The organism is Rhodopseudomonas faecalis, from assembly GCF_003217325.1.
GTDB classification, from domain to species: Bacteria; Pseudomonadota; Alphaproteobacteria; order Rhizobiales; family Xanthobacteraceae; genus Rhodopseudomonas; species Rhodopseudomonas faecalis.
On the sequence record NZ_QJTI01000023.1, the window covers coordinates 1 to 57,458 of the forward strand.

Sequence of the window (57,458 nt, forward strand, 5' to 3'; positions counted from 1 at the left end):
ATGTAATTCCGTTCGATCGTCCGATCAAAGCTATTGTCACGCATCGAAGCCTCCCTGAAGGGCGGATTCGATCACCGAATTGTTGAACATGCACAGCAATGACAGCGCGCGAAAAACAATGATCTCAAATCAAAATCACAAAACGAGAAATCAAAATCACAAAACAAAAAAACGGGACCGCGTTGCCGCGATCCCGTTGGCAGTTAGTATCAAACCAAGCGTTGCGGGCTCAAAGCGCGAGCCGCCCTCTCCCCGCGCATCGCGGGGAGAGTAACAACGCTTAGTTCTTCGACTTGTCGACCAAGGCGCCCTTCTTGATCCAGGGCATCATCTCGCGCAGCTTGCCGCCGACTTCCTCGATCGGGTGCTGCGCCAGCTTGGCGCGGGTGGCCTTGAACGAGGTCTGGTTGACCTTGTTTTCCAGCATCCAGTTGCGGGTGAAGATGCCGTTCTGGATGTCTTCCAGAACCTTCTTCATTTCCTTCTTGGTCTCCGCGGTCACGATGCGCGGGCCGGTGACGTATTCGCCATATTCCGCGGTATTGGAGATCGAGTAGTTCATGTTGGCGATGCCGCCTTCATAGATCAGGTCGACGATCAGCTTCACTTCGTGCAAGCACTCGAAGTAGGCCATCTCCGGCGCGTAGCCGGCTTCGACCAGGGTCTCGAAGCCGCCCTTGATCAGTTCGACCAGGCCGCCGCACAGCACCACCTGCTCGCCGAACAGATCGGTCTCGCACTCTTCCTTAAAAGTGGTTTCGATGATGCCGGCGCGGCCGCCGCCGATCGCCGAGGCGTAGCTGAGGCCGAGGTCATGGGCGTTGCCCGAGGAATCCTGGTGCACCGCGATCAGGCACGGCACGCCGCCGCCCTTCTGGTACTCGCCGCGCACGGTGTGGCCGGGGCCCTTCGGCGCGACCATCAGCACGTCGAGATCGGCGCGCGGCTCGATCAAGTTGAAGTGCACGTTGAGGCCATGCGCGAACAAGAGCGCGGCGCCCTGCTTCATGTTGTCGTGCAGGTGGTCACGATAGATGTCGCCCTGCAGCTCGTCCGGGGTCAGCATCATCATCACGTCGGCCCACTTGGCGGCCTCGGCGACTTCCATCACCTTAAAACCGGCGGCTTCCGCCTTCTTGGCGGTGGCCGAACCCGCACGCAGCGCGATCGCCACGTCCTTGACGCCGGAATCCTTCAGGTTGAGGGCATGGGCGTGGCCCTGGCTGCCGTAGCCAATGATGACGACCTTCTTGCCCTTGATGAGATTCAAATCGGCGTCGCGATCGTAGTAAACACGCATGGTCGTTCCTTTGCTCGGCGGCTGAACGGGTCAACCCAGCCAGTTGATAAAACTAAGGCGCCCGGGGCACCGGGTTTATTGAAATGTCGCCGGTTTTTAGGGCGGCGGCTGTCGCGAGACAAGCCCGCGCCAGCAAAATGCGACGTTTTGCTGGCGTCATGGCTGGCGCAGCACCCACCGCGCGCGGCGAGCCGAAAACACCTTCTCGCCAGGCGGAAAGCTCGTGGCTCGCGGCGATTTCACCAGCGATTGCAGCAAGGTGACCGTTCATCAGCGGGACGGCACAGCCGCGGACGGACGGAACCTCGGCCGATGGCCGCCCGGACCGCCCCCAATCCGGCGACGGCAACGCCGCCGGGGGGACAGCTCAGGCGCAGCTGCGGCGCAGAGACCGCGTCACATGCCTTCGGGGCCGCGGCCGATCGCGGCGACGCCGGTGCGCACCACTTCGACCAGACCGAGCGGCCGCATCAGCTCGATGAACTGATTGATCTTGGCGGAATTGCCGGTGATCTCGAACACAAAGCTCTCGATGGTGGCGTCGATCACGCGGGCGCGGAACGCTTCCGCCAACCGCAGCGCCTCGACACGGTGCTCGCCGACGCCGCGCAGCTTGACCATCGCCAGTTCGCGCTCGATCGAACGGCCGGTCAGCGTCATGTCGACCACGCGATACACCGGCACCATGCGATCGAGCTGATGCTTGATCTGCTGGATCACCATCGGCGTGCCGGTGGTGACGATGGTGACGCGCGACAAATGCTTTTGGCTTTCGGTCTCGGAGACCGTCAGGCTCTCGATGTTGTAGCCGCGACCGGAGAACAGTCCGATCACCCGCGCCAACACGCCGGGCTCATTCTGCACCAGCACGGACAGGGTGTGGGTTTCGATCGGGTCTTTGCGGTCTTCAAGGAAATAGGCGGATGCGGGCTGATTCATGACGGCGTTCTCGTCTTCGAATGAATGATCGGGCACGGTGCGCTCCCTCTCCCCGCTTGCGGAGAGAGGGCTGGGCTGAGGGAGGTGCGGCCTCTCGGCGCGACGAAACGCCCCCTCACCCGGCTTACTCGCTTCGCTCGCCAGCCGACCTCTCCCCGCATGCGGGGAGAGGTGACCAGCGCGTGTGGCTCATCACACCAGCGCCTTGCCGCCGGCGAAGGCGGCTGCGGTCGCTTCGTCGGTGGCTTCCGCCGGCAGCAGCATTTCGTTATGCGCCTTGCCGGACGGGATCATCGGGAAGCAGTTTTCCAGCGCGGCGACGCGGCAGTCGAACAGCACCGGCTTCTTCACCTTGATCATTTCCATGATCGCGCCGTCGAGATCGCCGGGCTTGATCACCTGCATGCCAACCGCGCCATAGGCCTCGGCGAGCTTGACGAAGTCCGGCATCGCCTCGGTGTAGGAATGCGACAAGCGGTTGCCGTGCAGCAATTGCTGCCACTGGCGCACCATGCCCATGTAGTTGTTGTTCAGGATGAACACCTTGATCGGCAGTTCATACTGCACCGCGGTCGCCAGTTCCTGCCCGGTCATCTGCACCGAGGCGTCGCCGGCGATATCAATCACCAGGCTGTTCGGATGGGCGACCTGCACGCCGACCGCCGCCGGCAGGCCGTAGCCCATGGTGCCGAGACCGCCCGAGGTCATCCAGCGCTTCGGCTCCTCAAAACCGTAGAACTGCGCCGCCCACATCTGATGCTGACCGACTTCGGTGGTGATGTAGGTGTCACGGCCACGGGTCGCCTCATACAGCCGCTGAATGGCGTATTGCGGCATGATCAGGTCGTGGTTCTGCTTGTAGGCCAGCGAATTGCGGCTGCGCCAGGTGCCGATCTGCTGCCACCAAGCTTTGGTGTCGGGCTTCTTGCCCTCGGCCTTGAACGCGGCGATCAGATCGCGCAGCACGTCAGCAACGTCGCCGATGATCGGCACATCGACCTTGATGTTCTTGTTGATCGACGACGGGTCGATATCGATGTGGATCTTCTTGGAGCCCGGCGAGAACGCATCGGTACGGCCGGTGATCCGGTCGTCGAAGCGCGCGCCGATGCACAGCATGACGTCGCAGCCATGCATGGTCATGTTGGACTCGTAGGTGCCGTGCATGCCGAGCATGCCGAGCCAGTTCTTGCCCGACGCCGGATAGGCACCGAGACCCATCAAAGTCGAGGTGATCGGGAAGTCGGTCAGCTCGACCAGCTCGCGCAGCAGCTTGCAGGCTTCATCGCCGGAATTGACCACGCCGCCGCCGGAATAGATCACCGGCTTCTTGGCGTGCGCCAGCAGCGACACCGCCTTGCGGATCTGCGCGGCGTCGCCCTTCAGCTTCGGCGCGTAGGAGACGTGCACGTCGGACTTGCGCGGCGGATGATAGGTGCCGGTGGCGAACTGCACGTCCTTCGGCACGTCGACCACCACCGGGCCGGGCCGGCCGCTGGTCGCGACATAAAACGCCTCATGCAGCACCTTGGGCAGGTCCTCGATGCGGCGCACCAGCCAGTTGTGCTTGGTGCACGGCCGGGTGATGCCAACCGTGTCGCATTCCTGGAAGGCGTCATTGCCGATCAGATGGGTCGGCACCTGGCCGGTGATGCACACCAGCGGGATCGAGTCCATCAGCGCGTCGGCGAGCGGGGTCACCATGTTGGTGGCGCCGGGACCGGAGGTCACCAGCACCACGCCCGGCTTGCCGGTCGAGCGGGCATAGCCCTCGGCGGCGTGGCCGGCGCCCTGTTCGTGCCGCACCAGAATGTGCTGGATGTCGGACTGCTGATAGAGCTCGTCATAGATTGGAAGTACCGAGCCGCCGGGATAGCCGAAAATGTGCTGGACGCCGTGGTCCTTCATGGCGCGCACGATCATGGCTGCGCCGGTCATCTGGTTGGCGTCGTGACTTTTGGTATCGCTCATGGCTGGCTCCGGGTGCGCCCTGCAGGCGCGGGTCTGTGACACTCAGCAATAAAAAAAGGGCCCCCTGAGGCCCCGCACGCACCGCCTATCCTGGATGGCATCAGCTATCCAAGGCGGTGCGCCTGACTACGACGATAAGCTTGGTAACAAAATTGCGCATCGGGCAGCTCAGGCTTCTCAAAGGTTGCGCGGGACCATACCGGCGCAAGCCGGAATGTCAAGGCGGGGAAGACACCTTCGTATCCAACCTTAGCTGGAATTGTTCACGCTTTCGAGCGCCAAAAAAGCGCAGGCGGCAATGGCCTCGCCCATCATTTCGGCAACGCTTGTTGGCTGTGGGACCGGCAGTTTGGGGCTATGACGGCGGACGTGCGGTTCCGCGCGTTTCAGGCGCCCCGCAGCGACGCGGCCAGCAGCTCCTCCGCCTCCTGCGGCGTAACCCAGGCAAATTCCGGCAATTGGTGCCGGAACCAGGTGAACTGCCGCTTGGCATAATGCCGGGTGTCGGCGCAGCCGATCGCGGCGGCTTCCGAAAGCGACAATTCGCCGTCGAGATGGCGAATCAACGCCGGCACGCCATGGGCTTTCATGGCCGGTAGCAGCGGATCGAGCCGGCGGGCGCGCAGCGCCGCCACCTCATCGAGCGCGCCGGCCTCCAGCATCGCCGCAAAGCGCGCGTCGATTCGCGCATACAGCGCGCTGCGCTCCGGCGCCAGAAACAGCGCGGCCCCGACCTCGTGCACCGGCAACAGCGGCGGCAACGCTTCGCCATGCCAGGCGGCAAGCGGTTTTCCAGTGCCTTCCAGCACTTCCAGCGCCCGTGCCACCCGCACCCGATCGGCGACATTGAGCCGCGCCGCGCCTTCCGGATCGCGGCGCGCCAGCTCGGCATGGAGCGCGGCGACGCCGTCCTGCTCGAGCCGCTGCCGCACCGCCTCGCGGATTTCCGGCGCAATCGGCGGCACGGCGGCAAGACCGCGCGTCAACGCCTTAAAATATAGCCCCGTGCCACCGATGAAGATCGGCCGGCGGCGCTGCGCGCGCGCCTCGGCGAGCGCGGCGGCGGCCGCATCCAGCCAGGCGCCGGCGGAAAAATTCTGCGCGGCATCGACGGTGCCATAGAGCCGATGCGGCGCCCGCGCCTCCTCTTCCTTGCTCGGACGTGCAGTCAACACGCGCAAATCGCGGTAAACCTGCATCGAATCGGTGTTGATGATGACACCGCCCTCTGTCTCGGCCAGCCGCAAGGCCAAGGCCGACTTGCCGCTGGCGGTTGGCCCTGCGATAAGCACGGCCTTCGCCTGCTCTAGACTGGCCCCGCTCATGTCGCTCGTCGCCACGCTCATCTGCAATCCGACCCAACCCGCTCTCGATAGCACCGTGCTGGATGCCGCCCGCACCGTGCTGCCCGAGCCGCACCACATCACCTGGCTCAATCCCGGCATTGCCGCGGATATCGCCTTCACCTCGACCGAGGACATCGCCCCGCTCGCCGAGCGGCTGCGCGGCGCGCTCGGCGGCCTGCCGATCGACGTGGTGGTGCAGCCGCAGACCGCGCGGCGCAAGAAGCTTTTTCTCGCCGACATGGATTCCACCATGATCGGCCAGGAATGCATCGACGAACTCGCCGATCTGGTCGGCCTGAAATCCCATGTCGCGGCGATCACCGAACGGGCGATGCAGGGCGAGATCGCCTTTGAACCGGCGCTGCGCGAACGGGTGGCGCTGCTCAAGGGGCTGTCGGCCAGCGTGATCGACGAGGTGCTGAAAAAGCGCATCACGCTGACGCCGGGCGGCCGCAAGCTGGTGCAGACCATGCGCGCCCACGGCGCCTATACCTGCCTGGTGTCAGGCGGCTTCACCCAGTTCACCCGCGCGATCGCCGCGCAGCTCGGTTTCGAAGAAAACCGCGCCAACGAACTCGGCGTCGAGAACGGCAAGCTCACCGGCACGGTCGAGGAGCCGATTCTGGGCCGCGACGCCAAGCTCGCGGCATTGCTCGAGCTGCGCGAAGCCTACGATCTCGACGGCATCGACACGCTGGCGATCGGCGACGGCGCCAATGATCTCGGCATGATTCAGGCCGCGGGTCTCGGCATCGCCTATCACGCCAAGCCGGCGGTGGCCGCCGCGGCCCATGCGCGCATCGACCATGGCGATCTGACCGCGCTGCTCTATGCCCAGGGTTATAAGCGCTCGGAATTCGTGACCGAGTAACCGGGCGCTTCCAACAGTTCACGCCGATAATGCTCGCGCAGTTCGGCGAGCTCGACCCCGGCTGCGGTCATCACCGCGGTGACATGCAGCGCAAACGCCTCCGGCGCCGAAAACACCCCGGCCCGTGAGATCTGCGCGCGCAGCCGCGTCGCCAGTTCGCCCTCGCCGCGCAGTTCGGCGCCGGTCAGCATGGCGATGGTGGTGCGCAGCGGCGCGAGCGGCGCCACCACCGCCCCGAACGGCCGATTGCTGCGCCTCAGCGCGCTGCGCATCGTTTCCGGCAGCCGTTTTGGCAGATACCAGTTCTCCGCCTCCGACATCACCAGATCGCCCCATTGCAGCCGCACGCGGCGGCAGAACAGCACGTCGTCGGGCAACAGGTTCAGCGCGCCGTCATAATGGCGCGGGTCGGCGGGGCCATCCTGCAGCACGGTGGCCGACAAAGTCTCGGCCCGGCCGGGGTAGCGCACCCGGCACCAGCTCACCAGCGCCGCGGTCGCCGTGGCGTGTTGCTGCAGACAATTTTGAAATTCAACGACGCTCACCACCACTCACCCGTCTCGGCCCACCGCCAACCGGGCGCGGGCTGCTTTGCGGTGAAGCTATGGTCCCGTGCCGGCGATTTGGCCATAGATCGATATAGCAAGAACCACGGCCGACGGGCAGCTGCGGGCGCGCATGCGGGTCTGATGGTATCGGGAGCAGGTTTTAGGAGCTGGTTCAGGGGACGTCGGCACCAGCGATCTCCCTCCCCCTTGCGGGGAGGGTCGGCCGAGCGCAGCGGAGGCCGGGGTGGGGGCCAACGCGGTTGGCGTTGCTGTGGTTGAGAAGCCGCAGCAACGGGGGCGCGGCCTGCCCCACCCGGCCCGTCGTTCGCTGCGCTCACGACGCGCCACCCTCCCCGCAAGGGGGAGGGAAAGAGCCGCGCGGCAATGCCATGGCAAGAGTGACGGGTCGCGCCCAAAGCGGGTGCAGAACGAACTGCACCCTGCTCTGCTATTTGCGCACGTCCGGCGACAGCACCAGCCGGGCTGACGCCCGCCCTACTGCACGCTGACCGGGACGAAGCGCAGTTCGCCGGCGCCGTTCGAAACCAGCAGCAGCGCCGATTTCTTGCCGTCCTTCTTGATCTGCTCGATGCGCTTCTTGATGTCGGCGGCGCTGCCGACCGGCTCCTGCGCCACCTCGACCACCACGTCGCCAGCCGCAAGCCGCTTCTCGGCGGCGTCGGAATCGGCGTCGACGCCGGTGATCAGCACGCCCTTCACGGCCTCCTTGATCTTGTATTTGGCGCGCAGTTCCTTGCTGAGCGGCGCCAGATCCAGGCCAAGCACCTTTTGCGTCACCGGCTTGTCGGTTTCGGGCTGGGTCTTGGCCGAGGCCGGCTGCGGCTTGTCGGTGTCGTCGAGCTTGCCGAGCGTGACCTGCTTGGTCTCTTCCTTGCCCTTGCGGATGATCACCACATCGACCTGCTTGCCGACCGCGGTGTCGGCGACCACGCGCGACAGATCCTTCGGTTCCTTGATGTCCTTGCCGTCGAAGCGGATCACCACATCGCCCGGCTCGATGCCGGCCGGCTTGGCCGGACCCTTGTCCTCGACGCCCGCGACCAGCGCGCCGCGCGCCGGCTTGATGTTCAGGCTCTCGGCAATCTCGTCGGTGACCTGCTGGATGCGCACGCCCAGCCAGCCGCGGCGCAGCTCACCGAACTGGCGCAACTGATCGACCACGCCGACCACGGTTTTGGACGGCACGGCAAAGCCGATGCCGATCGAACCGCCGGACGGCGAGATGATCAGCGTGTTGACGCCCACCACTTCGCCATTGAGGTTGAACAGCGGACCGCCGGAATTGCCGCGATTGATGGCGGCGTCGGTCTGGATGTAGCTGTCATAGGGGCCGGAATTGATGTCGCGGTTGCGCGCCGACACGATGCCGGCGGTGACGGTGCCGCCGAGCGAGAACGGGTTGCCGATCGCGACCACCCATTCGCCGAGCCGCAGCTTGTCGCTGTCGCCGAATTTCACCGACACCAATTGCTTGCTGGCCGGCGGTTTGAACTTCAGCACCGCCAGATCGGTCTTCTTGTCGACGCCGACCAGCTCCGCTTTGATCTTGGTGCCGTCGTTCATGATGATGTTGATCTCATCGGCGTCGGCAATGACGTGATTATTGGTCACCGCGACGCCCGACGGATCGACGATGAAGCCGGAGCCGAGCGAATTGGTTTTGCGCGGGCCGGTGCCCTTGTCGCCACGCCGGTTCTTGAAGAAGTCCTCAAAAAACTCCTCGAACGGCGAGCCGGGCGGCAATTGCGGCGTGGCGCCTTTGTTGTCACCGCCGCTCTTGTCGACGGTTTGGGTGGTGGAGATGTTGACCACCGCGTCGATCACCTTTTCGGCGACGTCGGCGATCCCTTCCGGACCGCGCGCAGCAGCAGGTGCGGCGATGAGCGCGCAGGCCACGGCAAGGCAGGCCGTCAGCTTGAGGCGCGGGCGGCGGGAGGCTCGGATCGCGGCGGGCATGTGCAGGGGTCTCCTGGAATCGGGGCGAACAACACGTTAGCCTGCGGCCGCTCCGGCAGCCAAGCGCGGCCGCAACCTTATCCCATCCGGCGCGGCCCTGCCGGGCAAAAGCGTGCAATTTCGCTCACGATGACGTGGAGGGTCGGGATTGGCATAGTTTTGCGATTGGCATGATGGCCGTCACGCCGACCGTATTCATGGCCGGACTCATGGCCGGCGCCTGATCAATGGCGCACCATCCAGATCAGCATCAGCCCGCCAAGCGCCGAAATCACCCCGGCGATGCGCAGCAGACGGTCGGGCGCCGCCAGCGTGCTTTCCATGGCCCGGCGCATCCAGGACGGGCTGGCCAGGAACAACAAGCCTTCCAGAAAAAACGCCACCCCGACGCCGATCAGCAAGTCGGTGAACGCGAATGACGTCATCCGCCCCTGGTCCTTAGCTGGACGGCCTCGGGCCGATGTCGAGAGACCGCAATCACATTGACAGCAAGAGGCCGGCGCGAACGCCGGCCCTGGTGTCGAGATATAGCAGGTCCGGACGGCGCTGCGTCAAGAACGCCGCCGTCCGGTTGTTGGGTCACTGCCGCGCCGGAGCGGCGGCGGCAGCGGGGGCCTGCCCACGACCAGAAGCCCCGCCGGTGAAGTATTTGAAGAACTCCGAGTCCGGCTTCAGCAGGAAGCGGGTGTCGCTGCTGCGCAGGCCCTGCTCATACGCACTCATCGAACGATAGAACGCGAAGAAGTCCGGGTCCTTGCCATAGGCTTCGGCGAACAGACGGTTGCGTTCGCCATCGCCTTCACCGCGGATCTGCTCGGCCTTGGAATTGGCCTCGGCGATGATCACGGTCGCTTCACGATCGGCCTTGGAGCGGATTTCCTGCGCCTTCTGACCGCCCTGCGCACGGAACTCGGCCGCTTCGCGCTGACGTTCGGTCTGCATGCGCTGATAGACCGCCTGGCTGTTCTGGTCCGGCAGGTCGGCGCGCCGGATGCGAACATCCACCACCGAGATGCCATAGCCGTCCGCCTCGCGATCGAGAAGCTCACGAATGCGGTTCATCAGGCTTTCGCGCTCGTCGCGCACCACCTCGATGAAGGTGACCTCGCCGAGCACGCGGCGCAACGCCGCGTTCAGCAGCGCGGTGAGCTGCACATTGGCGGCCTGCACGGTGCCGACGCTTTGATAGAAGCGCAGCGCATTCTTGATGCGATAGCGGGCGAACGCGTCGACCACCAAGCGCTTCTGGTCGGAGGCAATCACTTCCTGCGACGGATTTTCAAGATCGAGAATGCGCTTGTCGAGCGAGATCACCGCATCCACGAACGGCACCTTGAAGTGCAGACCAGGCTCGGTCACCACCCGCACCGGCTCACCGAGCCGGACCACCAGCACCTGTTCAGTCTGCCTGACGGTGAAGATCGACGCATAGCCGATCAGGACCGCGACCAGCAGAACGATCAGCGCTACCACTCCGGAAATGCCGGCCTTCATCGGTTGCCTCCGCTCTGCTGCTGACCCGCATTGGCGGCCGGACGGCGCGCCGTCAATTCATTGAGCGGCAGATACGGCACCACGCCCTGCGAACCGGCCGCGCCGCTATCGACGATCAGCTTGTCGGAGCCGCCCAAAATGCGCTCCATGGTTTCGAGATAGATGCGTTCCCGCGTCACGTCCGGAGCCTTCTTGTATTCGTCATACACTTTCAGGAAGCGCGCGCTCTGACCCTTGGCCTCGGCGACGGCCTGCTCCTTGTAGCCTTCCGCGCCTTGGATGATCTGCGCCGCACGGCCGCGCGCATCGGGGATGACGCGGTTCGAATAGGTCTGCGCTTCGTTCTGCAGACGCTCGAGGTCGGCACGGGCCGCCTGCACGTCGCGGAACGCATCGATCACCTGCGCCGGCGGGTCGACCTTCTGCAGCTGCACCTGCTGCACCAAAACGCCAGCGCCGTATTTGTCGAGCGTGCGCTGCATCAGGTCCTGCACGCCGTTTTCGATGGTGGAGCGGGCGCCGGTCAGGATCGGCTGAATGTTGGAGCGGCCGATCACTTCGCGCATCGCGCTTTCGGCGACGGCCTTCACGGTGCCTTCCGGGTTCTGGATGTTGAACAGGAAGTCGCCGACGCCGTCCGGCTTGATACGCCACAGCACGGTGAAATCGACATCGACGATGTTTTCGTCGCCAGTGAGCATCAAGCTCTCTTCCGGCACGTCACGCACCGTGCGGCCACGGCGGCCGGTGTCGTCAAAAGTGGTCATGCCGACATTGATGGTCGACACGCGCAGCGCCTTCGGCAGCAGCACGGTCTCGATCGGGTACGGCAGGTGATAGTTCAGACCCGGCTGCACGGTGCGAACATGCTTACCAAAGCGTAGCACCACGCCAAGTTCTTCGGACTGCACGCGGAAGAAGCCGGACAGGCCCCACACCGCCAGCGCACCGACCAGAATCAGGGCAATGCCCATGGCGCTGAAATGCCCCCCGGGGAGCAGCTGCTGCAAACGGTCCTGCCCGCGGCGCAACAGATCCTCGAGGTCCGGCGGCCTTGGTCCCGTCGGTTGCGGCCCCGTGCCCCAGGGCCCCTTCGGTCCCGGCCCCCAAGGGCCTCCGCCTTGATTCTTCCACGGCATCGACAAATCTCCTTCGCGCCGGCCCAAAAAGACAATGTCCAGCGCAACATGCACGACTTTATAGGGGACGGGCACAGCCCATACAACGCAGCTTCACGTCGCCACGAGCTAAGATCGAACCTGAAAAAGTCAATGCAAGCTATGTCGCTAGCGGTTAACGCGGCGTTCGGCGGCGATAGGTCACATAGGAAAAATCGGCGGTGTCGCCCTCGCCCGCCGCGTGCCGGACGCGCTCGGTTTCCTGCCAAAGCGCAGCATCGAGCGGCGCGAAAAACGTGTCGCCTTCGGGGCGTGCATGCACCTCGGTCAACTCGATGCGATCGGCCTCCGCGAGGAACTGGGCGTAAATCTCCGCGCCGCCAATCACCGCAATCTCGGTGGCAAAACGCCGCAGCGCATCGCCGCGGGCAATGGCGCGCGCCTCATCGAGCGAGGTGGTCAGCGCCCCCGACAACTTCAGCGCGCGGTCGTGGGTGATGACGATATTGGTTCGCCCCGGCAACGGCCGCGGCAGTGACGCGAACGTTTTCCGCCCCATCAGCACCGGCTTGCCGATCGTCAGCGCTTTGAAGCGGCGCAGATCGGAGCGCAGCCGCCATGGCATGGCGCCCTGTAGACCGATGACGCCATTGTCCGCCACCGCGACCACCAGCACGATCTCGACCGGCGCGCTCACACCGAAACCTCGGCCTTGATGTGAGGATGCGGATCATAATTCTCGAGTTTGAAGTGACCGATCTTGAACGCGAAAATGTCCTTCACGTCGGGATCGAGGATCATGGTCGGCAGCTGGCGCGGCGTGCGCGTCAATTGCAGCCGGGCCTGTTCAAAATGGTTGGAATAGAGGTGAGCGTCGCCGAACGTATGGATGAACTCGCCCGGCTCCAGCCCGGTGACCTGCGCCATCATCATCGTCAACAGCGCATAGGACGCGATGTTGAATGGCACGCCGAGGAACACATCGGCTGAGCGCTGATAGAGCTGGCACGACAGCCGGCCGCGCGCGACATAGAATTGAAACAGGCAGTGACACGGCGGCAGCGCCATGCGCTCGACATCGGCCGGGTTCCACGCCGTCACCATCAGCCGCCGCGAATCCGGCGTGCGCTTGATCATGTCGACCACATTGGCGATCTGGTCGATGCTGCCGCCCTCGGCGGTCGGCCAGGACCGCCACTGCGCGCCATAGACCGGGCCGAGATCGCCATTGGCATCGGCCCACTCATCCCAGATCGAGACGCCGTTGTCCTTCAGGTACTTGATGTTGGTGTCGCCGGCCAAAAACCACAGCAATTCATGCACGATCGCTTTGATCGGCAACCGCTTGGTGGTCACCATCGGAAAGCCGGCTGTCAGATCAAACCGCATCTGATGGCCGAACACCGACCGCGTGCCGGTGCCGGTACGGTCGTCCTTCTCCGCACCCTCGTTCAGGATGCGAGCCAGCAGGTCGAGATATTGCTGCATGTCGTGTGAGCGCTCGTTCAAAGGGGCCAGGGCCTGGGCCGCTGCGGCACCATGGCTGGCCAGATTACCTTGAACAAGCCTTGAATCCCATGAGCGGGATCATTTCCAGGGACTGTCGATGTGAGCGGTTGAGTTGGCGGCCTGCCACAACACCGGGCTCAGCCGGTCGATTTCGGCGTCGACCAGATCGGCCAGCGCGCCCGGCGTGCGCTGCTCGGGCGGCGGAATCACGGCGCCCAGCGCCTGCAAGGTGCTGCGAACATTGTCGTCATCGAGCGCGCGCGATGCGGCGGCGTTGAGCACCGCGATCAACGAGGGCGGCGTGCCCTTGGGCGCGAACATCGCGACCCAGGCCCGCGCCTGGAAGCTGGGCATCCCGGCTTCGGCGGTGGTCGGAACGTCGGGCAGCGAAGGGCTGCGCTCGGGCATGGCGATCGCATAGGCCTTGATGGCGCCGCTCTTGATGTGCGGCACGGCGTTGACGATCTGGTCGCACATATAGTCGACCTCGCCGGCGACCAGCGCCGCCATCGCCGGACCGGTGCCGCTGAACGGAACCCCGGTCGGCCGCGCCCCGAGCTGGCGATGCAGCACCAGGCACGACACATAAGACACCGAGCCGATGCCGGCATGGGCGACGTTGAGCCGCTCGGTGTTGGCCCGGATATAGACGGCGAATTCCTCAAGGTTTTTTGGCGGGAAATCCTTGCGCGCCAGGATCACAATCGGCGTGCCGGCCAGGAGCGACACCGGCTCGAAATCGCGCTTGGGATGATAATTGAGCGTCGGATACAGCGACACCACGGCGGCGTGGGTGCCCATATGACCAGCAATCAAGGTGTAACCGTCGGCGGCGGCGCGCGACGCTAAAGAAGTGGCCAAGGTACCGCCCGCGCCTGCCCTGTTATCAACCGCTACGTTCTGGCCGAGCGATTTCGACATCTGCGCCGTGACGATCCGCGCGACCGTGTCAGTTGGCCCGCCGGCCGCAAACGGCACAATCACCGTTACCTGTCGTGACGGATAGTCACTCGCGCGGGCCGGCACGGTCATTGCTGCGACGCTCGTCAGGCATGAAAGCGAAAGCGTGCCGACAGATAGCAATCGAGCAATAAAATTCATAATGGTACCCGATTATTCCGAAAAATTGTCACTAATCAAAATTACCGCCCATTGTCCGGCGATCGGCTCCAGCGTCAAGTTATTAGCTGTAAGCGCGGCGGCTGATCAACCTTTAGGCTCAACAAAGACTTCGTCGCGCTTCCTGCGCAGTGAAGGCAAAATTGCCAGGATCAGCAACAACAGCGCTAACGACAGCAGCGCCGCCGATAGCGGCCGGGTGAGAAACACGGTGGCGTCGCCGCGCGAGATCATCAAGGTACGACGCAGGTTCTCTTCCATCAGCGGGCCGAGCACCAAGCCGAGCAGCAGCGGCGCCGGCTCGAAATCATGCTTGATCAGCCAATAGCCGAACAGCCCGAAGCCTCCGGCCAGAATGACGTCGAACGCCGAGTTGTTGATCGAGTAGATGCCGATCGCGCAAAACACCACGATCGCCGGAAACAGCAGCCGATACGGCACCCGCAAGAGCCGTACCCAGACCCCGACCAGCGGCAGATTGATGATCAGCAGCGTCAAATTGCCGATCCACATCGAGGCGATCAGCCCCCAGACCAGATCGGGCTGTTTCTGCATCACCAGCGGCCCTGGCACGATGCCATGAATGTTCATCGCGCCGACCATCAAAGCCATCACGGCATTGGGCGGGATGCCGAGCGTGAGCAGCGGAATGAATGAAGTCTGCGCCGCGGCATTATTGGCGGCTTCCGGCGCCGCCACGCCTTCGATCGCGCCGCGACCAAAACGCGACGGCACGCGAGCGATCTTCTTTTCCAGCGTATAGGCGGCGAACGAGGCAATCACCGCACCGCCGCCGGGCAGCAAGCCGAGAATGGAACCGATAATTGTGCCGCGCCCGATCGCCGGCGCGGCGTCGGCGAGATCCTTGCGCGCCGGCATCAGGCCGGCGACGCGGCGCTGCACCAGATGGCGATCGATGCCCATGCCGGGATCAAGGTTGCGAATGATCTCGGCGAAACCGAACACCCCCATGGCGACGATCGCAAAGCCAAGGCCGTCGGCCAGATCGAGCACGCCAAATGTCATGCGCGCGGCGCCGGTCTCGACGTCGGAGCCGACGGTGGCGAGCAACAGGCCGAGCACGATCATCGCGATCGCCTTCAGCACCGAGCCGCGCGCCAGCACCACCGCGAACAACAGGCCGAGCACCATCAGCGAAAAATACTCGGCGGGCCCGAAGATCAGCGCGAGCTTGGTCAACGGCCCGCCCAGAAGGGCGATCAGCACGGTGGCGACGCAGCCGGCAAAGAACGAGCCGATCGCGGCGATCGCGAGGGCCGGTCCGGCCCGCCCCTGCCGCGCCATCTGAAAGCCGTCGAGCGTGGTCACCACCGAGGTCGCTTCGCCGGGGATGTTGACCAGGATCGACGTGGTCGAACCGCCGTATTGCGCGCCATAATAAATGCCGGCCAGCATGATCAGCGCCCCGACCGGCGGCAGGCCGAAGGTGATCGGCAGCAGGATCGCGACCGTGGCCACCGTGCCGATGCCCGGCAGCACCCCGACAAGCGTGCCGACCAGCGCGCCGATCAAGCAGAACAGCAGGTTGACCGGCGTGAACGCCACGCCGAAACCGAGGGCGAGATTGGAAATCAGATCGGCCATCGCGTCCTCACGGCAAAAGGAAGCGAGGCAGCAGCGGCAAAGGCAGCCGCAGCACGAACGGAAACAGCACGGTGCACGCCCCGGCGAGGCCAAGACCCGCCAGCGTGGTTTCCCGCCAGCGGGTTTCCGCGGTCGCCAGCGCCGCGATCATGAAACTGAGGAACGCGGCCAATGGCAGCCCGAGCGGCTTGATCGCCACCGCAAAGGCCAGGATCGCCAGCCCGACGAACAATAGCCCGCGTCCGGCGAATCGCACCATGCGCGGCCCTTCGACAAAGACACCGACCGCGGTGACCAGGCCGCCGAGCACCAGCAGCATCCAGGCCAGCAGCCGCGGCACCGTGCCGGCGCCGGGCGCAAAGCCGCGCATACCGCCGAGATCATGGGCCGCCCACAGCGCCAAAGCGGCGACCGCCATCAAGGTCAGCCCGCCGGCAAACTCCTGCGGCCCACGAATCCAGCGCGGCCACAATGACTTGCCAGACGCCTCGCGCGGATCCTCCCCCATTACCCAATCCCCCTGGCGTCTGCTCGCCTGGCGACTTTATGCAACTGATTCCAGGATCGCTACCAGGGATAGCGGCCGATTGCCTCTTCCCAGCAGCGTAGCGATGCCTATATTTGCGGTGCCGGTTCGCCGGCTATGACAATAAACGGCCGTCGCAATAAACCATTCGGACCCGGGGGCGGTACCCGGCGCCTCCACCCAAGCCCGGCTCTGCCGGGTTTCGGCGGGGGCGAAATAGGATCGACGAGGGCGTAAAGGGCGAGCTTTTGTTCGGTATGGTTCCGCCGTCATCGGGCCAATGCAATAGTTGCCAACGACAACTATGCTCCGGTTGCTCAGGCTGCGTAACGCAGTTTGAAAGACCGACTTAAAGCCCTAACGGGTTAAGCTCCGTTAGGCGGGGTTCGGAGGCACCTGGCAACAGAAGCCTCCACTCATTTCTCGACTTCCGGCTTGGTCCGCCCGCAACAGACGCACAGAATCGTCGTCGCGGGCGCAGCAATGGCTGACCTGCCATCGCAGCCGGGCTACGATGACGCCAAACCGCGACTCAGGGGCCAGCCGTGTTGGCCGATCGCGAATCATGCAGAACGACTGGACCGACCATGGCGACCGACCACATCCGTTATGATGTTCTTGCCCGCGATGCGTTGCGCAGCGTGCTGCGGCGCGTGCTTGCCGACGCTGCCGAGCACGGCCTGCCCGGCGAACATCACTTCTTCATCACCTTTTTCTCCAAGGCGGAAGGCGTGAAGTTGTCGCCCCGGCTGCAGGCGCAATATCCCAATGAAATGACGATCGTGCTGCAGCACCAGTTCTGGGACCTGGTGGTGACCGACGATCATTTCGAGGTCGGGCTGGCGTTTGGCGGCATTCCGGAACGCTTGGTGGTGCCGTTCAGCGCCATCAAGAGCTTCCTTGACCCCTCGGTCGAATTCGGCCTGCAGTTCGAGCCCGATGCGCCGGCCGAAACCGCGGTCGCCAATGCCGACGCCGAACTGTCCGCCACCGAGCCGGAACTCGACACCCTGCCGCCCGAGCGCCCGTCCTCGCCAACCGAAGGCGCCGAAGTGGTGCGGCTCGACCGGTTCCGCAAAAAGTAACCCGCCGGGGTCCTGGCTGGCGGGTTCGGGAGCAACAGCTCGCGTCATCGCCTTGAATGAGGACCCATGACGACATCGTCCCGCCACCCCCGTAACGCCAGCAAGCCGCCGACCCGCACCGAGACCGACTCGTTCGGCGCGATCGAGGTGCCGGCCGATCGCTATTGGGGCGCGCAGACCGAGCGATCGCGGCAAAATTTCCAGATCGGCCATGACCGGATGCCGATCGCGATCATTCGCGCGCTGGCATTGGTGAAACTGGCCGCCGCGGAAACCAATCGCGAGCTCGGCCTGCTCGACCGCCGCCGCTGCCAAGCGATCGTCAAAGCGGCGCGCGAGGTGATCGACGGCAAGCTCGACCAGCATTTTCCGCTGCCGGTCTGGCAGACCGGCTCCGGCACCCAGACCAACATGAACCTCAATGAGGTGATCGCCAACCGCGGCAACGAACTGCTCGGCGCGCCGCTCGGCGGTAAGCAACCACTGCATCCCAACGATCACGTCAATCTGGGGCAGTCGTCGAACGACTCATTCCCGACCGCGATGCATATCGCCGCGACCGAGCAGATCGTCACCGATCTGGAACCGGCGCTGGCAGGCCTCGCCACAGCGCTGCGCGCCAAGGAACGCGCATTCGCCAACATCGTCAAAATCGGCCGCACCCATACCCAGGACGCCACCCCGCTGACGCTCGGCCAGGAGTTTTCCGGCTATGCCGCCCAGATCGACAGTGGGCTTATGCGGCTGCGGGACGCACGCCCAGCGCTCTATCCGCTGGCGCAGGGCGGCACCGCGGTCGGCACCGGGCTCAACACCCATCCGCAATTTGCAACGCTGTTCGCCAAACGGGTCGCGGAGCTGACCAAGCTGCCGTTCACCAGCGCGCCCAACAAGTTTGAAGCGCTGGCCAGCAACGACGCCTATGTCTATGTGCACGGCGCCATCAATGCGGTCGCGACCGCGCTGTTCAAGATCGCCAACGACATCCGCCTGCTCGGCTCAGGCCCGCGCTCCGGCCTTGGCGAATTGCTGCTGCCGGCCAACGAGCCCGGCTCCTCGATCATGCCCGGCAAGGTCAACCCGACGCAGAGCGAAGCGATCACCATGGTGTGCTGCCAGGTGTTCGGCCATCACACCACTATCACCGTGGCCGGCAGCCAGGGCCATTTTGAGCTGAACGTCTATAAGCCGGTGATGGCGCACTGCATGTTGGAATCGATCCAACTACTCGCCAGCGCCACGCGGTCGTTCACTAAGCACTGCGTCGCCGGGATACGCGCTCATGAGACGCGCATTCATGAGCTGCTGGAACAGTCGTTGATGCTGGTAACCGCGCTGGTGCCGACCATTGGTTACGACAATGCCGCTAAAATCGCCAGAGCTGCCCACGAACGCGGCACGACTCTGCGTCAGGAAGCATTGCGTATGGGACTGGTTTCCGCCGCGGAATTCGATCGTCTGGTGCAGGTAGACAAAATGACGCGCCCGAAATGACCGCGTGGGCGTATCCCCCCACCGCTAGCCCCGTACTCGCACGAAGAATTGATGTAAATCATATCGCGCAACCACGGGGATCGATCAACTGCCGTTGCAGCGTTTGCGCAGGGTAGCAAATTCCCGGATACGCGCGGGAGGATGCCTGGCTCAATTGCAGCGATGAGGAAATTGTCGTGATGGTGATCGAGCCGACCGAGGCCCCGCTAAGCACTGCGAACCGGACCGTAAGCGCCTCCCGTCGTCACGCCTTTGCTGATGGGGGCGTCTGTTGGGGGACGTAGTCAATTTGAACCGAGTGAAGAAGCGAGCTGCGCGGGAAGATTCTGCAAAGCAAGCTGAAGCTAATCGGATGCGGTTCGGCCGGACTAAATCTGAGCGCGCGCGGGACGAACATCGGACCAAGCGTACAACAGAGCTACTGGATCAACATCGCATAACCGGGGACGTGTCATGAAATCGCCGGTCGTCAAACGGTCGATCGTGGTCGCAGGCCACAAAACCAGCGTTAGCCTCGAAGAGGCGTTCTGGAACGGTATGAAGGAAATTTCTGGTCTGCGCGACATGACATTGTCGGAGCTCGTCGGTGAAATCGACAGCAACCGCCAACAGGGCAACCTGTCGTCGGCGATCCGGCTGTTCGTGCTGGACTACTTCCGGTCGCGCGCTGTGCAGCCGGTGCCAGAAGTGAAGACGGAAAGCTTGGCCGCGCACTAAGCGCGGCCTTTCCCGTCAGCTGCTATCTTCAAACAATCGCACCGTTCAGGTGCGATTGTTTTGTGGACCTGGCGTTGTGGGTAGCGCCGGGAGCGATTGGCTGTGCTCACGAGTCCAGCCGACCGCCGCGCTGACATGCGCTGAACCGTCACCAGATCTGGGTACGCACGCGGCAATCGCCGCGGGCGAGAATGGGCGTTGTTTCTGCAACGCGCGGTACGCCAACATCCGTGGTCGCCCATTGTCGTAGCTGGTAGCAGCCGCGCAGAGAATTTTGGCTGCGCGCACCACAAGCGCACGCGCCCTGCCCCGCCGCTATCGTTGCAGGCGCAAAATGAGCCCGCGCGAACATCGAGCGTCATCCAGCGCTCAGCCCCCTTGAGCTTCGCGCATCGCGGCTGATGTCAAGAGGCGCCGCCATCGGTTATGGATGGACCGTCGCTCCCCGTGCGGGAGCGTGGATCGAAACAGCGAGCCTTACAGGCTCACGGGCGGGGCAGGCCGTCGCTCCCCGCGCGGGAGCGTGGATCGAAACGTGCCCTCGACAGTGCGGCTATCAATCTGCCGATGGTCGCTCCCCGTGCGGGAGCGTGGATCGAAACCACCACGCCCCGCGCCCACTTGCCCTCACAGCGGCGGGATGATCTTGCCGGGGTTGAAGATGTTGTCCGGATCGAGCGCCTTCTTCACCGCGCGCATCGCCTCGATCGCCTCGGGGCCGAGTTCGGCCACCATGTATTTCTGCTTGCCCTGGCCGATGCCGTGCTCGCCGGTGCAGGTGCCATCCATCGCCTGGGCGCGCTCGACCAGCCGGTGCATGAACTCCTCGCCGCGCGCCATCTCTTCCGGATCGTTGACGTCGCACAAAAGCGAGCAATGAAAATTGCCGTCGCCGACATGGCCGACGATCGGCGCGGTCAGATTGAGGCGCTGCAGATCGGCTTCGGTCTCGACCACGCAGTCGGCGAGCCGCGAGATCGGCACGCACACGTCGGTCGCGACCACGCCGGCGCCCGGGCGCAGCGCGCGCACCGACCAATAGGCATCGTGCCGCGCCTGCCACAGCTTGCTGCGGTCTTCCGGGCGCGTGGTCCAGGAGAATTCGCCGCCGCCGCACTCCTTGGCGATCGCCGCGAAATTCTTGGACTGCTCGGCGACTTCCGCGGCGCTGCCGTGGAACTCGAGCAGCAATAGCGGCGTCTCCGGCAAAGTGAGTTTGGAGTAAGCGTTGCAGCAGCGCACCTGCGTGGCGTTGAGTAGTTCGATGCGAGCTACAGGGATCGCGGTCTGCATCGCCAGGATCACCGCGTTGCAGGCGCCCTCCACCGTCTCGAACGAGCACGCCGCCGCCGCGATGGTGTCGGGAATGCCGCGCAGCTTGATGGTCAGTTCGGAGATGATGCCGAGCGTGCCCTCGGCGCCCAAAAACAAATGCGTGAGGTCGTAGCCGGCCGCCGATTTTTTCGCGCGGGTGCCGGTGGTGATGATCTCGCCATCGCCGCGCACTACTTTCAGCGCCAGCACATTGTCGCGCATGGTGCCATAGCGCACCGCATTGGTGCCGGAAGCGCGGGTCGAGGCCATGCCGCCGATCGAGGCATCGGCGCCGGGATCAATCGGAAAGAACACGCCGCGGTCGCGCAGATGCTCATTGAGCGCCTTGCGGGTGACGCCAGGCTCGATCACGCAATCGAGATCTTCGACATGCACGTCGAGAATCCGATTCATCTCGCGCAGATCGATGCACACGCCGCCGGCCGGCGCGTTGATATGGCCTTCCAGCGAGGTGCCGGTGCCGAATGCGATCACCGGCACGCGCAGCGGCGCGCAGATCCGCACCACGTCCTGAATGTCCTTGGTTTCGCGCGCCAGCACCACGGCATCCGGCGGCTGCGCCGGCAACCAGGTGGTGCTGTGGGCGTGCTGCTCGCGCACCGAAGCTGAGGTGATCAAGCGGTTGCCGAAGCGCGCTGCAAGCGCTTCAATGGCGGCCGCGATCGCCTTCGGTGCGACACGCTGAAGTTGATTGTCGATCATAACACCCACTGCATCGTCCTCCTGACACGGCGCCGAACCTGTCAAAGGACGCATGAGGGGTCAATGGGGGCCAACCCCAAAGCAACGAGGAACGCCATGTCTATCAGCAGCGCTGCTGCGCCCGCATTGCATACACTGCCGGTTCCGTTTCTGTCGTCGGTGATGGCGATCGAGCCGCACTGGATCGACTATAACGGCCATCTCAACATGGCTTACTACAACGTGTTGTTCGACCGCGCGCTCGATCAGCTCTGGCTCTCGCTCGGCATCGGCCCCGATTATGTGCAATCGCGCGGCGGCTCGACCTTCACCGCCGAATGCCATGTGCGCTACCTGCGCGAATTGCATCTCGGTGATCCGGCACAGGTTGCGGTCTGGGTGATCGCCGCCGACGACAAAAGGCTGCATACGTTTGAGGAACTGCGCCACGCCGAGGAAGGCTGGCTGTCGGCTTCGTCGGAAAACATGAATCTGCACGTCGATATGGCGAGCCGCAAGACCGCGCCGTTTCCGCCCGACATCAAGGACCGCATTCACGCCTTTGCGGAGGCGCATCGCGCAGCCCCCCGCCCCGACGGCATCGGCCGACAAGTGGCGATGCCGTCAAAGGCCGCAGCGCGCTAGACCCGTGTGCGTCCGCGCACCAGGCCCACCACCGCGGACACCAAAAACAGCACCACGGCGATGAAGAAGATGATCTTGGCGATCTCGATCGAAGCACCGGCGATGCCGCCGAAGCCGAGAATGCCTGCGATCAACGCAACGATCAGGAATGTGACAACCCAACCCAACATTGGCGAACCTCCTTATTGGCCCTCTGTTGCGGGCGGACGCGGCCTCTGGTCGCCGCGTCGCATCTAGACAGACAATCCAGCATCGGATCGGAAGTTCCGGGCGTAAGTCGAGCGGCGCCGCAACCAAAGATTGCGCATCAACACCCCTCGCGGCGCGATCGGCCGCGCATGGCCGCGCGGGGCACCGCCTGGCTGTCATTGCGGCGGCCGAGGCCCTATATGCCCACAATCCTGCCCCACAAGGCTCCTCATTGCTGGCTCGCGGTGGCATCGTGAGGAGATGACGATTCGCATGACCAATCCCGACCAGTTCAGCGGCAACGACCTGCCGGACTATCGCCCCGCCGCCGGCGGCATTGCCGCAAGGGCGCGCGCCGCGACGCTGCCGGCCTATCTGACCGGCCTCAATCCCGAGCAGAGCGACGCGGTGCAGACGCTGGATGGCCCGGTGCTGGTGCTGGCCGGCGCCGGCACCGGCAAGACCCGGGTTTTGACCACGCGCATCGCCCATATTCTGGCCTCCGGCCGCGCCCGCCCAGGCGAGGTGCTGGCGGTGACCTTCACCAACAAGGCGGCGCGCGAGATGAAGATGCGCCTTGGCCAGATGCTCGGCCAGGCGATCGAAGGCATGCCGTGGCTCGGCACCTTCCATTCGATCGGCGGCCGGATTCTGCGCGTCCATGCCGAGTTGGTGCAGCTCAAGTCGAATTACACGGTGCTCGACACCGACGATCAGATCCGGCTGCTGAAGCAATTGCTGGCGGCCGACAATATCGACGACAAGCGCTGGCCGGCGCGCATGCTGGCCGGCTTGATCGACGGCTGGAAGAATCGCGGGCTGACGCCGTCGCAGGTGCCGGCCGGCGAAGCGGCGATGTTCGGCAATGGCCGTGGCGGTAAGCTGTACGCCGCCTATCAGGAACGGCTGAAAATTCTCAATGCCGCCGATTTCGGCGACCTTTTGCTGGAAAACATCCGGCTGTTCCGCGAGCACCCCGACGTGCTGCGGCAATATCAGCAGCGCTTCAAATACATCCTGGTCGATGAGTATCAGGACACGAACGTCGCGCAATATTTGTGGCTGCGGCTGCTCGCCCAGGCGCCAAGCCAAACCTCTCCCCGCGCGCGGGGAGAGGTCGGATCGCACAGCGATCCGGGTGAGGGGGCGCCTCCGCAGATCGCGGACTCTCAGCTGGCGGAGACGCCCCCTCACCCCACCCCTCTCCCCGCTCGCGGGGAGAGGGAGCAGGCGGTCGCCTTGGGTGAGAACGCCGCCCCGCCAAAGAACATCTGCTGCGTCGGTGATGACGATCAGTCGATCTATGGCTGGCGCGGCGCCGAGGTCGATAACATCCTGCGCTTCGAGCACGATTTCCCCGGCGCCAAGGTGATCCGGCTGGAACGTAACTATCGCTCGACCGGCCACATCCTGGCCGCGGCGTCCTATCTGATCGCCCATAACGAAGGCCGGCTCGGCAAGACGCTGCGCACCGAGGATGTCGATGGCGAGATGGTCACCGTCACCGGCGCCTGGGATTCCGAGGAAGAAGCGCGCGCGATCGGCGAAGAGATCGAACAATTGCAGCGCCAGGGCCACGCGCTCAACGAGATCGCGATTTTGGTGCGCGCCTCGTTCCAGATGCGCGAATTTGAAGATCGCTTTGTCACGCTCGGCCTGCCCTACCGGGTGATCGGCGGCCCGCGCTTCTATGAGCGCGCGGAAATCCGCGACGCGCTCGCCTATTTGCGGGTGATCAACTCGCCGGCCGACGACCTCGCCTTTGAGCGCATCGTCAATGTGCCCAAGCGCAGCATTGGCGATGCCACCGTGCAATTGCTGCACGACCACGGCCGGCGCCGGCGCATTCCGCTTTATGAAGCGGCACGCGCGATCATCGAGACCGATGAGCTGAAGCCGAAAACGCGCGGCAGCCTGCGCGACCTGATGATGTCGTTCGAGCGCTGGCGCGCGCAGCGCGAGCTGCTGCCGCACACCGAGCTGGCGCAGATCGTGCTCGATGAGAGCGGCTATACCGAGATGTGGCAGAAGGACCGTTCGGCCGACGCCGCGGGCCGGCTGGAAAACCTGAAAGAACTGATCCGCTCGATGGAGGATTTCGAGAACCTGCAAGGTTTCCTCGAACATATCTCGCTGGTGATGGACCGCGACGGCGGCAGCGACGAAGACGCGGTGTCGGTGATGACGCTGCATTCCGCCAAGGGGCTGGAATTCGACACCGTGTTCCTGCCCGGCTGGGAGGAAGGGCTGTTTCCGCATCAGCGCGCGCTCGACGAACAGGGCCGCGCCGGGCTCGAGGAGGAACGCCGCCTCGCCCATGTCGGCATCACCCGCGCGCGCAAGCGCGCCAAATTGTATTTTGCCACCAACCGCCGCATTCACGGCTCCTGGACCACCACGATTCCGTCGCGCTTCCTCGATGAACTGCCCGGCGATCATGTCGAGATCACCGAATCCAAGGGCGGCTCGGGCTGGGGCGGCGCCGGCGGCTATGGCGCGTCGCGGTTCGACGATGTCGGCGCGTTCGGATCGAGCTACTCGACGCCCGGCTGGCAGCGCGCCCAGGCCAATCGTGGCCGCGGCACCGGAAGCGGTTTTAGCGAAAGCCCCTCCTCATTCTCGCGCGGCGACTTTGCCCGCAAGCGCGCGCCGCTCACCATCGAGGGCGAGCTGGTGGCGAAATCAACCGGCACGCAGTCCGAGTTCTCGCTGCAACAGCGGGTGTTTCACCAAAAATTCGGCTATGGCGAAGTGGTGCGGATCGACGGCAACAAGCTCACCATCGCTTTTGACAAGGCCGGCGAGAAGAAGGTGGTCGATAGTTTCGTGGAGCGGGTGTAGGAACGCGCCCGACCAATCAACCACGAGCTGCGGATTCCTCCATGCCCCTCTACATCGCCGTGATCCGTGAAGACGCGGGCCATTTCAACGTGTCGTTCCCCGACGTGCCCGGGCTGGTCACCGCCGGTGACAACCTTGATGACGCCATTGAGGAAGCGATCGAGGCGCTGGAAGCCGCGGGCGAGGACTGGACCAATCCCGACGGTTCGACCGGGCTAAAACCGCCGCGCAGTTTCGACGAATTGCAGCGCGACCCGGCCTTTGTCGCGGCCGCCGATGGCGCTACCTTGGTCGAGATCGAATGGCCGGTCGCCGATAACGACTGAACTGACGCCGATTGAACGGCCGACTGAACCGCGCGGATTGCGCGGCGCCGTCCCCGCTCCTATCTGTAGCCTTCCGCAAACCAGCGAGCCTGGCCGCCGCCTCGCCGGGTCGCTTGCCGTGAAATGACCCGCCGCATGCCGCCGATCATCTCCGTCTCGCATCTATCAAAAACGTACGGTTCCGGGCTCAAGGCGCTGAACGATGTCAATCTCGACATCGAGCGCGGCGAGATCTTTGCGCTGCTCGGCCCGAACGGCGCCGGCAAGACCACCTTGATCAGCATCATTTGCGGCATCGCCAATCCGTCGGCTGGAACCGTCAGCGTCGATGGCCATGACAACATCAAGGATTATCGCGCCGCGCGTTCGATGATCGGGCTGGTGCCGCAGGAACTGCACACCGATGCGTTCGAGTCGGTATGGGCCACGGTCAGCTACAGCCGCGGCCTGTTCGGCAAGCCGGCCAACCCGGCCTATATCGAAAAGATCCTGCGCGACCTATCGCTGTGGGACCGGCGCGACAGCCGGATCATGACGCTGTCGGGCGGCATGAAGCGCCGGGTGATGATCGCCAAGGCGCTGTCGCACGAACCGCAGATCCTGTTTTTGGACGAGCCGACCGCCGGCGTCGATGTCGAGCTGCGCAAGGGCATGTGGGACGTGGTGCGCACGCTGCGCGATGCCGGCGTCACCATCATCCTCACCACCCATTACATCGAAGAAGCAGAGGAGATGGCCGACCGGATCGGCGTCATCAACAAAGGCGAGATCATTTTGGTGGAGCGCAAGGCCGAGCTGATCCAGAAACTCGGCAAGAAACGCATGACGCTGCATCTGGTCGAACCGATCGACGCGGTCCCGGCCTCGCTTGCCGAATATCGGCTCGAGCTTGGCGAGAACCGCGACGAGCTGATCTACAACTATGACAGCAAGGCCAATCACACCGGCATCACCGGCCTGCTCGCCGCGCTGCGCGACGCCGGCATCCGCTTCCACGATCTCGACACCACGCAGAGCTCGCTGGAAGAAATCTTTGTCAGCCTGGTGAGGGGTTGAGATGAACTGGCGCGCGGTGCGAGCAATCTACAAGTTTGAAATGGCGCGGACCTGGCGCACCCTGCTGCAAAGCGTGGTGTCGCCGGTGCTGTCGACCTCGCTGTATTTCGTGGTGTTCGGCGCCGCGATCGGATCGCGGATCAGCGAGATCAACGGCGTCAGCTACGGCACCTTCATCGTGCCGGGGCTGATCATGCTGTCGGTGCTGACGCAGAGCATCTCCAACGCCTCATTCGGCATCTATTTTCCCAAATTCTCCGGCACCATCTATGAGCTGTTGTCGGCGCCGGTGTCGTTCTTCGAAGCCGTGCTTGGCTATGTCGGCGCCGCGGCCTCGAAATCGATCATCCTCGGCCTGATCATCCTGGCCACCGCGGGTCTGTTCGTGCCGCTGCACATCCTGCACCCGGTCTGGATGATCACCTTTTTGGTGCTGACCGCGGTCACTTTCAGCCTGTTCGGCTTCATCATCGGCGTATGGGCCGATAATTTTGAAAAGCTGCAGGTGATCCCGCTATTGGTGGTGACGCCGCTGACCTTCCTCGGCGGCAGCTTCTATTCGATCGACATGCTGCCGCCCGGCTGGCAGACCATCGCGCTGTTCAATCCGGTGGTCTATCTGATCAGCGGTTTCCGCTGGAGTTTTTACGAAATCTCCGATGTCAGCCTCGGCGTCAGCCTGGCGCTGACCCTGACCTTCCTGGTGCTGTGCATGATCACGATCTGGCTGATCTTCCGCACCGGCTATCGGCTGAAGAACTGAGCCAAAAAAGAACGCGGCCCCTTGCGGGGCCGCGCGCGATGGCGATGGATTGCTTCCCTTGTTGGCTCAACGATAGCAGCGGAAGCGGCCGCTCCGCGTATAGTAGCCGCGGCAGCCATAGCGGCGGCTATAATAGCCGTGGCTGCGATAGCCACGTGGCGCGCCGATCACCCCACGCACGCCGCCGACCACGCCGCCGACGCCGGCGCCGATCGCACCGCCCACCACGCCGCCGATCGGTCCGGCTGCGCGATGACCCTCACGGCTGCCGCGCTCGGCGCCGCCGATGATGCCCTGGGCATGTCCGATCGCAGGCAGCGCCACCAGCGCCAAAGCCAGTGCCGCAGCGGCCCACAGCGCCTTCCAGCGCGTATTGTCCTGGCGCAGCGCCAGAGCCTTAACCGAGGTGGTCATGAGGTGTCCCCTTTGCTTGGTTGGTTTTTGACGTTTGGTTTTTTGACGATGTCGTACTGATAACACCGCAGTGCAATGCTGGTTCCCGACCATGGCTGTTTTCAGGCCATGGTGTGCAGTTCTACGCCACGCTGGCGCCACGAGTGTTCGTTAACGATGCGGTCATGGTGCCTCTGGAAAGCCGGTATTCTCGTGTGCATATTGCGCGCAGGGGCGGCACACAAACGGCGATCCGGCCGGGAGCTGACAAGCGATGCGCGCGTACCTGTTGTCTCTGACCACGCTGCTGCTGGTGACCACCGCGACCATCGCGGATGCCAAGGTCGACATCACGGTGGACAAGAACAACCAGCAGATGACCGTCGCGGTCGACGGCGTTGAGCGTTATCGCTGGCCGGTGTCGACCGGCATTCCGACCTATGAGACGCCCAATGGCACCCATCGCGCATTCCGTATGGAGCAGGACCACTACTCCAAGGAATTCGACGAGGCGCCGATGCCGCATTCGATCTTCTTCACCAAAGCCGGCCACGCGATTCACGGCACCGACTCGGTGAGCCGGCTCGGCACGCCGGCCTCGCATGGCTGCGTGCGGCTGTCGCGCGGCAATGCCGCGACGCTCTATTCGCTGGTGCAGAGCGAGGGTGTGCTCAACACCACCGTCACCCTGACCGGCTCCTCGCAAGTGGCGCTGGCGCGCAATCCAAAATCGAAATCGACGCTGGCCTCGCGCCGCGCCCCCACCGCCGGCGACGACGAGGTCGGCACCGGCCAGCCGGTTGAACTCGCGCCGCCGCAGCCGCGCCGGGTGGCGCCGCGGGTCGATACCGACGGCTACATCTATCCGGCCGACGGCTCCTCAAGCGATCAGCGTTACCCGGCGCCGCGCGGCTATCGCCGCTATGACGATGCCAACGCGCAAGCGCCTTATGTCTATGACGGCGGCTATGGCTATGCGCCGCGGGTATACGCGCCGCGCGGCTATTATTATCAGCAGCGCGGCTATTACGCCTATCCGGATTGAGCGGCCGAGCGCCGCTCAATCATCGCCGCCGCTCAACCGTCGCTGTCGTGCAGCCGGCGCCACACTGCGCCAAGGATGTTGGAATAATCGTCGGTCCAGACCCGCTGCGCGCGATCGGCCTTGGTCAGCGTCCATATGTCGGAGCTGGCGATGCCGCCGACATCGGCGGCCTGCCGCGCCGAGATCACCACCGTGGTCGAGAAGATGTAATCGGCATCGCGGCCGCTATCCTCGCTGAACACCCAGCTGGTCAGGCCATTGGCGTCGGCAATGCCGACCACCACGCTGGTCAGTTCGAGATGGCGGTTGGAGACATGCATCAGCACCGCGCCCTGCGGCGCGAGCTTGGCCTTGTAGATCGCCATCGCCTCCTGCGTCGCGAGGTGGATCGGGATCGCGTCCGATGAATAGGCATCGACGATCACGAGGTCATAGACCCCGTCCGGCTCCTTGGCGAAGGTCAGGCGGGCATCGCCGATCACCGGGCGCAGCTTGGGCATGCACTGCTGCACATAGCTGAAATATTTCGGGTCGCGCGCGGTATCGACCATACTCTGGTCGATCTCGAAAAAGGTCCAGTCCTCGCCGGGCGCGGCGGCGCAGGTCAGTGAGCCCGAGCCGAGCCCGATCACCGCCACTTTCAGCGGCCCGTTCTTGCGGGCGCGCAGCGCGGCGATGCCGCGGCCCATGCCGCCATCGGCGTGATAATAGGTGATCGGCTCTGGCCGCCCGGTCACCGGGCTACCGTCGCTGTTCAGGATTTTCTGGGCACCGTGGATGGTCGTGCCGTGCATCAGCACGCGGAACTGGCCGTCGGCGGTGGTCAGGATCTTGTGCACGCCAAAGAAGCTGCGAACCGTCTCGAGCCGGCCCTGCTCGGCCGGATAGGCGCGCACCAACACAAGCGCCAGCGCCATCGTCGCCGCCAGCTTCCAGCGGCTGGCGCGTAGCAGTACCGCGACGATCACGCCGAGCAGCGCCACGTCGGCGACGATCAGCACCCGATTGCTGTCGATCACCTGGAACGGCCGGCCGCCGACAAATAGCGGCACGATCAGCGCGGCGGCGAGCGCCGCCAGCATCAGCCAGTACCAGCGGGCCAGCGCCGGATAGGCTTCCGTGGTCGCCGGCCGGCACAGCGCCGCCAGCGCCAGCAGGATCGGATATTCGGCGATCCAGGAGAAACTGTAAGGCGCGATCAGGCCGGCAAACAGCCCGCCGACCATGCCGCCGAACGACAGCGCCACATAGAAGCTGGTGAGATGGACGGCGGCCGGCCGGGTGCGCGCCAACTCGCCGTGGCAGGCCATCGCGATGATGAAGAAGCACAGCTGATGGCCGCCGAGCGTCAGCAGCAGATTCTGTTCGCCGCCATAGGCGAGCAGCACGATCACCCCGGCGATCGCGAGCGGCTGCAGCGCCAGCATCCATTTGTGCGGCAGCAGCGGCCGCGACTGAAACACCAGCACCCAGGTCAAGAGATACAGCGACAGCGGCAGCACCCACAGCAAGGGCGCGGCGGCAACGTCGGTGGAAATATGCGCGGTCACCGAGATCAACAGTCCCGACGGCACCGCGGCCAGAAACACCCAGCGCGCCCAGATCGCCCAGCTCGGCGACGGGCTGCGCTCATCGGCCGCGTCTTGCGCGGCCGCACTCGCCGGTGCGCTCAGCATCAATCGGCCGCAGCCGATGATCAGCACGATCAGCAGCGCATAGCCACCGCACCACACCAGATTCTGCAGCCGCAGCGTCAACGTCGGCTCAAGCAGCACCGGATAGGACAGCAGCGCCAGAAAGCTGCCGATATTGGAAGCGGCATAGAGGAAGTACGGATCGCGGCCATCGGGATGGCCGGTGCGCACGAACCAAGCCTGCAACAGCGGGTTGTTGGCGGCGAGCGCAAAGAACGGCAGCCCGATCGACGTCGCAAACAGCCCGAGCAGCCAGAATTCGTAGCCGCGCTCCGGCGGCGTTCCGAAGCCCGCGGCAATCGATAGCGGCAGCGTCAGAAACGCCAGCAATAGCAGCAGCAGATGCACCACCACCGGAATGGTGCGGCTGCGCAGCCGCATCAAAACATGCGCATAGGCGTAGCCGCCAAGCAGCAGCGACTGGAAGAACACCATCGCCACCGACCACACCGCCGGCGAGCCGCCAAGCCGCGGCAGCACCATTTTGGTGAATAGGGGCTGCACCGAAAACAGCAGCAGCGCGCTGGTGAAGATCGCGGCGACATAGACCATCAAAGTCAGCCGGTGGCGCGGCAGCGAGGCCGTGCTGAGATCGGCGTGCGACGTCGGTGAGGACATGAAAACTCCAGCAGGGCGGCGCGCGCCGGGGATGCGCGGGCGTGTGCGGGGATCTCCGCATGTGACAAAGCAGCGGGCGTAATCTATCACAGCTATGCAAAGCCGGTCACCCAACTCAGCCCGCGCCCCAGGCGCCGCAACGCGCCGGGACCGCGCGGTCCATCCTTGCGAATGACTGCGATGTCCGATCCTGAGGTTCTGATCATCGGCGCCGGCCATAATGGCCTGACCTGCGCGGCTTATCTCGCGATGGCCGGATTGCGCGTCAAAGTGCTGGAACGCCGCAACGTGGTCGGCGGTGCCGCGGTCACCGAGGAGTTTTGCCCAGGCTTCCGCAATTCGGTGGCGGCCTACACCGTCAGCCTGCTCAACCCAAAAATCATCGCCGATCTACAGCTTCATGCGCATGGGCTGAAAATCGTCGAGCGACGCGCGCAGAACTTTTTGCCAGATGAGCGCGGCCGCTATCTGCTGACCGGCGAAGGCCGCACGCTCGACGCGGTGCGCCAGCTCAATGCCCGCGATGGCGATCAGGTCGGCCCGTTCATGCAGGAGCTGGAACGGATCGCCGACGTGCTGCGGCAATTCGTGCTGCGCGCGCCGCCCAATCTGGTCGAGGGCTTTGGCCTGCCCGCGCTACGCGAGACCATCAACGCGCTCGGCACCGCCAATATCCTGCGGCAATTGACGCTGCCCGAGCAGCGGCTGCTGTTTGATCTGTTCACCTGCTCGGCCGGCGATCTGCTCGACCAGCGTTTTGAGGATGATCTGGTCAAGGCGCTGTTCGGCTTCGATGCCATTGTCGGCAACTACGCCAGCCCCTACGCCGCAGGTTCCGCCTATGTGATGCTGCATCACGCCTTTGGCGAAGTGAACGGCAAGAAGGGCCTGTGGGGCCACGCGATCGGCGGCATGGGCGCGATCACCCAGGCGATGGCGGCGGCGGCGCGCAGCCATGGCGCCGAGATCGAAACCGGCGCCGCGGTGCGCGAAGTACTGGTCGAGCGCGGCCGCGCGATCGGTGTCTCGCTCGAGGACGGCCGCAGCCTGCGCGCCGGCGTCGTGATCTCCAACCTCAATCCCAAACTGCTGTACACCGGCCTGATCCCGGCCGCCGCGCTGCCAAGCGAGTTCCGGCAGCGCATGCAGAACTGGCGCTGCGGCTCCGGCACGTTTCGCATCAATGTCGCGTTGAGTGCGCTGCCGTCATTCAGCGTGCTGCCCGGCGACGGCGATCATCTCAGTTCCGGCATCATCATCGCACCGAGCCTCGATTATATGGATCGCGCCTGGCTCGACGCGCGCGCCGATGGCTGGAGCCGCGCGCCGGTGGTCGAGATGCTGATCCCCTCGACGCTCGACGACACGCTGGCTCCGCCCGGCCAGCACGTCGCCAGCCTGTTCTGCCAGCACGTCGCGCCGCAATTGCCGGACGGCCGCTCGTGGGACCAGCACCGCGACGAGGTCGCCGACCTGATGATCGCCACCGTGGACCGCCACGCGCCGGGCTTTGCCGCCAGCGTGGTCGGCCGCAAAGTGCTGTCACCGCTCGATCTCGAGCGCGATTTCGGGCTCTTGGGCGGCGACATCTTTCACGGCGCGCTGTCGCTGAACCAGCTGTTCTCGGCGCGGCCGATGCTCGGCTATGCCGATTATCGCGGGCCGCTCAAGGGGCTGTATCACTGCGGCTCCGGCGCCCATCCCGGCGGCGGCGTCACCGGCGCCCCAGGCCACAACGCCGCGCAGGCCGTGCTCGCCGACCACCGCCGCAAGCGGTGAACAAATCCGCCAAAACCCTGTGCACGGCTTGTGGATCAGCCTGTGGTTTTGGCCTGGATAAGCCTGTGGATAAGCTGTGGACGGGATGTGGAGAGGCTTGGGATGGCAGCTGATCGGCTCGACCCGAGCCCCGAAAAGAGAGCCGTAGGAGAGAGAATGCGAAGTACAGAGAGGTCGCCGACTGGGTCAAAGAGAACTATCGGTTCACGCCAAAGACCTGCTGGATTGCTCACATGAAATCGGAATGCGGGTTGCCAGTCAGGACGGCGCCTAACCGAGCCGATCCCAACGCCCGACAACATCCGTGCCCAGAACACCGTCGAGATGCCATTGTCGACGCACTCAAACACTACAAGATGATCTAGGGATTCCAGCTGAAATGCTGCGACAGTAGATAACCGCCGCCCAAGCCTCCCGGTGCACCACACTCTGGAAAAACCCGGGATGAAGCGGTGCGTAAATCCTGTATAAGCCGGTGCACAACGCGGAGCGTTCCGCGCCCGCTGTGAGCCCGCCCTGCCCCTCCTTCAGTCCCGAGCCGTTCCGATGACCGACACCCCGACCACGCACCGCGCCAGTTTTGCGATCGGCGCCGAAGCCGCCGCACGCCAGGCGGTGGACCGGCTCGCCGAATGCCTTGATGAGAGCGAGGTCGCGGTCACCGCCTATGAGCGCGGCGAAAACGCCTGGGACATCGCGCTGAATTTCGCCGAAGCCCCCGACCAGGCCGCGATCCGTTCGCTGGTGGCGCTGGTGGCCGGCGAGGCCGCCGCCGCGACCATCGCGTTCGAGACCGTCGCCGCCAAGGATTGGGTCAAGGCCAGCCTGGAAGGGCTGGTGCCGGTGCCGGCCGGGCGGTTCGTGGTCCACGGCGCCCATGACCGCAACAAGGTGCCGGCCAACAAGATCGCCATCGAGATCGAGGCGGCGCTGGCGTTCGGCACCGGCCATCACGGCACCACCCGCGGCTGCCTGCTGCTGCTCGATGAGGTGCTCAAGCGCCGCGAGCTGCGCTGCGTGCTCGATCTCGGCACCGGCACCGGCGTGCTCGGCATCGCCGCCGCCAAGGCGACGCAGCGCCGGGTGCTGGCCAGCGACATCGACCCGGTATCGACCGCGGTGGCGCGCGACAATGCCCGCCTCAACGGCGTCGGCCCGCTGTTCGAGTCGATCTGCGCGCCGGGCTTTGAACACGATCGGTTCCGCGCCGCCGGGCCGTTCGATCTGGTGCTGGCCAACATTCTGGCCAATCCGCTGCGCGCGCTGGCGACGCCGCTGTCGCGCCATCTCGCCCCGGGCGCCGAGGTGATCTTGTCCGGGCTGCTGCCCTCGCAGGCGCGCGCCGTGATCGCCGCCTATCGCGCCCGCGACCTGCTGCTGCAAAAGGCCATCATCGTCGGTGGCTGGAGCAGCCTGCTGCTGCGCCAGACCTAACGCGGCCGGCGAGTGGCGGCGTCGTCAATCGCGCCGTACATCCTCCGTGCGCGTCACCACCGCCGGCGGCACCAGGCCTCTCATCCTGGTCTCGACAAAGCGATCGAGCACGCGGTTCAGCATCCCCATACGCCGCGTGTCATCCTTCGGCGCCTCCCCACTTGGTTCGGCGCCGAGCGGAGGCGGCGGCGCGATCTTCTCAAAGCTAAATGCAGGCATGTGTTTCCCCTCAGCATCTTGAGTTGAGACACCCCGGGTGATCCTCTCCCGGACACGCGAACGCTCCGCCGCGGAAAGCCCGTCCTTGCCTCTTGCGACGAGGCAAAATATTTCAAGCATGCAGCGTGCCAATTCGGAATGATTGGCTGGTGGCGCTGCATTCAGTCGCAGCGGCAGGGATGGCCCGGATGTTTGAAGCGCAGTTCCAATCGTTCGAGGACCCGGAAAGCGGCGGGGCGCTGTCGGGGCGGCTCCTCGCCTGCCGTGCCGAGCTGAGCCGGCGCGGGCTCACCGGCTTTGTGGTGCCGCGCGCTGATCAGCAGCAAAACGAGTATGTTGCGCCCTCCGAGGAGCGCTTGGCGTGGCTGACCGGTTTTACCGGATCGGCCGGGCTCGCGGTGGTGCTCACCGAGATCGCGGCGTTGTTTGTCGATGGCCGCTACACGCTGCAGGCCGGCCAGCAGGTCGATCAGCAGGCCTGGCAGATCGCGCCGCTGATCGAGCCGCCGCCGGAAAGCTGGTTGGCACAGCATCTGAAACCGGGTGACCGCCTCGGATTTGATCCCTGGTTGCACACGTCTGCGGCAGCCGATCGGCTCGCTGCCGCCTGCACCAAGGCCGGTGCCGAACTGGTCCCGGTCGATAGCAACCCGATCGACGCGATCTGGCCGGAGCGGCCGCAGCCGCCGCTCGGCCCGGTCGCGGTCCATGACCTCTGCTTTGCCGGCGAAGCCGAGCAGGACAAGCTCGCGCGGATTCGCGCCGAGCTGGTCAAGCTCAAGGCCGACGCGCTGGTGCTGTCCGACTCCCATGCGGTGGCCTGGACCTTCAACATCCGCGGCGCCGATGTGCCCCATACGCCGCTGCCGCTGTCTTACGCGCTGGTGCCGCAGCACGGCCGGCCGACCGTGTTCATCGACGATCGCAAGCTGTCGAACAGCGCGCGCGATCATCTGGAGCGCAGCGCCGCCGTGGCCGCGCCCGAGACGCTGGCCGAGGCGCTGCGCGCGCTGGCGCAAAGCGGCGCCGCGGTCGCACTCGATGCCGCCACCGCCGCCGATGCCCTGACCCGGCTGATCGCCGCGGCTGGCGGCCGGCCGCTGCGCGGCGCTGATCCGACCACGCTGCTGAAAGCGATCAAGAACAACACCGAGATCGCCGGCAGCCGCGCCGCCCATCGCCGCGACGCGGTGGCGCTGGCGCGCTTCCTGGCATTCATCGACCGCGAAGCGGCAAGCGGCCAGCTGACCGAGATCGACGCGGTCGAGGCGCTGGAGAGTTTTCGCCGCGACACCGGCGCGCTGAAAGACATCTCGTTTCCGACGATCTCCGGCACCGGACCGAATGGCGCGATCGTGCATTATCGCGTCACTCGCAAGAGCAACCGCCGCATCGCCCGCGGCGACCTCTTGCTGATCGATTCCGGCGCGCAGTATCAGGACGGCACCACCGACGTCACCCGCACGATCGCGATCGGCGAGCCGACCGAGGAGATGCGCGATCGTTTCACCCGGGTGCTGCGCGGCCACATCGCGATCGCGCGCGCGGTGTTTCCCGACGGCGCCACCGGCGCGCAGCTCGATCCGCTGGCGCGGCAATTTCTGTGGCAGGCCGGGCTCGATTTCGACCACGGCACCGGCCATGGCGTCGGCAGCTATCTGTCGGTGCATGAAGGGCCGGCGCGGATCTCCAAGCTCGGCACCACGCCGCTGCAACGCGGCATGATCCTGTCCAACGAGCCCGGCTACTACAAGACCGGCGCTTACGGCATCCGCATCGAGAATCTCGAACTGGTGGTGGCGGCGAAGGTCGACGGCGCCGAAAAGCCGATGAACGGTTTTGAGACGCTGACGCTGGCGCCGATCGATCGGCGGCTGATTGATGTGAGTGCGCTCAGCGAACCGGAACTGAACTGGCTCAACGATTATCACGCCACTGTGTGCGCTGAAGTGCGCCCGCATCTCGACGCGGCGACCCAGGCTTGGCTCGATGCGGCGACCGCACCGCTGGAACACTGAATCACCAGCCCATCATTCCGCGGCGTGAGTGCGAGCGCGCCGATTATTCCGCCACGCGAGTATTAGTTCGCGCTCGCGCATCAAGCTTGCGGTTGCGGATCGTTCATTTGCTAGAGTGTCCCGGACTGCAGGATCGAGGCAGTGTCCGGCGCATAGCCTCATGCTGAAAAACCGTCTGTTAGCATTGCTGCGGCACGCTACAGTCGACGTATAGCTCACACCGTTCAGGAAACGCCGTCAGGAAACGCCCCCGCATGCACGGATTGGTCGGCCGATACGCAGCGCTCGACGCTCCTCAGCGTGACCTGCCGCCATCAAAACTGTTGCTGCTGCTGCTCGTGCTGATGACCGGGGTGGCGCCGATCTCGCTCTATGTGCTGGTGCCGGCGCTGCCGGTGCTCGCCAGCGATTTCGGCAGCAATATCTCGATCGTGCAGATGACGGTGTCGCTGTTCATGGTCGGCATCGCCTGCTCGCAACTGATCATGGGGCCGTTGTCCGATCGCTTTGGCCGGCGCCCGGTGCTGATTGGCGGCGTCACCTTGGCGATGATCGCCTCGATCGGCTGCATCTTCGCCGAAACGCTGCCGCAACTGATCGCCGCGCGCTTTCTGCAGGCGCTGGGCGGCGCCTCCGGCATGGTGATCAGCCGCGCCATCATCCGCGATCTTTATAGCCGCGACCGCATCAGCAGCATGATTAGCCTGGTGATCGCGGTGATGATGGTGGCGCAGATGCTGAGCCCGCTGATCGGCGGCCTGATCGAAACCACCTTCGGTTGGCGCGCGATCTTTTATCTGATGGCATTCGCCTCGCTGATGGTCACGATCGCGATTGCGGTGGCGCTGCCGGAAACGCGGCGCCGCGTGCCGCGCGCGCCGGGCGGCGGCTTTGTCGCCGATGCCAAAAGCCTGATCAGCACCCGCGCCTTTGTCGGCTATGTGCTGTGCCAGGTGCTGGCCTCCTCGATCATCTTCACTTTTGCGGGCGGCGGGCCCTATGTGGTGGTCACGCAGATGGGCCGCAGCTCCGCCGAATATGGCGCCTGGTTCGCGACCTCGGGCCTCGCCTATCTGCTCGGCAATCTGTGCTGCGTGCGCTTTGCGCCGCGCCATTCGCTGGAACGGCTGATGTGGTTTGGCCTGGTGCTGCAATTCAGCGGCGCGTTGCTGAATCTGACCTGGGGCCTGCTCGGCTATAATCAGCAGCCGAGCTGGCTGTTCGGCACCCATATGCTGGTGACCTTCGCCAATGCCTTTGTGATGTCGAACGCCACCGCTGGTGCGATCTCGATCCGCCCGCAGGCGGCCGGCACTGCCTCCGGGCTGATGGGCTTCACCCAAATGGGATTTGGCGCGCTGTGCTCGCAATTCGGCGCTTGGCTCGGCGGCCATTTTGCGACGCCGGTGCCGCTCAACATCGCGATCCTGGTGCTGTCGCTGGCCTGCGCGGCCTCGATGATCTTCCTCGTGCCGCGCGACGGCGCGATGGTGACCGAAGAACTGATCGAGAAAGCCGAAGAGGAAGAGTCGGCGCTGTTGTAGCCGGCACTCACCTCGTCATTCCGGGGCGCTCACAACGTGAGCGAACCCGGAATCGGACATTATCAGCGGCTTGATACCAGTATCTCCTCCGAACACCACGTCATGCCCGCGCTTGTCGCGGGCATCCACGTCTTGCAGACTTTGCAGGATGAAAGACGTGGATGGCCGGGACGAGCCCGGCCATGACGCCCATCATTGATATCAATCGTTGTTGGTGTGAAATGCGCCCCGTCATTCCGGGTTCGCGCTGCGCGCGCCCCGGAATGACTACGTATTGCCGATCAACGCCAGCCACTCGTCCTCGCTCAGTACCGCGACGCCAAGCTCGCGCGCCTTGGTGAGTTTGGAACCGGCGTCTTCGCCCGCCACCACATAGTCGGTCTTCTTCGACACCGAGCCCGCCACCTTGGCGCCGAGCCGTTCCGCTGCGGCTTTCGCTTCATCGCGGGTGAACTTTGTCAGCGCGCCGGTGAACACCACGGTCTTGCCGGCGACCGCGCTGTCGCGCTTGACCTGCTCGGCCGGCAGCACCTCGATTTCCTTGAGCAGTTCGTCGAGCGCGCGCATGTTGCGGCTCTCGGCAAAGAACTCCACCACCGCGGCGGCGACGATCTCGCCAATGCCGGCGATGTTGAGCAGTTCGTGATAGGCCTCGGAGGCGTTGCCGCTCGCGGTCTGCGCCGCTGCGGCAATGCGCATGGTGGCGAGGAACGAGTCGAGATCGCCAAAATGCCGCGCCAGCAATTTGGCGTTGCCCTCGCCGATATGGCGGATGCCGAGCGCGAAGATCAGCCGGTGCAGCTCGATCTTGCGGCGCGCATCGATCGCCGCAAACAGATTGCGCACCGACGTTTCGCCAAAACCTTCCAGACGTTCCAGCTGCAGCGTTTCATTGCGCTGTTGCAGCTTGAAAATGTCGGCTGGTTCTTCGACCCAGCCGCGCTCATGGAACAGCACGATCTGCTTTTCGCCGAGCCCGTCGATATCGAAGGCAAGCCGCGACACGAAATGCTTGAGGCGCTCGACCGCCTGCGCCGGGCAGATCATCGCGCCGGTGCAGCGCCGCACCGCCTCGTCTTCCTCGCGCACCGCATGGCTGCCGCACACCGGACATTGCTGCGGAAAGCTGTAGGGCACGGCGTCATCCGGCCGCTTGTCGAGCACGACATCAACCACCTGCGGAATCACGTCGCCGGCGCGCTGGATGATCACGGTGTCGCCGACCCGGATATCGCGGCCTTCGCGCAGCGGCTGGCCATCGCCGCCGATACCCTTGATGTAATCCTCATTATGCAGCGTGGCGTTCTGCACCACCACGCCGCCGACCGTGACCGGCCGCAGCCGCGCCACCGGCGTCAGCGCGCCGGTGCGGCCGACCTGAATTTCGATTTTCTCCAAGACCGTGGTGGCCTGCTCGGCCGCGAATTTATGCGCGATCGCCCAGCGCGGACTACGCGACACAAAGCCGAGCCGCGACTGATAATCGAGCCGGTCGACCTTGTAGACCACGCCGTCGATGTCATAGGGCAGCGAGGCGCGTTGCTCGCCAATGCGGCGATAAAACGCCAGCGCCTCGGCCACGGTGCGGCACAATTCGATCTCGGGATTGACGACAAAGCCGGCCTCCTTCAGCCAGCCGAGCATGGCGTGCTGGGTTGGCTCTGCCATCGGATAGTTGCTCATCTCGCCCCAGGCATAGGCGAAGAATCTGAGCGGCCGCGATGCGGTGATGCTGACATCCTTCTGGCGCAGCGAGCCCGCCGCGGAATTGCGCGGATTGGCGAACGGCGCTTCGCCGGCTTCTTCCTGCTTGCGGTTGAGTTCGAGGAAGTCGCTTTTCAGCATGTACACTTCGCCGCGCAATTCGCAGGCCTCGGGAATGCTGGCGGCCTGCAACCGATGCGGAATATCGGCGATGGTGCGGACATTGGCGGTGACGTCCTCGCCGACAAAGCCATCGCCGCGCGTGGCGGCGCGCACCAATTCGCCACGCTCATAGCGCAGCGACAGCGACAGCCCGTCGATCTTCGGCTCGGCGACCAGCGCCGGCAATTCGTGCTCGCCAAGATTGAGGAAGCGCTGCACCCGGCGCAGAAATTCCTCGACCTCCTCGTCGGAAAAGGCGTTGCCGAGTGACAGCATCCGCACCTTGTGCGTCACCTTGGCAAAGCCGCGCGCCGGCGCCGCGCCGACCTTTTGCGACGGCGAGGCGCCGCTCACTAATTCGGGAAATTTCGCCTCGATCGCCTCGAGCCGCTGGCGCAGCGCGTCATAGTCGGCGTCGGAAATCAGTGGCGCGTCGTCTTGATAGTACGCCTTGTCGTGCCGCTCGATCTCCAGCCTAAGCCGCATCAGCTCCACCTTAGCCTTCGGCTTGGTGAGCTTGGTGATGTCGGGGACGGGTTTGGATTTCTGGGCCATGTTTTCTGGGCGATGTGTTGTCACTTGAGATTCCGGGTTCGCGAGCTCACGCTCGCGCCCCGGAAAGACTTGGGGCTGAGGGCATCAAAATGTGGCCCAGGCAATGAAATCCATCGCGGGTCATTCCGGGGCGCGTGCTGCGAAGCGGCGAGCGAACTCGGAATCTCGCCCGTAAGCGAAAGCGAGCGACCGATGGCTTATTATGTCTATCTCCTCGCAAGCAGGAAAGACGGCGCCCTCTACGTTGGCGTAACCAACGATCTGGTGCGACGCATCTACCAGCACCGGACCAAAACGATCCCCGGTTTCACCTCACGCTACAACATCACCAGACTGGTCTGGTTCGAGGTCTATGCCGACCCGATCTCCGCCATTACGCGGGAGAAAGAGCTCAAGAGATGGCGCCGAGCCTGGAAGATCGCGCTGATCGAGCGGGACAATCCGGGTTGGAACGACCTGTACGACAGCATTGCGCAATAACTGCGAGATTCCGGGTTCGCTCGCAAGAGCGAGCGCCCCGGAATGACGGTGTGGAGTGGCTCGGGCATCACCCCGAGTCATTCCGGGGCGATCGCCGCGACAGCGGCGGGCGAACCCGGAATCTCAGCCCCGAGCCAAGGCGTACTCTTGTAAAAACCTCTACCCCGCCGCCTTGATCAGCCGGTCGGCGGCGGCGCGGGCTTCGGCGGTGATCTCGGCGCCGGCCAGCATCCGCGCGATTTCCTCGCGGCGATGGTCGGCGGCGAGCAGATCGACGCGGGTCGCCACCCGCTTGCCGCGGTCGAGCGCGTCCTTGGAGATCAAAAGATGCTGGTCGGCGCGCGCCGCGACCTGCGGGGCATGGGTCACCGCCATCACCTGCACCTTGCTGGCGAGCCGCGCCAGCCTTGCGCCGATCGCGTCCGCCACCGCGCCGCCGACGCCGGTGTCGATTTCGTCGAACACCAAGGTCGGCGCCGAGCCCTTGTCGGACAGCACCACTTTCAGCGCCAGCAGGAAGCGCGACAGCTCGCCGCCCGACGCCACTTTCATCATCGGCCCGGGCTTGGTGCCGGGATTGGTCTGCACCCAGAACTCGACGCGGTCGAAACCTTGCGGCCCTGGCGACGCGGCGTCGCTGACAATCTCGGTCATGAACTTGGCGCGCTCCAGCTTGAGCGGCGCCAGTTCGCCATTGACCGCCTTGTTGAGCTTGTCGGCCGCCTTGGCGCGCGCCGCCGACAATTTGCCGGCCGCGGCGCGGTAGCGCGCATCGGCCTCGGCCGCGCTCTGTTCCAGCGCCTTGAGCCGGTCGGCGCCGGCATCGATCAGCGCCACCTCATTGGCGTAGCGCTCGGCGAGCGCGGCGAGATCATCGACCGGGGTCGCGTATTTGCGCGCCGCGGCGCGCAGCGCAAACAGCCGCTCCTCGATCCGCTCCAGTTCCAGCGGATCGAAATCTGTGGCGGATAAAGCGGCTGACAGATGCTGGTCGGCCTCTTCCAGCGCGTTGATCGCCGTGTCTATTGCCTTGACCGCCGGCTCGATCAGCTGCGGCGCGTTGCCGGCGCGGCGCTCCAGCCGGCGCACCGCGGCGGCGAGCGAAGCGACCGGCGAATGATGGCCGCCGACCACCTCCTGCGCTTCACGCAGATCGCCGGCGATCTTCTCGCCCTGCATCATGGCGGTGCGCCGCTCGGCGAGCGCGGTCTCCTCGCCAGCCTGCGGCGCCAGCTTTCGCAGCTCGTCAGAGGCATGGCGCAAAAAGTCGGCCTCGCGGGCCGCGCGTTCCATGCCTTCGCGATGGGCGTCGAGCGCGCCGCGCGCGGTGCGGCAGGCGTCCCACAGCTTTTCCAGCGCGCCAACCTCCTTGTCGAGCCCGGCAAAGGCGTCGAGCAGCCGGCGATGGGTGGCGGCATCGACCAGCGCGCGCTCGTCATGCTGACCGTGGATTTCGACCAAGGTGGCGCCGACCGCTTTGAGGGTCTGCACGCTGGCGGGCTGATCATTGATGAAAGCGCGGGTGCGGCCGTCCGCCAATTGCACGCGGCGCAGGATCAATTCGCCGGTTTCGGCGATGTCGCGATCATCGAGGCCGTTGGCGGCGAGCAGCGCGAAGGCCGGATGGCCCTTGGGCACATCGAACGCCGCGGTGACCTGGCCGTGCTCGGCGCCATGGCGCACCAGGCCGGCGTCGCCGCGGCCGCCCAGCGCCAGCGCAAAAGCATCAAGCAGGATCGACTTGCCGGCTCCAGTCTCGCCGGTCAGCACCGCGAGTCCGCTGGAGAATTCGATGTCCAGCCGTTCGATCAGGACGATGTCGCGGATCGACAGGCGCGCCAGCATGCAAGATCAGTCCTATCCGAGGCCAAACTTCCGGAAGGCTTTACTGATGTAGGAGCCTTGATTCTCGCTCGGTTCGAGTCCGCCCGATTTAACAAGGTTGTAGGCGTCTTTGTACCAGCGGCTGTCAGGAAAGTTGTGGCCAAGCACGGCGGCGGCGGTCTGGGCCTCGCCGACAATGCCGATCGCCATATAGGCCTCGGTCAGCCGGGCCAGCGCTTCTTCGACATGCCGGGTGGTCTGATAACGGGTCACCACGGTTTTGAAGCGGTTGATGGCCGCGGTGTAATCGCGCTTCTCGAGATAATAGCGGCCGACGCTCATCTCCTTGCCGGCGAGCTGGTCGCGCGCGCCTTCCAGCTTCTTCTTGGCGCTGGTGGCATATTCCGAGGTCGGATACTTGCGGCTGACTTCTTCGAGCGCGGCCATCGCCTTTTCGGTGCGGCCCTGGTCGCGCGAAACGTCCGGAATCTGGTCGTAATGCGAGGCGGCGATCAGATATTGCGCATAGGCGGCGTCCGGGCTGCCGGGATGCAGCGTCACATAGCGGGTCGCCGAGCCGATGCAGCTGTCATAGTCGCCGGCCTCATAATAGGCATAGGCCGACATCAGCAGCGCCTTGCGCGCCCAGTCCGAATAAGGATGCTGACGATCGACTTCCTCGAACTTCTTGGAGGCGGCCTTGGGGTCCTTGCTCTGGTTCAGCAGGTACAGACCCTCATTGTAGAGCTTGTCGGCCGGCTCGTCCTTATAGGTCTCGTCCTTGGCCAAAAACTTGTCCCACAGCGCGCCGGTGCCGCAGCCAGCTAGCGGCAGCGCCAGCACGGTGACGCTCGCGACCAGTCGCAAGGCCCGCCACGCGCGCCCTCCCCTCGCTTCAACCGTCGATCCCCGTTGAGCGGACGTCACATGCTGTGCCGACATTTGCTTCCTGATGCCTGAAATGCAGGGTCCGCTGCGCCGGTCCATGAACACGGTCATGGACGAACCATTGACACGCTCAAGATGGCCGCGCGACCGCAGGCTATGTAGCCCAAAAAGGCCGATCCACCAACCCGACTAGGGAGCCATTCCGCCGGGAATATGGCGAAGGCCGGCGCGCAGCGACAGCAACGCCGGCGCATCAAGGTTTTGGAACGGAAAGTTGCGGTAAGGCTCAGGACACGTCCGGGCCATAGGCCGGGGCGATCATGCCGCCGACCATGCCGCCAGCCGCTTCGCCCTGGGCGCGCGGACGGCGCGCGGGCTCGGCTTCCACCACCCGCCAGGCCTTGTGGTCGTCCAGCAGGGCGGTGAGCACGGCGTGATTGAGCTTGTGGCCGCCGCGCACCGAACGGTAGGTCCCGAGCAGCGGCAGCCCGGCCAGCGCCAGATCGCCGATCGCGTCCAGCACCTTATGGCGCACGCATTCGTCGGTGTAGCGCAGCCCCTCGGTGTTCAGCATCCGGGTTTCGTCGAACACGATCGAATTCTCGAACGAAGCACCGAGCGCGTAGCCGAGGCTCCACAGCCGGGTGACGTCGGTCATTGAGCCAAAGGTGCGGGCCCGGCAGACGTCGCGGCGGAAGGTTTCCGGATCGAGATCGCAGCAGAACCGCTGCCGGCCGATCATCGGATTGGCGAAATCGATCTCGATTTCGGTGCGGAAGCCACGCGAATTGGGGCGCAGTTCGCCGAACGAGTCGCCGATCGCGACCTGCACCGGCTTGAGCACCTGAATGTAGCGGCGCGGCGCCGATTGTTCGCGGATTCCGGCCTGCTCGATGGCGGCGACGAACGGAGCGGCGCTGCCGTCCATGATCGGCACTTCGGGGCCGTCGGCCTCGATGATGGCGTTGTCGACACCCATACCGCGCAGCGCGGCCAGAACGTGCTCGGCGGTGGAGACCAATGCGCCATCCCCATCGCCCAACACGGTCGCCAGCTCAGTGGCGATCACCGACTTGGCATTGGCCCGTACCTCGCGGTCGGCGCCATCCAGGCCGGTGCGTACAAAAATAAAACCCGCATTGATGTCCGCGGGCCCGATCGTCAACGAAGCTGGGCGGCCGGAATGAACACCGACGCCCGTCACCGTGGCCTGCGAACGCAGCGTGGTCTGACGGCTGAATTTCATCTTAAGTCTGCCCACCAATGAACTGATGAAGACCGAAACCGATCAAATCCGCGACGACTCGTCTTCAACGTCCCCAAAGTCAGGAAACCATACCCACTGCCTCAAACACCGCCAACTCACGCTTTTTTACGGTTTGTTACCCCAAACCCGCCGCAAAGGCGCCGCCAACCGTTCTCATTTGCCTCAAATTGGGCCGTGGCAGCAGCGCTGACCGGAGCGCGAACAAGCAGCAAAACACTTTTACTTCAACAACTTACATAACACGGCGACAGGCCGCGCCAAAAGTGAAAGAGGCCCCGGCGGATCACGCCGGAGCCCCTTGAACGTGGCATTTGTTACAGACCGTCACTTGGCCTGCCGACGCAGGAAAGCGGGGATATCTAGGTGATCATCCCCCTGCGGCGCCGGCGCGAGCGGCGCCGGACGGCCGTGCTGGTCCAAACCCTGCGGGCTTGAACGCCGCGCATACTCCGACACCGGCTCGTTGCCGGACATCTTGCGATCCGGAAGCGGCGGCATCTGCGGCATCATCGGCCCCGCCGGACGGGTCGCTACCGGCGATTCGGTTTCTTCGTCCCGACGGCCAAGACCTACACTGGCAAGGCGCTGCAGCAGCGACATGCGGGTCTTGTGCGGGTGGTCGGCGTCGGCATCGCCCTGCGCCTGCCGAATCTCGTTCTGTGCCGGAACCGGCAGCTCGTCGAAATTCGGCATCCGCGGCGAGCGAATCGCACCGCGATCGGGCTGCTGCGGAATGAACGCTTCCGGCGGCGGCTCGTCGGCGGCCACCTGCGGCGCTTCCGGCTCAGGGAACAGCGACGGCTTCTGCGCGATCGGGCGCACCGTGATGTCGCCATAGGCGGCCGGCTGCGGCGCCGGGGCCTGCGGCATCTTCTCGGTGCTGACCGCAGCGGCGATCGCCGCCAGCGCCGCCCGGTCGACCGGGGTGGCGGTGGCACGCGGCGCGCCGACCGGCGACGAGGTCAAAGCCGGAGCCGACATGGCGGTCGCGGCATTGGCAGCGTTGTCAGCGGCAGCGCGCTGGGTATCGGCACGCAGCCGCGCGCTCAGATCGGCAAGACGGGTGTCCGTCGCAGTCGCATTCCCGGCCGACGCCGAAGCACCGGCCGGCGCGGCCAAGTTCCGCGCGAGCGCCGCCTGTTCGATGCCGGTGGCAACCACCGACACGCGGATGATGCCGTCCAGGCTCTCGTCGAAGGTGGCGCCGACGATGATGTTGGCGTCCTGATCGACTTCCTCGCGGATACGGGTCGCGGCTTCGTCGACCTCGAACAGGGTCAGGTCCTTGCCGCCGGTGATCGAGATCAGCAGGCCACGGGCGCCCTTCATCGAGGAATCGTCGATCAGCGGATTGGCGATCGCGGCTTCCGCGGCGGTCAGCGCGCGCTTCTCGCCGGAGGCCTCGCCAGTGCCCATCATCGCCTTGCCCATTTCGCGCATCACGGCGCGCACGTCGGCGAAGTCGAGGTTGATCAGGCCTTCCTTGACCATCAGGTCGGTGATGCAGGCCACGCCCGAATACAGCACCTGGTCGGCCATCGCGAACGCGTCGGCGAAGGTGGTCTTCTCGTTGGCCACCCGGAACAGGTTCTGGTTCGGGATGATCAGCAGGGTATCGACGACCTTGTGCAGGTCGGTGATGCCAGTCTCGGCGGTGCGCATGCGCCGCGCGCCTTCGAAGTGGAACGGCTTGGTGACCACACCCACGGTCAGTATACCGAGGTCGCGCGCCGCCTTCGCGATCACAGGAGCCGCGCCAGTGCCGGTGCCACCGCCCATGCCGCAGGTGACGAACACCATATTCGCGCCCGAGAGGTGATCGCGAATCTCGTCAATGACTTCCTCAGCCGCGGCCGCGCCGACGTCCGGTTGCGAACCGGCGCCCAGCCCCTGGGTCACCTGGGTGCCCATCTGAATCAAGCGCTGCGCCTTCGACATGGTCAGCGCCTGGGCATCGGTGTTCGCCACCACGAAATCCACGCCCTGCAGACCAGCAGAGATCATGTTGTTGACGGCGTTGCCGCCGGCACCGCCGACGCCGAATACGGTAATCCGGGGCCTCAGCTCGCGAATGTCCGGGACGTTGATGTTGATCGTCATAAGTGCCTCTCGATTACGCGCGCATGGTTCGATCGCCCGGAACCACCGGGGACTGGGATGGACAAGAAAAGGATGAAGACAACGTCATGTTAGAAACCCTCCCGCAGCCACTGCCCCACTTTGCCGAAATAGCCGTGCGTGCCAGTGCGTTGCGGCCGCACATGGCGCGGCTCGACATGCTCGAGATGGGCGTATTGCGGGTAGACCAAGAGACCGGTCGGCACCGCGAAGGATGCACTCTTAGCCTCATGGGGAAGTCGGCCGAAACCGAGCGGCCGCCCGACCCGCACCGGGCGTCCAAGAATCCGGGTTCCGAGCTCCGGCAAGCCGGTGAGCTGCGAAGCGCCACCGCTCAGCACCACACGCGCGCGCGGCTCAGCCGCGAACGGTGACTGCGCGAGCCGGTCCCTGACCATTTCAAAAATCTCCTCGGCCCGATGCCGGATAATATTCGCGATCGTGGCGCGAGAAATGACCTGCGGAGAATCCCGATCGTTATCTCCGGCGCTCGGCACAGTCAGCAGCTCGCGGCTATCGGATCCGCCGGTCAGTACGGTGCCATATAACGTCTTGATTCGCTCGGCATCCGCAATGCAGGCACCCAGTCCACGGGCCAGATCCATCGTGATGTGTTGCCCGCCTACCGCAAATCCGCTGGCGTGCACGAACCGCCCCGCCGAATAAATGGCGATCGTGGTGGTTCCCGCGCCCATTTCGATCACGGCCGCGCCGATATCGGCTTCGTCGTCGGTCAGAACCGACAGGCCTGCGACATAAGGACTCGCGGCCATCGCCTCGATGTTGAGATGGCAGCGCTCGACCACCAGCATCAGGTTTTTCGCCACCGCCGCGTCGAGCGTAACAATGTTCATGTCGACGCCGAACTGCCGGGCCACCATGCCGCGCGGATCGCGGATGCCCTTGACACCGTCGAGCGTGTAGCTGACCGGCAGCGCGTGCGTGACCGAGCGCCCCGGCCCGGTCGCATGGCGCATGCCGACGCTGGTGACGCGCGACACGTCGGCCTGGGTCACCGCCCCGCCATGGACATTGGCGGACGCTTCAACCAGTTGCCCCATCAGGCGGCCGCCGGACACCGACAGCAGCACCGACTCGACGCGAACCTTGGCCATGTCTTCGGCCATTGCCACCGCTTGGCGGACCGCACGTTCGCACTCGCCGGGATCGATCACCGAGCCGGCTTTGACGCCGCGCGACTGGATCTGGCTGTAGCCGATCAGCTCGACGGCGTGGGTGCGGCCGCGCAGCGCGCTGTTGGGCGGACAGGGGGTGAGCCGCGCGATCATGCAGGCGATCTTGCTGGTGCCGATGTCGAGCGACGCCACCAGTGCCGAGCGCTTATGCGACATCGGGCGGATTTTCGGGGTCTGATAATGAGGGCCGCTCATGCGTCACCGGCCTTCTTTTTGGTCTTCTTGTCTTTGAACAGTTCTTCACGGGCTTTGGCAGCGTCCTCCGACAGCCGCACCGTCAGCCGATCGGGCAAGCGCATATCGACCGCGACGATGTCGCGGGACAGAAGCCGTTCCTCCGTGTCGAGCTTGGTCAGCGTCGCCAAAGCCTTGCCGACGTCATGCTCGGGCAGCCGGATATCGAGCCCGCTCTTGAGCCGCAGGTTCCAGCGCCGCTCGCCGACATAGACCGCCGCCAGCGTCGCCGAACGGATTTCCGGATAGCGCGCCAGCAGCGCGAGAAAATCCTTGGCCTGGGTCTCGGCGCCCTTGCCGACCACCAGCGGCAATGCCGCGAAATGGCGGGCCACATAGGGTTCCAGCACCGCGCCGTCATCGGCGATCACCGACAGCCGGCCCTGATACTGCCAGCGGGCAAAGGCGGTGCGCTCGGTGATCTCGATGGTGAGGTGCCCCGGATAGAGTTTCAGAACAGTGGCGTCGGCGATCCACGGATTGGCGATCAGCCGATCGCGCACCGTGGTGGCATCCAGGAACAGCAGCGACGACCGGCCGGTGACACCGCCCAGCGCCAGCACCTCATCCTGGGTCAATTGCTTGCGGCCCGGCATCGACACCGAGGTGATGCGGAACCCGGCGAGATTGGCGACCGCGTTGCGGGCATCGTTGAAGCCGGTGATGGCCTCCTCGAGATGGCCACCCTTGACCACGCCGAGCGCGACGCTGCCGAGCAGCACCAAGGTGGTGACTACCACCCCGAGCCGCGCCGGCAGGTACTTTTCAAGCCAGGCGATGACGCGGTGATTGCTATACCGTTCCAGCTTGCGGGCGCGGCGGGCACGACGGCTCCGCTCCCACCGCTCGCGCAGCAGAATCCCCGCCCCACGGGCGGCGGCTCTCAGGTCAGATAGCAGCCCCTGCCGTCTCATCGACCGAGCGAGGCGTCCTCCACCATCCATTGCACGAGCTCGTCAAAGGTTATGCCCGCATACGCTGCGAGCTCTGGCACGAGTGACGTCTCGGTCATTCCGGGTTGGGTATTGACCTCGAGGCAGACGAGGCCGCTTGCCCCCTCGATGCGATCGTCGAAGCGGAAATCCGCCCGGCTCACGCCCCGGCAGCCGAGCGCAACATGCGCCGCCAACGTTAACCTTCGGACCTCCTGGTAAACAAAAGGTAAAAGAGATGCAGGCAGGATGTGTTTTGACGCGCCCGGAGAATACTTTGCCTCATAGTCGTAGAATCGTACCGTCGGCACAATCTCGATAACGTCGGTCGGCTCGCCCTTCACGACCGCGCAAGTCAGTTCCTTGCCCGGAACATATTTCTCGACCAGCAGCCGCTCGCCATAGGCCCAGTCATCGCGGAACAGTTCCTGCGGCGGATGGGTATGGTCCTTGGTGATGATGAACACCCCGACGCTGGAACCATCCGCCACCGGCTTGATGACATAAGGCGGCTCCATGACATGGCCCTTGGCGATCTCGGCGCGGGTCGCGGTCAGCCCTTCGGGCACCGGAACGCCAGCCGCCTTCATCACCGTCTTGGCGATGTCCTTGTTCATCGCCAAGGCCGACGCCAGCACCCCAGAATGCGAATAGGGAATCGCCAGCGTCTCGAGCACGCCCTGAATGGTGCCGTCCTCGCCCGGATGGCCGTGCAGCATCACCAGCGCCGCATCGGGGCGCAGCTCGGCAAGCCTGGTAGCGATGGCGCGATCGACGTCGATCCGGGTCACCTGATAGCCACAGCGCTCCAGCGCATCGGCGCAGGCTTTGCCGGAGCGCAGCGAGACCTCCCGTTCGGATGACCAGCCTCCGAACAGTACGGCGACGTGCTTGCGTTTTGTCACTTGATGTCCTCAAACTACTGGCGACGCGACGACTTCGCTGCGAAGCCCGTTGGAATCTGGGATTTTCGATGATTCCGTCGATTCGGAGAAGCGGTCTTCGTACCCTCTGATCCTCCTTCCTTGCATGACCCTCGATTCCGCAGCCCCTACTCCCAAGCCTTCGCCGGCCCCTGGCCGTCGCCTTCGCGTCGCCCTGATGATCTCCGGCACCGGCGTCAACGGCGTCGCGGTCCATTGTCTGCTGCTGACGCAATATTTGCTCAGCCGCGGCCACCGCGTGCTGCTGCTGCACCGCCCCGACGCCTGGATCGGCGACCGGCCCGGCCTGGAGGGCGCCGAGAAATTCGTCACGACCTTCGGCCGCAGTCCCAAGGAACTGATCCGGGTGACGCGCCGGCTCAACCAGTTCGAGCCCGACGTGCTGCACACCCATATGAGCAGCGCCCATACCTACGGCATGCTGGCGCGGATTCTGAGCCGGCGTCCGGTGGTTGCCACCGCGCATTCCAGCTCGTTGCAGCTGCATTGGTGGTTCAACAATTTCGTCATCGCCACCTCGCCCGACGCCGAACGGCATCACGTCACGGTCAATCGGGTGCGGCGCTCCGCGATGCGGATGATTCCGAGCTTCATCGACACCTCGCGCTTTCCGGTGATCGCGCCAGAGGAACGCGCTGCGGCGCGCCTCACGCTCGGCATCGACCAGGGCGCCTTCGTGATCGGCTGCGTCGGCGATATCTGCGAACGCAAGCGCCAGATCGACATGGTGCGCGCGCTCGCGGTGGTGCTGCAGCGCGAGCCGTCGGCGCGGCTGCTGCTGGTCGGTGGCCACTTCAAGGACTACTACGCCGAATTGCAGCAGGTCGCCGCCGACCTTGGCGTCACCGACCGGATAATCGCGCCGGGCAGCCGCAATGACGTGGCCGCGCTATTGGCGGCGCTCGACGTGTTCGCGCTGGTGTCGCGCAAGGAATCGAGCCCGCTCGCCGTGCTCGAGGCGATGTCGCGCGGCCTGCCGGTGATCGCCACCGATGTCGGCATGCTGGCCGATTTCGTCGCCGAGGGCACGACCGGCCACATCGTCAAGGTCAGCGATGTCGCGGCGATCAGCAACCATCTACTGGCGTTCGCCGCCGATCCGGAGCGCCGGCAGCGCATGGGTGATGCCGCCCAGCTCGCGGCCCGCACCCGCTATGACGTCGCGGTGCTCGGCCCGCAGACCGAGCAGGTGCTGACCGAGGCCGCCGCGATCCGCAACCGACCGCCATTCGGCTTTGTGGCCGGGCTATGCGGCAGCTAAGCGCATGAGGCCGCGATGATCAGAGCCTGGCTCAATTTCGATAGCATTGGCATCTTCGCGACCCTGGCCGCGCTGTATTTCGGCGTCGCGGTCACGCTGGTGCTGCTGGTGTTCTCGTCGCCGCTGAAGACCACCATCAAGACCTTCACCGGGGTGGTCGCACCGTTCTTCTCGTCGGTGGCGATCCTGTTCGCGCTGCTCACCAGCTTTCTCAGCTACGATATTCTCGAGCGCAATCGCCAAGCCTCCAAAGCGGTGCAAAGCGAGGCCGGCGAATTGCAGAACGTCTATTCGCTGAGCGTCGCCTCGGTCACCGACATGAGCGAGATCCGCAAATCGCTGCAAACCTATGTGGCCTCGGTGCTCAAGCACGAATGGCCGCCGGCGGCCGGCCATAGCGCGCCCGACACCGACGCCGCCTATGACGAATTCCTGCGCCGGCTCAGCGATCCATCGATCAGCCGCGACGCCAGCGCCGCGGTGCATGCCGCGATGCTGTCGGCGGCGGTGCACGCCGGCACCGCGCGCAACAATCGCATCACACTGTCCACCGATCGCACCGCCGAATTGAAATGGATTTCTGTACTGCTGCTCGGCGTGATCACCCAGGTCGCGATCGCGGTGGTGCATCTTGAGCGGCGGCGCGCAATGGTGGCGGCGCTCACCGTGTTCTCGACCGGCGCCATTGTCGCGCTCGGCCTGGTCGCGCTGCAGGAAGACCCGTTCGGCGGCGTATTCAAAGTGTCGCCGGTGCCGCTGGAACGGCTGCTTACGCTGCCGACGACGCTGACACAGGCTCCGGATGCGCAGGTGCAAGTCGCACCAGTGCAGGTCGCGCCAGCGACCAAGTAGCGGACCAGGTCAGCGCACCACGCTGCGGCGTTGCTACGCCGCGGCGTTGCCGATGCGTTTGATTTCCCATTGCAGCTCGACGCCGGAATGGGCCTTGACCCGGCTGCGCACCGTCTCGCCCAGCGTCTCGATATCGGCAGCGGTGGCGTCGCCATTGTTGATCAGGAAATTGCAGTGCATTTCCGAGACTTGCGCACCGCCCAGCCGCAGGCCGCGGCAGCCGGCGGCGTCGATCAGCTTCCAGGCGCTCATGCCCGGCGGATTCTTGAAGGTCGAGCCCCCGGTCTTTTCGCGCACCGGCTGCGCCAGTTCGCGATGGGCCTGCACTTCATTCATCTTGGCGCGGATCAGATCGGGCGCTTTCGGCGCACCGCGCAGCCGCGCCGAGGTGAAGATCAGCGACGGATCGGCGCCGCTGTGCCGGTAGCTGAACTGCATCGCCGCGGCATCGAGCTTCAACAGGCGGCCATCGCGCGTCACCGCGGTGGCGTCGATCAGCACGTCCTTGGTTTCGCGGCCATTGGCGCCGGCATTCATGCGCAGCGCGCCGCCGATCGTGCCGGGAATGCCGTAGTAAAACTCCAGCCCGCCGAGTCCGGCGGCAGCCGCCTGCTCCGCGACGCGCTTGTCGAGCGCGGCCGCGCCGGCATGCACGATTTGATCAATCACCTCGGTCTGGCCAAAACCGCGCGGCGTCAACCGGATGGTGACGCCCGGCAACCCGCCGTCGCGCACGATCAGATTGGAGCCGACGCCGACCACGGTGACGTCGAGACCGGCCGGCAGATGCGCCAGGAAGTAAGCGAGATCGGCCTCATCGGCCGGCGTGAACAGGCATTGTGCCGGACCGCCAACCCGAAACCAGGTCAGCGGCGCCAGCGATTCATTGGCGAGCATCCGGCCGCGCAGCTCCGGCATCGCGGCGTGCAATTCGGGGGTGATGTCGGGAAAGGTCATACGCTTACGGCCGATGACGGGGATGGCCGGGACAAGCCCGGCCATGACGGAACGAGTGGAAGCGTGCTAATGTCACTACCCCCGATTGCCCAGTTGTTTGTGATGGATTGAACTCTCAGCACGTCATGGCCGGGCTTGTCCCGGCCATCCACGTCTTGCGGAGGAGCAGCATGGCTGGCGGCTATGTCTATGTTCTGACTAACCGGCCGAACGGCATCTTGTATGTCGGCGTCACCAGCGATCTGGTCCGCCGCGTGTATCAGCACCGCGAAGGTTTCGTGGACGGCTTCACCAAGCGATACGGGCTGAAGCGGCTGGTGTACTTCGAACATTTCGAGGATATCCGAACCGCTATCCAACGCGAGCACAACATCAAGCACTGGCCGCGAGCTTGGAAGGTCCGGATGATCCTGGCGACCAACCCCAGTTGGGATGACCTGTTTCCGACCATCGCGCAGTGAAGACGTGGATGGCCGGGACAAGCCCGGCCATGACGAAGCGCGAAGCATGGCAGCAGTCTGGTGCATCATCAGCCCTGCCGGCTGATTAGCACCATCACGGCTCCATTTCAGTGCGGCAGCCATCAGCTGCGCCATCAGCCGAGCGCCTTCAATTCGCCCGGCAGCGCATAGGCCCATTGCGTGATGTTGCCGGCGCCGAGACAAACCACATAGTCGCCGGGCTTGGCGATCTCATGCACGACGCGCGCCAAGGACGCGGCGTCGGGCAGCGCCACCGCCTCGCGATGGCCGTGGGCGCGCAGCCCGAGCACGAAGTTGTCGCGGTCGATGCCGGCGATCGGCGTCTCGCCGGCCGGATAGACCTCGGCGACAACGACGGTGTCGGCGTCGTTGAAGCAGGTGCAAAATTCTTCGAACAGCGTTTGCAGGCGGGTGTAGCGATGCGGCTGCACCACGGCGATCACCCGGTTGCCGGTCGACTCGCGCGCCGCCTTCAGCACCGCGGCGATCTCCACCGGATGATGACCGTAATCGTCGATCACGGTGATGCCGTTGTGTTCGCCGGTCTTGGTAAAGCGGCGGCGCACGCCGCCAAAGCCGGCCAGCGCCTTGCGGATCACGTCATCGGGCAGACCGAGTTCATGTGCGACCGCGATCGCGGCGGTGGCATTGAGCGCGTTGTGGCGGCCGGGCATAGGCAGCATCAGATCATCGATCTCATGCGCGGTCTCAGCCTTGCGGTCGCGGAACGCGACCTTGAAGCGCGACGCACCGCCATTTGGCGTCAGATCCAGCAGCCGGACATCGGCCTGCGGATTCTCGCCATAGGTGATGATGCGGCGGTCTTCGATCTTGCCGACCAGCGCCTGCACCACCGGATGGTCGATGCACATCACCGCAAAACCGTAGAACGGCACGTTCTCGACGAAATTGCGGAACGCCTCCTGCACGGCCTCAAAGGTCTTGAAGTGATCGAGATGCTCTGGATCGACATTGGTGACGATCGCGACGTCGGCCGGCAGTTTGAGGAACGTGCCGTCGCTCTCATCGGCTTCCACCACCATCCACTCGCCATCGCCGAGCCGGGCGTTGGTGCCATAGGCGTTGATGATGCCACCATTGATCACGGTCGGATCGAATTCGCCGGCGTCGAGCAACGAAGCGACCAGCGAGGTGGTGGTGGTTTTGCCATGGGTGCCGGCAATGGCGACGCAGCTTTTCAGCCGCATCAGTTCGGCCAGCATTTCGGCGCGCCGCACCACCGGGATGCGCTGCGCCCGCGCCGCCAGCAGTTCTGGATTGTCGCGCTTGATCGCGGTCGAGACCACCACCACGTCGGCGCCGGCCACGTTCTCGGCCTTGTGCCCGACATTGATGGCGATGCCCTTGGCGCGCAGCCGCTGGACGTTGGCGCCTTCCGAGGCGTCGGAACCCTGCACCGTGTAGCCGAGATTGCACAGCACCTCGGCAATGCCGCTCATGCCGATGCCGCCGATCCCGACGAAGTGAATGGGTCCGATCTCGCGCGGCAGTCTCATGGTAGGTCTCTTCCAGTTCAGCACCGGACGCTCGCACCCGGCAACGAATCGGCGCCGCCTCGTGCGACGCCGGAAGCCGCCTTGGGTATACCCGGCGCGGCGCGATGAAAAGCGTCAAGTCGTTCGCCCTCGCCCGCTCGCACGGGCGGATCGGCGGGCTATCTCATTGAAAGGTCGTGGATTTAACCGAAATCCCCGCCGTCTTGATCACCAGATCGGCAAGCCGGTCGGCGGCATCGAGCCGGCCGACGCCGCGCGCACCCTCGGCCATGGCGGTAAGCCGCTCCGGCGCGCCAGCCAGCGCGGTGATCTCCTGCGCCAGCCGTGCCGGGGTAAAATCGCCCTGCACGATCCGGATCGCGCCGCCGGCCTGCGCCAGCACGCCGGCATTGGCATACTGGTCCTGATCGATGGCGCCGGGCAGCGGCACCAGGATCGACGGCCGGCCGATCGCGGCCAGCTCCGCCACGGTGCCCGCGCCGGAGCGCGACACCACTAGATGGCTGGAGGCGAGCCGCGCCGGCAGATCGCTGAAAAACGGTTCCAACTCGAAATTGAGCTTCAGCCGATCATAGACCGCGCGCACCCGCGCCATATCCTCGTCGCGCACCTGCTGCACCAGCACCAGCCGCCGCCACAGCTCCGGGGGCAACTGCTCGATGGCATATGGCACCACATCGGCCATCACCCGCGCGCCCTGGCTGCCGCCGGTGACCAGCAGCCGCAGCGCGCCATCGGGTTCGGGCGCAACATAGGGCACCGCCGCCGCAGCGAGAATCGCCGGGCGCATCGGCGTGCCGGTGGTGGTGGTCTTGCCGGACAGCACCGGATCGCGGTCAAGCACGCCGGGCAGCGAGGTGGCGATCGCGCTCACCTTGCCGGACAGAAAACGGTTGGCGCGGCCCATCACCGCGTTGGCTTCATGGACCAGGGTCGGAATGCCCAGCAGCCGCGCCGCCAGCAGCGGCGGCAGCGTCGGATAGCCGCCAAAGCCGATCACCGCGGCCGGTTTCAGCCGGCGCATCAGGCTCAGCGCCATCAGGCCGCCCGCGCCGAGCTTGAGCATGGTGCGCGCCAGCGCGATCGGCGAGCGGCCGCGCACGGTCTCACTCGGCACCACGTCGATCATGTCGCGGGAGAACAGCCCGCTATAGCGCAGCGCGCGGTCGTCGGTGACCAGCCGCACGCGCAGGCCGCGCCGCATCAGCACGACGCCGAGCGCCTCGGCCGGAAACAGGTGGCCGCCGGTTCCTCCGGCAGCGAGCAGAATGAGCGGAGCTGGGTTCATGATTGGCTTGCCTGATAAATCACAGCCCGCGCGATCTCAAGACGGGCGAACGGCGCTCAAGCATGCCGGTCAGGCGTAGCCTGGCGTTGCGGACGCGCGGCTGGCCGACTCCACCTCGATCTGCGGGCGGTGCCGGGTTAGCGCGAGCATCATGCCGACGCCATAGGCCAGCGACACCATCGACGAGCCGCCATAGGAGATGAACGGCAGCGTCATACCTTTGGCGGGTAGCAATTGCAGGTTCACCGCCATGTTGATCGCGGCCTGCACGCCGAACAGGATCGCAAGGCCCGCAGCGGCAAAGCGCGCGAACAGATCCTCGGAGGCATAGGCGCGCGACAGCGTGCGCAGCACGATGAAGGCGTACAGCGCCAAAATGCCCAGGCACAGCACAATGCCGAATTCCTCGGCGCCGACCGCGAACACGAAGTCGGTATGGCTATCCGGCAGCGTGCGTTTGGCAATGCCCTCGCCCGGCCCAAGGCCGAGCCAGCCGCCATTGCTGAACGCTTCCATCGCGGTATCGACCTGGAAGGTGTCGCCCGACGCCGGGTTCATGAACCGTTTGATACGGCCGGCGACGTGCGGAACGAACAGA

At 64.9% G+C, this 57,458-nt stretch carries 50 protein-coding genes and 1 other RNA gene (1 of these 51 running past the window's edge); 20 read left to right on the top strand and 31 right to left on the bottom strand.

All coding sequences use genetic code 11. The annotated features are described in order from the left end of the window. Positions 1-280 precede the first annotated feature (280 nt). The 4 genes from ilvC to miaA form a co-directional block, all read right to left on the bottom strand. On the bottom strand, positions 281-1,300 hold the full coding sequence (gene ilvC / locus BJ122_RS15520) for a ketol-acid reductoisomerase (protein ID WP_110782127.1): 1,020 nt from the start codon (positions 1,298-1,300) through the stop codon (positions 281-283). Between the two features lie 396 nt (positions 1,301-1,696). Further along, on the bottom strand, positions 1,697-2,239 hold the full coding sequence (ilvN, locus tag BJ122_RS15525) for an acetolactate synthase small subunit (protein WP_027277680.1): 543 nt from the start codon (positions 2,237-2,239) through the stop codon (positions 1,697-1,699). A gap of 192 nt (positions 2,240-2,431) precedes the next feature. Beyond that, the gene (locus tag BJ122_RS15530; RefSeq protein ID WP_110782128.1) at positions 2,432-4,210 is read right to left on the bottom strand and encodes an acetolactate synthase 3 large subunit; all 1,779 of its coding nucleotides are present in this window, start codon (positions 4,208-4,210) and stop codon (positions 2,432-2,434) included. A gap of 386 nt (positions 4,211-4,596) precedes the next feature. Continuing rightward, positions 4,597-5,556, bottom strand: a complete 960-nt coding sequence (gene miaA, locus BJ122_RS15535) for a tRNA (adenosine(37)-N6)-dimethylallyltransferase MiaA (protein WP_110782129.1) — start codon at positions 5,554-5,556, stop codon at positions 4,597-4,599. Here miaA and serB point away from each other — a divergent pair. Continuing rightward, positions 5,534-6,427 carry a phosphoserine phosphatase SerB gene (serB, locus tag BJ122_RS15540; protein WP_110782130.1) on the top strand — a complete coding sequence of 298 codons (894 nt, stop codon included), beginning with the start codon at positions 5,534-5,536 and terminating at the stop codon, positions 6,425-6,427. The genes miaA and serB overlap by 23 nt on opposite strands. Here serB and BJ122_RS15545 read toward each other — a convergent pair. The 10 genes from BJ122_RS15545 to BJ122_RS15590 all read right to left on the bottom strand — a co-directional run bounded on the left by BJ122_RS15545 (position 6,397) and on the right by BJ122_RS15590 (position 16,305). Further along, positions 6,397-6,972 (bottom strand): hypothetical protein, encoded by a 576-nt coding sequence (locus BJ122_RS15545; protein ID WP_245407751.1) that lies wholly within the window; start codon positions 6,970-6,972, stop codon positions 6,397-6,399. The two genes, serB and BJ122_RS15545, sit on opposite strands and share 31 nt — an antisense overlap. A gap of 498 nt (positions 6,973-7,470) precedes the next feature. Then, positions 7,471-8,952: a Do family serine endopeptidase gene (locus BJ122_RS15550; protein ID WP_110782131.1), complete on the bottom strand. Its 1,482-nt coding sequence runs from the start codon at positions 8,950-8,952 to the stop codon at positions 7,471-7,473. A gap of 224 nt (positions 8,953-9,176) precedes the next feature. Beyond that, positions 9,177-9,377 (bottom strand): DUF2065 domain-containing protein, encoded by a 201-nt coding sequence (locus BJ122_RS15555; protein ID WP_110782132.1) that lies wholly within the window; start codon positions 9,375-9,377, stop codon positions 9,177-9,179. Between the two features lie 154 nt (positions 9,378-9,531). Continuing rightward, positions 9,532-10,446: a protease modulator HflC gene (gene hflC / locus BJ122_RS15560; RefSeq protein WP_110782133.1), complete on the bottom strand. Its 915-nt coding sequence runs from the start codon at positions 10,444-10,446 to the stop codon at positions 9,532-9,534. After that, on the bottom strand, positions 10,443-11,585 hold the full coding sequence (hflK, locus tag BJ122_RS15565) for an FtsH protease activity modulator HflK (RefSeq protein ID WP_110782181.1): 1,143 nt from the start codon (positions 11,583-11,585) through the stop codon (positions 10,443-10,445). Before hflK ends, hflC begins: the two co-directional genes overlap by 4 nt. Positions 11,586-11,739: 154 nt before the next feature. Then, positions 11,740-12,240, bottom strand: a complete 501-nt coding sequence (locus BJ122_RS15570) for a dihydrofolate reductase (protein WP_283808459.1) — start codon at positions 12,238-12,240, stop codon at positions 11,740-11,742. A 17-nt stretch (positions 12,241-12,257) separates the two neighbouring features. After that, a complete protein-coding gene (locus BJ122_RS15575; protein ID WP_110782135.1) occupies positions 12,258-13,052 on the bottom strand; it encodes a thymidylate synthase in 795 nt (264 codons plus the stop codon). 99 nt (positions 13,053-13,151) lie between these two features. Next, complete coding sequence (locus tag BJ122_RS15580) at positions 13,152-14,174, bottom strand: tripartite tricarboxylate transporter substrate-binding protein (RefSeq protein ID WP_110782136.1); 1,023 nt, start codon at positions 14,172-14,174, stop codon at positions 13,152-13,154. Positions 14,175-14,279: 105 nt separating this feature from the next. Then, positions 14,280-15,797, bottom strand: a complete 1,518-nt coding sequence (locus BJ122_RS15585; protein ID WP_110782137.1) for a tripartite tricarboxylate transporter permease — start codon at positions 15,795-15,797, stop codon at positions 14,280-14,282. A gap of 7 nt (positions 15,798-15,804) precedes the next feature. Then, on the bottom strand, positions 15,805-16,305 hold the full coding sequence (locus BJ122_RS15590) for a tripartite tricarboxylate transporter TctB family protein (protein WP_110782138.1): 501 nt from the start codon (positions 16,303-16,305) through the stop codon (positions 15,805-15,807). 82 nt (positions 16,306-16,387) lie between these two features. On the opposite strand from BJ122_RS15590, the gene ssrA reads away from it, so the two are divergent. The 5 genes from ssrA to BJ122_RS15615 all read left to right on the top strand — a co-directional run bounded on the left by ssrA (position 16,388) and on the right by BJ122_RS15615 (position 19,619). Next, positions 16,388-16,740: a transfer-messenger RNA gene (gene ssrA / locus BJ122_RS15595) on the top strand. A 170-nt stretch (positions 16,741-16,910) separates the two neighbouring features. Then, a complete protein-coding gene (locus BJ122_RS15600) occupies positions 16,911-17,408 on the top strand; it encodes an SspB family protein (protein ID WP_110782139.1) in 498 nt (165 codons plus the stop codon). Between the two features lie 66 nt (positions 17,409-17,474). Beyond that, the gene (gene fumC / locus BJ122_RS15605) at positions 17,475-18,902 is read left to right on the top strand and encodes a class II fumarate hydratase (protein WP_110782140.1); all 1,428 of its coding nucleotides are present in this window, start codon (positions 17,475-17,477) and stop codon (positions 18,900-18,902) included. A gap of 271 nt (positions 18,903-19,173) precedes the next feature. Next, a complete protein-coding gene (locus BJ122_RS15610; protein WP_110782141.1) occupies positions 19,174-19,359 on the top strand; it encodes a DUF4169 family protein in 186 nt (61 codons plus the stop codon). Further along, complete coding sequence (locus tag BJ122_RS15615) at positions 19,356-19,619, top strand: ribbon-helix-helix domain-containing protein (RefSeq protein WP_027277696.1); 264 nt, start codon at positions 19,356-19,358, stop codon at positions 19,617-19,619. The genes BJ122_RS15610 and BJ122_RS15615 overlap by 4 nt, the downstream gene beginning before the upstream one ends. 627 nt (positions 19,620-20,246) lie before the next feature. Here BJ122_RS15615 and BJ122_RS15625 read toward each other — a convergent pair. Continuing rightward, the gene (locus BJ122_RS15625; protein ID WP_110782142.1) at positions 20,247-21,656 is read right to left on the bottom strand and encodes an FAD-binding oxidoreductase; all 1,410 of its coding nucleotides are present in this window, start codon (positions 21,654-21,656) and stop codon (positions 20,247-20,249) included. Positions 21,657-21,752: 96 nt separating this feature from the next. On the opposite strand from BJ122_RS15625, the gene BJ122_RS15630 reads away from it, so the two are divergent. Beyond that, complete coding sequence (locus BJ122_RS15630; protein ID WP_110782143.1) at positions 21,753-22,280, top strand: thioesterase family protein; 528 nt, start codon at positions 21,753-21,755, stop codon at positions 22,278-22,280. On the opposite strand, the gene BJ122_RS15635 is transcribed toward BJ122_RS15630, so the two are convergent. Beyond that, positions 22,277-22,450: a DUF1328 domain-containing protein gene (locus BJ122_RS15635; protein ID WP_110782144.1), complete on the bottom strand. Its 174-nt coding sequence runs from the start codon at positions 22,448-22,450 to the stop codon at positions 22,277-22,279. The genes BJ122_RS15630 and BJ122_RS15635 overlap by 4 nt on opposite strands. A 280-nt stretch (positions 22,451-22,730) precedes the next feature. On the opposite strand from BJ122_RS15635, the gene BJ122_RS15640 reads away from it, so the two are divergent. The 4 genes from BJ122_RS15640 to BJ122_RS15655 all read left to right on the top strand — a co-directional run bounded on the left by BJ122_RS15640 (position 22,731) and on the right by BJ122_RS15655 (position 27,455). Continuing rightward, on the top strand, positions 22,731-25,310 hold the full coding sequence (locus tag BJ122_RS15640; protein WP_430694788.1) for an ATP-dependent helicase: 2,580 nt from the start codon (positions 22,731-22,733) through the stop codon (positions 25,308-25,310). Between the two features lie 41 nt (positions 25,311-25,351). After that, entirely contained in the window at positions 25,352-25,636 is a 285-nt protein-coding gene (locus BJ122_RS15645; RefSeq protein ID WP_110782145.1) for a type II toxin-antitoxin system HicB family antitoxin, read from the top strand. Positions 25,637-25,771: 135 nt separating this feature from the next. Further along, positions 25,772-26,692 (top strand): ABC transporter ATP-binding protein, encoded by a 921-nt coding sequence (locus BJ122_RS15650; protein WP_110782146.1) that lies wholly within the window; start codon positions 25,772-25,774, stop codon positions 26,690-26,692. 1 nt (position 26,693) lies between these two features. Further along, positions 26,694-27,455 (top strand): ABC transporter permease, encoded by a 762-nt coding sequence (locus BJ122_RS15655; protein WP_110782147.1) that lies wholly within the window; start codon positions 26,694-26,696, stop codon positions 27,453-27,455. A 66-nt stretch (positions 27,456-27,521) separates the two neighbouring features. Here the strand turns inward: BJ122_RS15655 and BJ122_RS15660 are convergent, their stop codons facing one another. Next, positions 27,522-27,869, bottom strand: coding sequence for a hypothetical protein (locus BJ122_RS15660; RefSeq protein ID WP_110782148.1), 348 nt, complete (start codon positions 27,867-27,869; stop codon positions 27,522-27,524). Positions 27,870-28,122: 253 nt separating this feature from the next. On the opposite strand from BJ122_RS15660, the gene BJ122_RS15665 reads away from it, so the two are divergent. Then, positions 28,123-28,893 carry a L,D-transpeptidase gene (locus tag BJ122_RS15665; RefSeq protein WP_110782149.1) on the top strand — a complete coding sequence of 257 codons (771 nt, stop codon included), beginning with the start codon at positions 28,123-28,125 and terminating at the stop codon, positions 28,891-28,893. Between the two features lie 32 nt (positions 28,894-28,925). Here BJ122_RS15665 and BJ122_RS15670 read toward each other — a convergent pair whose 3' ends face one another. Further along, positions 28,926-31,205, bottom strand: a complete 2,280-nt coding sequence (locus tag BJ122_RS15670) for a spermidine synthase (protein WP_110782150.1) — start codon at positions 31,203-31,205, stop codon at positions 28,926-28,928. A 180-nt stretch (positions 31,206-31,385) separates the two neighbouring features. Between BJ122_RS15670 and BJ122_RS15675 the strand changes: the two genes are divergently transcribed. Continuing rightward, on the top strand, positions 31,386-32,984 hold the full coding sequence (locus BJ122_RS15675; protein WP_110782183.1) for a phytoene desaturase family protein: 1,599 nt from the start codon (positions 31,386-31,388) through the stop codon (positions 32,982-32,984). Positions 32,985-33,530: 546 nt separating this feature from the next. Then, on the top strand, positions 33,531-34,418 hold the full coding sequence (locus tag BJ122_RS15685; RefSeq protein WP_110782151.1) for a 50S ribosomal protein L11 methyltransferase: 888 nt from the start codon (positions 33,531-33,533) through the stop codon (positions 34,416-34,418). Between the two features lie 24 nt (positions 34,419-34,442). Here the strand turns inward: BJ122_RS15685 and BJ122_RS15690 are convergent, their stop codons facing one another. Further along, positions 34,443-34,637, bottom strand: a complete 195-nt coding sequence (locus tag BJ122_RS15690; protein WP_110782184.1) for a hypothetical protein — start codon at positions 34,635-34,637, stop codon at positions 34,443-34,445. A gap of 188 nt (positions 34,638-34,825) precedes the next feature. Between BJ122_RS15690 and BJ122_RS15695 the strand changes: the two genes are divergently transcribed. Both BJ122_RS15695 and BJ122_RS15700 read left to right on the top strand, forming a co-directional pair. Next, on the top strand, positions 34,826-36,655 hold the full coding sequence (locus BJ122_RS15695; RefSeq protein ID WP_110782185.1) for an aminopeptidase P family protein: 1,830 nt from the start codon (positions 34,826-34,828) through the stop codon (positions 36,653-36,655). A gap of 254 nt (positions 36,656-36,909) precedes the next feature. After that, positions 36,910-38,199, top strand: coding sequence for a multidrug effflux MFS transporter (locus BJ122_RS15700; protein WP_027277710.1), 1,290 nt, complete (start codon positions 36,910-36,912; stop codon positions 38,197-38,199). A gap of 267 nt (positions 38,200-38,466) precedes the next feature. Here BJ122_RS15700 and ligA read toward each other — a convergent pair whose 3' ends face one another. After that, positions 38,467-40,620, bottom strand: coding sequence for an NAD-dependent DNA ligase LigA (gene ligA, locus BJ122_RS15705; RefSeq protein WP_110782152.1), 2,154 nt, complete (start codon positions 40,618-40,620; stop codon positions 38,467-38,469). A gap of 192 nt (positions 40,621-40,812) precedes the next feature. Between ligA and BJ122_RS15710 the strand changes: the two genes are divergently transcribed. Beyond that, positions 40,813-41,100: a GIY-YIG nuclease family protein gene (locus tag BJ122_RS15710; RefSeq protein ID WP_110782153.1), complete on the top strand. Its 288-nt coding sequence runs from the start codon at positions 40,813-40,815 to the stop codon at positions 41,098-41,100. A gap of 159 nt (positions 41,101-41,259) precedes the next feature. On the opposite strand, the gene recN is transcribed toward BJ122_RS15710, so the two are convergent. The 7 genes from recN to BJ122_RS15745 form a co-directional block, all read right to left on the bottom strand. Then, positions 41,260-42,945: a DNA repair protein RecN gene (gene recN, locus BJ122_RS15715; protein WP_110782154.1), complete on the bottom strand. Its 1,686-nt coding sequence runs from the start codon at positions 42,943-42,945 to the stop codon at positions 41,260-41,262. A gap of 12 nt (positions 42,946-42,957) precedes the next feature. Beyond that, positions 42,958-43,866, bottom strand: coding sequence for an outer membrane protein assembly factor BamD (locus BJ122_RS15720; protein ID WP_110782155.1), 909 nt, complete (start codon positions 43,864-43,866; stop codon positions 42,958-42,960). A 232-nt stretch (positions 43,867-44,098) separates the two neighbouring features. After that, positions 44,099-45,058, bottom strand: a complete 960-nt coding sequence (lpxC, locus tag BJ122_RS15725; protein WP_110782156.1) for a UDP-3-O-acyl-N-acetylglucosamine deacetylase — start codon at positions 45,056-45,058, stop codon at positions 44,099-44,101. 345 nt (positions 45,059-45,403) lie between these two features. Beyond that, complete coding sequence (gene ftsZ, locus BJ122_RS15730; RefSeq protein ID WP_110782157.1) at positions 45,404-47,179, bottom strand: cell division protein FtsZ; 1,776 nt, start codon at positions 47,177-47,179, stop codon at positions 45,404-45,406. Between the two features lie 89 nt (positions 47,180-47,268). Further along, positions 47,269-48,588, bottom strand: coding sequence for a cell division protein FtsA (ftsA, locus tag BJ122_RS15735; RefSeq protein ID WP_110782158.1), 1,320 nt, complete (start codon positions 48,586-48,588; stop codon positions 47,269-47,271). Beyond that, the gene (locus BJ122_RS15740) at positions 48,585-49,571 is read right to left on the bottom strand and encodes a cell division protein FtsQ/DivIB (RefSeq protein ID WP_110782159.1); all 987 of its coding nucleotides are present in this window, start codon (positions 49,569-49,571) and stop codon (positions 48,585-48,587) included. Before BJ122_RS15740 ends, ftsA begins: the two co-directional genes overlap by 4 nt. Further along, positions 49,538-50,464: a D-alanine--D-alanine ligase gene (locus BJ122_RS15745; protein ID WP_110782160.1), complete on the bottom strand. Its 927-nt coding sequence runs from the start codon at positions 50,462-50,464 to the stop codon at positions 49,538-49,540. The genes BJ122_RS15740 and BJ122_RS15745 overlap by 34 nt, the downstream gene beginning before the upstream one ends. Positions 50,465-50,660: 196 nt before the next feature. Here BJ122_RS15745 and BJ122_RS15750 point away from each other — a divergent pair, with 196 nt between their 5' ends. Beyond that, entirely contained in the window at positions 50,661-51,764 is a 1,104-nt protein-coding gene (locus tag BJ122_RS15750; protein ID WP_245407752.1) for a glycosyltransferase family 4 protein, read from the top strand. A gap of 15 nt (positions 51,765-51,779) precedes the next feature. Beyond that, positions 51,780-52,616, top strand: a complete 837-nt coding sequence (locus BJ122_RS15755) for a bestrophin-like domain (RefSeq protein ID WP_110782162.1) — start codon at positions 51,780-51,782, stop codon at positions 52,614-52,616. A 33-nt stretch (positions 52,617-52,649) separates the two neighbouring features. Here BJ122_RS15755 and murB read toward each other — a convergent pair whose 3' ends face one another. Beyond that, positions 52,650-53,573 (bottom strand): UDP-N-acetylmuramate dehydrogenase, encoded by a 924-nt coding sequence (murB, locus tag BJ122_RS15760; protein ID WP_110782163.1) that lies wholly within the window; start codon positions 53,571-53,573, stop codon positions 52,650-52,652. Positions 53,574-53,698: 125 nt separating this feature from the next. Here murB and BJ122_RS15765 point away from each other — a divergent pair, with 125 nt between their 5' ends. Next, on the top strand, positions 53,699-54,034 hold the full coding sequence (locus tag BJ122_RS15765; protein ID WP_110782164.1) for a GIY-YIG nuclease family protein: 336 nt from the start codon (positions 53,699-53,701) through the stop codon (positions 54,032-54,034). 134 nt (positions 54,035-54,168) lie between these two features. On the opposite strand, the gene murC is transcribed toward BJ122_RS15765, so the two are convergent. From murC to ftsW, 3 genes are all read right to left on the bottom strand, one after another. Then, positions 54,169-55,572: a UDP-N-acetylmuramate--L-alanine ligase gene (gene murC, locus BJ122_RS15770; RefSeq protein WP_110782165.1), complete on the bottom strand. Its 1,404-nt coding sequence runs from the start codon at positions 55,570-55,572 to the stop codon at positions 54,169-54,171. 163 nt (positions 55,573-55,735) lie between these two features. Beyond that, positions 55,736-56,863, bottom strand: a complete 1,128-nt coding sequence (gene murG, locus BJ122_RS15775) for an undecaprenyldiphospho-muramoylpentapeptide beta-N-acetylglucosaminyltransferase (RefSeq protein ID WP_110782166.1) — start codon at positions 56,861-56,863, stop codon at positions 55,736-55,738. A 66-nt stretch (positions 56,864-56,929) separates the two neighbouring features. After that, positions 56,930-57,458, bottom strand: the final stretch of a protein-coding gene (gene ftsW, locus BJ122_RS15780) for a putative lipid II flippase FtsW (RefSeq protein WP_110782167.1). Its footprint extends 623 nt past the window's final position; only the last 529 of its 1,152 coding nucleotides appear in the window; its start codon lies off the right edge, out of view; the stop codon is at positions 56,930-56,932.

Excerpts from the sequence above, each read along its gene's own strand:
- BJ122_RS15645 (WP_110782145.1), top strand. The coding sequence starts at position 25,352 with ATGCCCCTCTACATCGCCGTGATCCGTGAAGACGCGGGCCATTTCAAC.
- ilvN (WP_027277680.1), bottom strand. The coding sequence starts at position 2,239 with ATGAATCAGCCCGCATCCGCCTATTTCCTTGAAGACCGCAAAGACCCG.
- hflC (WP_110782133.1), bottom strand. The coding sequence starts at position 10,446 with ATGAAGGCCGGCATTTCCGGAGTGGTAGCGCTGATCGTTCTGCTGGTC.
- fumC (WP_110782140.1), top strand. The coding sequence starts at position 17,475 with ATGACGACATCGTCCCGCCACCCCCGTAACGCCAGCAAGCCGCCGACC.
- BJ122_RS15550 (WP_110782131.1), bottom strand. The coding sequence starts at position 8,952 with ATGCCCGCCGCGATCCGAGCCTCCCGCCGCCCGCGCCTCAAGCTGACG.
- BJ122_RS15590 (WP_110782138.1), bottom strand. The coding sequence starts at position 16,305 with ATGGGGGAGGATCCGCGCGAGGCGTCTGGCAAGTCATTGTGGCCGCGC.
- BJ122_RS15660 (WP_110782148.1), bottom strand. The coding sequence starts at position 27,869 with ATGACCACCTCGGTTAAGGCTCTGGCGCTGCGCCAGGACAATACGCGC.
- BJ122_RS15580 (WP_110782136.1), bottom strand. The coding sequence starts at position 14,174 with ATGAATTTTATTGCTCGATTGCTATCTGTCGGCACGCTTTCGCTTTCA.
- BJ122_RS15675 (WP_110782183.1), top strand. The coding sequence starts at position 31,386 with ATGTCCGATCCTGAGGTTCTGATCATCGGCGCCGGCCATAATGGCCTG.
- BJ122_RS15575 (WP_110782135.1), bottom strand. The coding sequence starts at position 13,052 with ATGCAGCAATATCTCGACCTGCTGGCTCGCATCCTGAACGAGGGTGCG.
- BJ122_RS15755 (WP_110782162.1), top strand. The coding sequence starts at position 51,780 with ATGATCAGAGCCTGGCTCAATTTCGATAGCATTGGCATCTTCGCGACC.
- BJ122_RS15600 (WP_110782139.1), top strand. The coding sequence starts at position 16,911 with ATGGCGACCGACCACATCCGTTATGATGTTCTTGCCCGCGATGCGTTG.
- ligA (WP_110782152.1), bottom strand. The coding sequence starts at position 40,620 with ATGGCCCAGAAATCCAAACCCGTCCCCGACATCACCAAGCTCACCAAG.
- BJ122_RS15665 (WP_110782149.1), top strand. The coding sequence starts at position 28,123 with ATGCGCGCGTACCTGTTGTCTCTGACCACGCTGCTGCTGGTGACCACC.
- murC (WP_110782165.1), bottom strand. The coding sequence starts at position 55,572 with ATGAGACTGCCGCGCGAGATCGGACCCATTCACTTCGTCGGGATCGGC.
- BJ122_RS15630 (WP_110782143.1), top strand. The coding sequence starts at position 21,753 with ATGTCTATCAGCAGCGCTGCTGCGCCCGCATTGCATACACTGCCGGTT.
- hflK (WP_110782181.1), bottom strand. The coding sequence starts at position 11,585 with ATGCCGTGGAAGAATCAAGGCGGAGGCCCTTGGGGGCCGGGACCGAAG.
- ftsA (WP_110782158.1), bottom strand. The coding sequence starts at position 48,588 with ATGAGCGGCCCTCATTATCAGACCCCGAAAATCCGCCCGATGTCGCAT.
- lpxC (WP_110782156.1), bottom strand. The coding sequence starts at position 45,058 with ATGAAATTCAGCCGTCAGACCACGCTGCGTTCGCAGGCCACGGTGACG.
- BJ122_RS15655 (WP_110782147.1), top strand. The coding sequence starts at position 26,694 with ATGAACTGGCGCGCGGTGCGAGCAATCTACAAGTTTGAAATGGCGCGG.
- BJ122_RS15635 (WP_110782144.1), bottom strand. The coding sequence starts at position 22,450 with ATGTTGGGTTGGGTTGTCACATTCCTGATCGTTGCGTTGATCGCAGGC.
- BJ122_RS15585 (WP_110782137.1), bottom strand. The coding sequence starts at position 15,797 with ATGGCCGATCTGATTTCCAATCTCGCCCTCGGTTTCGGCGTGGCGTTC.
- ilvC (WP_110782127.1), bottom strand. The coding sequence starts at position 1,300 with ATGCGTGTTTACTACGATCGCGACGCCGATTTGAATCTCATCAAGGGC.
- recN (WP_110782154.1), bottom strand. The coding sequence starts at position 42,945 with ATGCTGGCGCGCCTGTCGATCCGCGACATCGTCCTGATCGAACGGCTG.
- BJ122_RS15650 (WP_110782146.1), top strand. The coding sequence starts at position 25,772 with ATGCCGCCGATCATCTCCGTCTCGCATCTATCAAAAACGTACGGTTCC.
- BJ122_RS15625 (WP_110782142.1), bottom strand. The coding sequence starts at position 21,656 with ATGATCGACAATCAACTTCAGCGTGTCGCACCGAAGGCGATCGCGGCC.
- BJ122_RS15750 (WP_245407752.1), top strand. The coding sequence starts at position 50,661 with ATGATCTCCGGCACCGGCGTCAACGGCGTCGCGGTCCATTGTCTGCTG.
- BJ122_RS15765 (WP_110782164.1), top strand. The coding sequence starts at position 53,699 with ATGGCCGGGCTTGTCCCGGCCATCCACGTCTTGCGGAGGAGCAGCATG.
- murB (WP_110782163.1), bottom strand. The coding sequence starts at position 53,573 with ATGACCTTTCCCGACATCACCCCCGAATTGCACGCCGCGATGCCGGAG.
- BJ122_RS15670 (WP_110782150.1), bottom strand. The coding sequence starts at position 31,205 with ATGTCCTCACCGACGTCGCACGCCGATCTCAGCACGGCCTCGCTGCCG.
- ftsZ (WP_110782157.1), bottom strand. The coding sequence starts at position 47,179 with ATGACGATCAACATCAACGTCCCGGACATTCGCGAGCTGAGGCCCCGG.
- BJ122_RS15530 (WP_110782128.1), bottom strand. The coding sequence starts at position 4,210 with ATGAGCGATACCAAAAGTCACGACGCCAACCAGATGACCGGCGCAGCC.
- BJ122_RS15695 (WP_110782185.1), top strand. The coding sequence starts at position 34,826 with ATGTTTGAAGCGCAGTTCCAATCGTTCGAGGACCCGGAAAGCGGCGGG.
- BJ122_RS15720 (WP_110782155.1), bottom strand. The coding sequence starts at position 43,866 with ATGTCGGCACAGCATGTGACGTCCGCTCAACGGGGATCGACGGTTGAA.
- BJ122_RS15555 (WP_110782132.1), bottom strand. The coding sequence starts at position 9,377 with ATGACGTCATTCGCGTTCACCGACTTGCTGATCGGCGTCGGGGTGGCG.
- BJ122_RS15700 (WP_027277710.1), top strand. The coding sequence starts at position 36,910 with ATGCACGGATTGGTCGGCCGATACGCAGCGCTCGACGCTCCTCAGCGT.
- BJ122_RS15710 (WP_110782153.1), top strand. The coding sequence starts at position 40,813 with ATGGCTTATTATGTCTATCTCCTCGCAAGCAGGAAAGACGGCGCCCTC.
- BJ122_RS15740 (WP_110782159.1), bottom strand. The coding sequence starts at position 49,571 with ATGGATGGTGGAGGACGCCTCGCTCGGTCGATGAGACGGCAGGGGCTG.
- BJ122_RS15615 (WP_027277696.1), top strand. The coding sequence starts at position 19,356 with ATGAAATCGCCGGTCGTCAAACGGTCGATCGTGGTCGCAGGCCACAAA.
- BJ122_RS15690 (WP_110782184.1), bottom strand. The coding sequence starts at position 34,637 with ATGCCTGCATTTAGCTTTGAGAAGATCGCGCCGCCGCCTCCGCTCGGC.
- miaA (WP_110782129.1), bottom strand. The coding sequence starts at position 5,556 with ATGAGCGTGGCGACGAGCGACATGAGCGGGGCCAGTCTAGAGCAGGCG.
- BJ122_RS15685 (WP_110782151.1), top strand. The coding sequence starts at position 33,531 with ATGACCGACACCCCGACCACGCACCGCGCCAGTTTTGCGATCGGCGCC.
- serB (WP_110782130.1), top strand. The coding sequence starts at position 5,534 with ATGTCGCTCGTCGCCACGCTCATCTGCAATCCGACCCAACCCGCTCTC.
- BJ122_RS15640 (WP_430694788.1), top strand. The coding sequence starts at position 22,731 with ATGACGATTCGCATGACCAATCCCGACCAGTTCAGCGGCAACGACCTG.